The organism is Legionella nagasakiensis, from assembly GCF_900639915.1.
Classification (GTDB): domain Bacteria; phylum Pseudomonadota; class Gammaproteobacteria; order Legionellales; family Legionellaceae; genus Legionella_A; species Legionella_A nagasakiensis.
In genome coordinates, this window is record NZ_CAAAID010000002.1 from 115344 (window position 1) to 173014 (window position 57671).

Below are 57671 nucleotides of genomic sequence, written 5' to 3' on the forward strand. Positions count from 1 at the left end.
AAGCCAGCATAAAAGGCATACATGGAAAAGGTTGGTGGGCATTGGAGAATGCTGTCTAAACCGGCTCTTAAAAAAAACCGCATCAATAAGTCAATGCCGTCATCACTGCCTCTCGTTAACAAGAGTTCTTCAGGATTCACTTGATAACAATGAGCCCATTGCCTTTGTAACTCCTGTTGTGCTGCACGGGTTGGATAATAGTTCAATGCCATATCGGTGGATGTGATAGGCGACCAGGGCAATTCATTTGCATCCAATTTGTGCTTACAGGATTCATGATTCATGGAATACGTTTGAATAAGGGCCAGATCGGGGCGCATTAATTTAAGGACGCTCACAGCAATTCTCCCAATTGATTTAAACGTTGTTTCACCGCCTGGGCATGGGCATCAAGGCCTTCCAGCATCGCTAAGGTATAAGCTGTTTCGCCGATTTGCTGGAGGCCTTCCTCAGTAATGGACTGGACACTGATGGCTTTTAAAAAATCCATGGTGGACAATCCACTATGACTGCGGGCAAAGCCATTGGTTGGCAAGACATGGTTGCTCCCGGTTGCATAATCGCCTAAGGTTTCCGCAGCCCATGGGCCTAAAAAAATGGTGCCTGCATTTTCTATTCCTGACACCCAATCGGGAGCATCTGTGCGATTAATGATTAAATGTTCCGGCGCATATTGATTAATGATTGTCAGTGTTTCAGCGCGTTCAAGACAGGTAAAGATCCTGCTTTGTGCCAGTGATTGCAGAATAATGGCTTGTCTTGATAACGTTTGTAGCTGTTGTTTAAGGGCCACATTGACTCTTTCGGCAAAAGATGGACTTTCACAGATTAATAAAACTTGCGAGTCTATCCCATGCTCTGCCTGCGCCAGTAAATCCGCTGCTACATAGGCTGGATTGGCATTATCATCGGCAATAATCATCACTTCGGATGGGCCTGCCGGCATGTCAATGGCGGCACCGCACGGATCAATGGATACTTGAGTTTTTGCTTCTGTTACATAGCGATTGCCTGGGCCGAAAATTTTATCCACTTTGGGAATCGTATTGGTTCCAAACGCCATGGCGGCGATGGCTTGGGCGCCACCCACGGTATAAATAGTCTCAATTTGACATAAGCGTGCGGCAACCAATAAGTTTGGATCGAGTTGTCCCATGCTATTTGGTGGGGTACATAATACCCGTACTGGACATCCGGCAATCAAGGCCGGGATGGCCTGCATCAGCAGCGAGGAAATCAATGGCGTATGATTTCCTCCTGGTACGTATAATCCGACTTTGTTTAAGGGGCGGTACAAACGCTTGATATGAACGCCTTTTGTTGTGTTCACTTGCAGAGATTTTGGCATGGTTGCTTGATGAAAGGCCGTAATAGTCTGTATGGCAGTTTTCATGGCGGCAAGTGCGCAGGAAGATATCTCGGCCTCGGCAATTTGTTCTTTTGCAACGGTCAGGGAAGATAAACTCACTCCGTCAAATTCACGAGTAAAGCGCAGCAATGATTGATCGCCTTCTTCTTTAACGGCGGTCAGAATGGCGCGTACACTGTTTTTAGGACTATGACGTTGCTGTGGTCTTGCTAATCGCTGGCGTTTGCTTTCCAACGTCAAATCTTGCCAATGTTCAATGGTTAGCATCATTTATTCCAGCATTTTTTCAATCGGTAAAACCAAAATGGAACTGGCACCTAATGATTGAATGGTTTCCAAGGTATTCCAGAAAATCCTTTCACTGGAGACAACATGAACAGCGACTTTGTCAGGAGTGGCCGGCAGTGGCACGATCGTCGGCGATTCTGCCCCTGGCAAATGGTTGCAAATTTTTTCAAGAGCCATGGTTGGTGCATGAAAAACAATGTATTTACGTTCAGAGGCTTGCTGAACGGCTTTGATGCGGCGTGCCAGCATATCAAACAGAGCTTGTTGCTCCGCGGTGATGGCATGTGTGGATTGAATAAAGGTGGCTTGGCTTTTGAGAACCGTTTCCACTTCAATAAGTTTATTATCTTCCAGGGTTTGACCGCTTGATACCAAATCACAGATGGCGTCGGCCATGCCCATTCGGGGTGCGACTTCCACAGAGCCTGATAACACTAGCCTTTCGGCACGAATTTTTCTTTCATTTAAATATTGGGCCAGCAAATAGGGATAACTCGTGGCAATGCGTTTTCCTTCAAGACTCCCGGGGCCACGATAATCAAAAGATTCGGGAACCGCAATGGCTAGGCGGCAATAACAATGACCCAAAGGTAAAACCGTACGATATTGCTTATGTGGGGAATGCAAGGCGGCTTCAAACAGCACATTTTCACCGACAATGCCGCCATCGCATAATCCGTCAAAGACTAAAGTCGGGATGTCATCATCACGAACAAACAATAAGTCAATGGGGAAATTTTCGACATGGGTGACTAGAGCATTTTCCTTGATGCGAAACGTTAAACCGCAGCGTTGTAATAAATTGATGGATTCTTGGGATAATCGGCCTTTTTTCTGAAGAACCAAACGAAGTCTTTTGTTCACATGTTTTCCTGGCGCTCATAAATTAGGTTATAGCCACCGCTGCCTAGTGATAAACAGCGTGCGACGCGGGTAATAGTGGTTACACTAACGCCAGTTTCATCATGAATGGTGCGATAGGGCATGCCTTTGCGCAGCAAAGGAACGACTTGCCAGCGATCGGCCATCGCTTCCAATTCTGCCGGAGTGCATAAATCCGTAAAAAAAGCAGTGGCTTCTTCGGTTGATTTCAGCAAGCTGATGGCATGCATGAGGTGTTGCAGTGATTCTTGTTTGGTTATAGGATGTGATTTCATATTAATGTATTATTGTAATATAACATTAATGCATTATATAGAATACATAAGTGGCAATCAAGATAATTTTTATTATCCAAGCAACAAGAAGCAGAGAAAGCCTATTATCCTGCTTATAAAACCACATCCGCTCATGGCAGTATCTTCCACCTGGTCTCATGCATTCGTATGTAGATGATAACTACCAATGCTGCCAAGAATGGTTGAGCTGCGGAAATGATAAGAGGGTCAGTGTCGTCGCTTACGGTGGTGTACTTTTTACTGCATCCAGTAATATATTGATATAATGATCAGCAAAATGACCTGCCCATTCTGGTTTAATTAATGGCTCAGTATAAGTAAAACAACAGAAGGTTTGATGATGCATTGAAGTGACCGATAAATTGATAATTAAATCTCCCGCTTGTCGTGAAGAAGACGTAAAATAAGAGATTAATTCTAGTGGGCCATATCGTTTGGGAAAGGGAAGATAGCCTTTATTAGTCACGCAAAATCCCGAAGTGAATTGATGTCGCATCCGTGCCGACTCAATCTCTAATAAAGTAGATAATTGACTCGTATTGGCTGTATTAAATTCCATGGGAAGCAAAGCCAATTTTGGGATTTGAGCATTTAGCTGTTGTTCATATTGTTGTGCTAACTTCCAAAAAGAATCATCTGAAATGAGTGCAAACTGTGTGCCTACACAAGAGATATAACAACCAAAGTGCTCCAGGCCAATCGGTGGGTTGCAATAAGGTCTTAAATTGACTGGTGTCACTAATGCTGTATGCAATGGCTGTTGATCCATGCTTTGGGCGGTTAAGAGCATGGCGGCGTTAAACGCAGAATTGACTTTGATCTTGCGTTGACGACAGCACATCATTAATTGGGTACAATCAGCTTGCCGTATAATACGATAAACCTGTTTAGTCACGCGCTGTCCTAAAGGTTTATAATCTTGATAAAACACGGGCGTTTGTGCAATGGATTTTGGCGTAGTGTCCTGTGTAGATTTAGCCATTTTTACCAATATTTGCCGTGAGAGAAGTGTCTCTACTGCATTAAGCAATGGCAGTGGTGTAATGGTTATGGTTTTTTTACTGCTAATTTGCTTGTAATAAGTTAGTAATTCATTCATCAAATACACACATGACAAACCATCGGCAATCGCATGATGCACGCAAAAAATGATGTGATAGTCATTGGCTGATAACGAGTTAGTTTGTAGTAAAGTGACTCGCCATAAGTATTGTTCCGTAGGGAATAACTCGCTTAACTGTTGCTCTACGATGGTTTCCCAGTGTCTTGGGTCGGGATGCGATATGCATTGAATCGGAATGGCAGCAAACTTAGCATTCTCTTTAAAATAATAACCATCAGAGCGTTGCTCAATTGTGACGCGTAATAATGGATGACGCTGAAACAGCAAATCCCACGCCTGTTTAAAATGCGTAAAGTCCATTTGTCCACGGACATGCGTGGCGCTAAATACAGTGCCGGTCCCTTCTAACTGATCATGTAATAAACATAACGCTGTTTCCCAGTAACCCAATTTGCGCATTTGCATCAGTGCTCTCCGCAGGAAGATACATGCTATATACTTAGCATATACAATAAATATACTATAGTTATGCAAAGGTGTCTGACCCCATTGATGTTGATGTTGCAAACGGCAGTAATACAGCAAGAAGGGGCGGGATGGCGTGTTACTGATCGAGGATTCAATTGATGGTTTAATGATTCTCTAACCAACGTTTTATTTCTTGCATGCTTTCTTCAATCGTGCCCACAGCTTGCTGATACAGTTTTTCAAATAAGTCACGTTGGCCTGATTTCCAGTAGCGCTCAAGAAACTGACAAGCCATTTTGATTTTAACGGTGCCGACGTATACAGCACCTCCTTTGATTTTATGAGCAAGTTGTTGTGTTTTGTCCCAATCATGGGATTCATAAGCGGCTTTCATCAGAGCTAAATCCTTTGGCAATGAATCATTAATCATGAAGGTTAACATGTCAGCTAATATGGATTTGTTGCCAGTGGCCTTCATTCCTTCTTCAATGTCCAAGGTTGGAAACTTGGATAAATTAAACAATTCTTCCTCTTGTTCTGGTAAATCAGATAAATAACGTTCATCATTTTGTGATGTTTCTTCTTTGTGTCGTCCTGGAATAAAGGCATCGACGATGTCCGTACAGCTTTTTATGGTAAGTGGTTTAGTAAGTACCGCGTTCATGCCCGCATCAATGCAGCGTTTTTTATTTTCATCACCGGCATGAGCGGTGAGCGCTATGATTGGGACATGTGTGTTTTTTGCTAATTCTTGCATACGAATCAGGCGAGTCACTTCATAACCGTCTATGTCGGGCAGGCCAATGTCCATGAACATTAAGTTATAATGGCCCTGTTTCCATAGCTCAACCGCTTTTTTACCTGTTTCAGCGATGTCGGTGTCACAATGTAATTGAGCTAGAATTGTTTTGGCTACTGTTTGTGCAATAACATTGTCTTCTACTACAAGCACATGAGGTTGTTTTTGTTCTGGGTTGCGTCGGATGCATTTAATTTCATCAGCATAGGTGGTTTCATAAGGATGGTCGGTCATTTTTTCCAACTCCTCATCGATACCAAAATCATCATTAAGCAGTGATTCTTGCAGGGGTATAATACAAGTGAAACGTGTCCCTTTCTTAGGCTTACTTTCTACATAAATTTCGCCATCCAATTCATCAATAAACTGTTTGACGACTGAAAGGCCGAGTCCCGCACCTTTATAGATTCCTTGGTAAGAAGGTGTGAGTCGTTTAAACTGCACATAAATTTCTTGTTGCTTATCTTTGGGAATGCCTATACCTGAATCTTCTACTACTAATTTAAGAATCAATTCCCGATGATGGCGTTTTGCAAGCTTCACTGATAGTTTAACAAATCCAATATCAGTAAAATTTAGTGCATTGGCGATGAGTTCTAGCGCAATCCTGTGAAAACGCACTTTATCTCCAAGCACATAGGTTGGAATAGCGGCATCAACATCTAGTGAGAGCATCAATTTTTTTTGCGCGGCTTTTGCGCGATTCAATTCAATGATGTGTTGTAACGATTTTTTCAGATTAAATTTTTTCTTAAGTTTTGGAATTTCGCCGGAGCTGACACGAATGGCTTCAAGCACTTCGTCCAGTAAATCAAGAAGGGCATGGCTTGAGGCAACTAAATTATCTGCATACTCCTTCAGTTGAAGGCTCTTGGCTTCTGTCTTGATAATGTCTGCAAAACCAACAATACCCGTTAAGGGAGTTCGAATATCATGGCGCATGTTTTCAAGAAATTCAGTTTTTGCACGGTTTGCGATTTCTGCAGCATCTTTTGCAATATGTAATTCTTCTTCCATTTTTTTTCGTTCGGTAATGTCGACTGACACGCCTAGCATACCAATTATTTCTCCCTGTAAATTGTGGAGAGGGACTTTTTTGGATAAATAAATCTCTTTTGTACCATCAGGATAATATAATGGCTCTTCTAAAGTTAAAGGGATTCCTTTTTCCATCACAGTCTTATCAGCTTTCTTATAATAAGAGGCTGATTTTTCGTCGTAGAGGTCAGTATAAGTTTTCCCAACAATCGAATGCCTTGATTCAAGTTGTAATAATTGGGCCATGCTGTTGGTGCAACCAAGATACACAAAATCTTTATTCATCCAATAAACGCTCACTGGTATTTGAGCCAGTATATTTTCTATGTAGCGGTAAATCGTGTTTATATCTATAGGCGTCGTTTTGTTCTTATCAAGAAATTGTCCGGTCAGCATTTGATAGGCTATTTCATTATAAGTGAATTCATTTTTATCTCCTTGGGAGCTTTTGTTTTTTAATGATTTCTTTTTTTTATTCATAAAAGCTCCTGTCATCATAGGATGACTTAATTCAATGTTAATTAACGAGAATTCTATTAAATAATAGGACAAGGAATAATGAGAGACAAATCAAGAACTCAACAAGGATAGAGACATGAGATTACATGGATTCTAATAAAAAATCGCCTGTCTCATTATTAAGCATACTTAATTCAAAGAAGTGTTTATTTAAGGCTCTGTTCATTTTAGCTGCCAAAACTTGGATATTAGGCTCTGAGAATATACTTTCGTGATTTCCTGGGACTATATGAAGATCAATAGGCTTTGTTGAATAATTATCCCACCAATTCAAATCAGCTGCATACTGAAATATCTCGGTGAGTTCTTTTGCCTTAAACAAAATGAATTTTGTTTGAATCATGGGTAATTTATATTGAGTTAGCATTTGTTCTCTGTGCCATTGCAATTCCAGTAAGAATTGAGCATTAGCAATACGATGTTGTATGTAATTTTTTAATAGCCTTGTGTTTTGTTCCTTCATGATGTTTTGGAAATACACTTCATCATTTTGCAGCGAGGGATAAAACGCCCATCCATCAAGCGATAGGATGGCGGTTACAGTTTCACCTTGTTGTTGTAATTGTTTTGCCATTTCAACGGCAACGGTGCTGCCAAATGACGCTCCACCTAATAAATAAGGACCAGTGGATTGAATGGTTTGCATCGCATCGATGTAGTAACTTGCCATTTCTTCTAAACTCTTGAAGAGGAAATTATGCTTGTCTAGTCCTGGATCTTGTATTCCATATAAAGGGCGCTCTTTATCAAGATACAGGCCAAGATTTTTATACCAAAATACGCTGCCACCAATAGGATGAATCAAAAAAAGAGGTATTTTACTGCCTTCTTCTTTAATGGGGACAATAGGGGAATGAGTTTGATAATAATCGGACAACTCGACGGTAATAGTACCTTGAAGTCTTTCTATTGCTTTAGCTAAGGTATGAATAGTGGGATACTCAAAGAGCGTTCTAATTGTTACATGCACACAAAGCTTATCCTTAATAAACGAGATGATTTTCATTGCTGATAACGAATTACCACCTAAATCAAAAAAATCGTCATCAATTCCGATACAATCTATTTTTAAAGAAGAACACCATAAGTTTTTGAGTTCGTATTCAAGCACATTATGGGGTTCTCTACTTTGTTGTTTTAAACCCAGTTGTCTTACGGGTGTGGGAATATTTTTTCTATCAAGTTTGCCTCCAGGGGTCATTAATAAGTGGTCTACTACAAAAAATCGGCTCGGGATCATATAGTCAGGAAGCACTTTATTTAATTGAATACGAATGTCTGAAGCTGTGATGTGTGTTTTTTTATTCAAAACGAGGTATGCTGATAACGACAACGCCCCATTTGGACTGGATTCAGGGACTACAATGCATTGACGAATGGATGGAATCTTATCTATAGAGTATTCTACCTCATTTAACTCGATTCTATAGCCTCGAATTTTGACTTGGTTATCACAGCGACCATGGTACTCTAAAATACCTTTGGCGTTCCATTTCACTAAATCGCCTGTTTTGTACAATCTATTCTGTGAGTTGCTGCTAAAAGGATTTGTGACGAATTTTTCCTCTGTCGCTTGGAGATTATTTAAATAGCCTTGTGCCAATCCTTCTCCAGCAATGTAGAGCTCACCTGTGATTCCTGTAGGAACTAGTTGTCTGCGGTTATCTAAGACATAGACTTGAGTGTTCCTAATCGGTTGACCAATAAGACTGACATCCTTTGCTCCATCGTTTTCGGTGCACGTTAAGGTAACGGCATCAATAGTCGTTTCGGTTGGCCCATAGAGATTATGTAATTTAGCACCAGAGAGATTGTGTTTAAAAAAAATATTTATGGTTTCAGGGGTTAGGGCTTCACCACCACAAAATACATGATGTAGGGAAGTGCATGAATGAAAACCTTCCGTTGTGACTAATTCTTTTAAGAGGGAAGGAACTAACTGCAGCACGCTGACTCGATGTTTTTGCACTAACTTAATTAACTGTTTTGGGCTTGCATGGGTGTTATTAGGCGCGATAATGAGCTTGCCACCTACAAAAAGCGGCATAAAAAACTCCCAAACCGAGGCGTCAAAAGAAAAAGGGGTCTTTTGTAAAAATACATCAGACTCTTGAAAAACATAATTGTCTTGCATCCAGAGCATGTGATTGCAAATCGCTTTATGTGGGATAGCAACTCCTTTGGGATTTCCTGTGGTTCCTGATGTATAAATCACATACGCTAAATCTGAAGGTTTGTTGAGGCATTCCAGATTTTCTTGAAAAAACACGTTCTGATTTAAGATGGCGCTGATTTCAAGTATGGTTGTGTTGTATCCTTGTGATTTATTCCTGTTGGATTCTTTATCCATGAGTAACCAGCGACATTGACTGTCCTGGATCATATAGGTAATACGATCATCGGGATAATTGGGATCTAATGGAAGATAAGCTCCTCCTGATTTTAATATCCCTAAGATGCTTACGATCATTTCTAAGCTGCGGTTTAAACAAATCCCTACCAAATGATTGGGCTGTATTCCTTGATTTCTCAAATAATGAGCGAGAATATTTGCTTTTTGATTCAACTCATTGTAAGTCAATGAGTTTTCCTCAAAGACAGCAGCAATGGCATGTGGAGTTTTTAGGACTTGTTCTTCAAAATAGTGATGTAAAGGTTTTCTTGTATCAAATGTAGCCTGCGTATTATTCCATCTGACTAACAGATTATTTTTTTCTTCTGGGCCTAAGACAGATAATTCGAACAATTTCTTATCAGGATTGTTAATGGCGTCGTCTAATAGAGTCAAAAGATGGCCATTCATCTGCTCCAAAAAAGCATAGGATAGGACATAAGACGAATCCTGGGCGGTATGATGAATATAAAAGCCAGAACAATCTTCAAAACAATAGAGAGTTAATGGCGTATCAGCGCAGCACATGGTGGGATGTGCTTTATCCATAAATACGACACTCACATCCATTGCATGAACTGAGTTGCTTAATTCGGGGTAACGAATAAAGAGGTCTTTAGTAAAGGTTTTATGTTGATGTAATCTGGCATGGATGTCAGAGACTACTTGCAAAGCCTGTCTAAATGTCATGTTACTATCAAAATGGGTAGTTAATGGCACATGATCGGACAAAAATTGACTTAATTTAGGACTCGTTGCTCTTAATGCTTCGTGACTGAATGCTACGGATAAGTTTTTATAATTATTTAACCGATAAAAATACGCGAGGGCTGCTGTTAATAGAGCATTTTTTGCAACACTGGGCTTTTTGGAAAATTTGTTTATTTGTTTGAGCAATGTTTTAGGGATGGGGGTTGTTGGTTGGTGATTGCGTGGAGAATTGCCTAATTTAGGCAGTCGAGATAAAAAATTTGTCTTGGGAACACAATTTAAAAATTCATTAACCCAAAACTTCTCAATTTTAGGGCTGTGAGCTGGACTCTTGCCCAACTCAACAATGAAATCGCCGTTAATGGGATCCAATGGTGTATTAATTGTAAGTCCAAATCTATGAACTAAGGCATTCATTGGATGATATATTCCATTAAGATCAGTCAATTTTAATAAAGCAATATCATTTGTTGTTGTGGCAATTTGTAAACATTCGTTGGAACTTGCCACAATTCTTCCTGGTTTTAATCCTGAGGACGTATTTAATTTTTTATGGGATTTAACGACAAAAATCTCGCCATGGATGATGATTTTTGGCGTTACAAGTTGGTTGATGTACGGACCGAAGGTTAATGCTTTGCACAATCGATCAATCTGTTCTGCTGGCTGTTCCCATGAGATAAATCCAAAATGTTGCGGTTTGTTTTTCAATCCGTAATAGGAGCGAGCGCTTAAATTTTGTGGGGTAAGAACAATGGTACTGGCTGCTAGTTCATCAACAAGCTCACGAAAGGAGGAAACGGCATGTTCGTAGCATTTTAGGTTCAAAGTCAGTGCTGTATCTTCATCTTCTATTGGAAACGACGGTTGTTTTAAAATAGAACCTGCGTCAACGATTTCCTCCATTTTATGCCAGCTAATTGCATGGTGTGTTTCTCCATTAAGAATCGCCCAGGAAGTAGCATATAGCCCTGCATATCGAGGTAATGGTGAATTATGATAGTTGATTGCATAACAACGTGGGAGTTTTAAAATATTTGACGACAAGATTTGGCCGTTGACTATACTGAAAAGAAAATCAAAGGGTTGGTCTTTATAATGAGTCTCAAACTCTTTAATGTGGTTGATGTAAGGAATGGAATGGGTAGCACACCATAATTTAATGTGTTTTGATGGAGAGATTAACCCTAGTACTTGATGGTTTGCTGCCAATGTTATTTCTGCACATTGCAGTGTTAGATTATCATCTCCCACAATAAAGCAGCTAAATAAGTTTTTTTTAACCACGAAACTTCCTGTAGATACAGAATACTCAAAAAGTGGTTTTATTGTAATTTAAATAAATCAATTTGGTCAATCTTGGTTCATTGGTTGAGTGAAGCAAATGGCCCATGCATCAAGCTGATTTAATGGAATATTTATGATTTTTCTTCTGTATTCTTTTTATGGCGCGCACTATGAAGGATGAAAATGATAAGAATATTACTTTGTTTGAGTCTTTTTTTAGGCAGCAATTTACTCATTGCGAATCCATTGTGGCACTCTGGTTCCAGCTTAACGCCATGTTTTAACATGAATGAAGTAGAACGGATTGGAAAGCAAATCAGTGAGCTCTTTGCGCATGAATTTTGCGAAGAAAAAATTGATCAAAAAAAAATTGCTTCTATTAGTCAAAATATCCTGCCAATCATCATGAATGAATCCTTTCTAGGGGTAGCTCCGCCAGAACATTGGCAGCAATTAACCGATGATATTATAAAAAACTGTCTTGAAAATAATGATCTGTGTAAAAGAGAAGCACGAAAAGAGTTTGAGACGTGTATCAAGCCTAGAATTCCTTTGATCCTGGTGCAATTTGGTCCCTGGCTTGCTGAACATTGTTCACAATTGAATAAGTCATTCATTCAACAATGGTCAAATAAGAAAGCAATCCTTGAAAAGGCAATTAATGAAAACAAAGCACAGAATAATCCAGTTTTGCCTTGATATTTGCCGTTAACTCAGAAGTCTAAAAAATACGTTATAGAGTACTTACAGCTGTATTTTTTCTTCCTCTTTCATCTGTCAGACAGCTTATGCCTGAATACAATTGGAAGATCTTTCTTCAAGTATTGTCCCGCACAGAGTTTGTGATTTTTTTATTGGTTTTTGTTAACTTTTTGTTAATAATCACTTGTTATAATGCAAAAATTGTCCTTTTAAGTGATTTTTTAATCATGCTGAATATAAAAAGAATGGATGATGCCCGTCTTATATGGCATAAATTTAATTTAAAATATAAAGATTTATCTCCTGGTATTAGTCTTGAACGACAGGCTCTCTACACCAAGAAAGACGTATCCACTGATTTTTTACGTGACGTTTCAGCCAGAGAAACTGAATACACCGAGGCTGCGCAACGATTGCAAGCTTTTTGGAAAAGGTTGAGAAGCAAAGACACGTTAATCCAAGTGAACCCTAAGGGTAATCACAGTGGAGATTTCCACCATTTACTGAATTACCACCCCAAGAAAAATAATGGGATTAAAAAATCAATCAACAAGCGTAAGCTGGATGCGCTTTCGATGGCCATTGATGCAGGAAACTGGGGAGATGTTATTTTCAAGGATGCAACATTGCCTCAGCTTGCCTTGTCGTTGTTTGGTTCCGGAAAAATCAGCCAACAGCAGATTTATACCATTTTAGAGCGTCATCAAACCCTAAAAGACTATCCTTTAATGGCGGATTTTGAAATTTTAAATCCGGATGGCTCATTTAGTCATGCCGCAAAAGAATTACTTCTGCCTCGACTTAGGCAACGTTCTTATGTAAATGGTTTGTCCTCTGCGCAATTGGAAGAATTTCGTTTAATGATTGCTGCATTGCCCAAGTCTGAACAATACTTTTACGTCACTGAAAAAGGGAAACTTAAAGAGCATAGAGAGTATCGCCAGTTAGGTAATACTCTGACCCAGCTGGATGGGATTTTGAATGCTGGAGGCGCACTTTTTCATTTATCCGCGGGAGCTCGTGATGCTTTTGGGTTGGCAACGTTTGGTTTAAAAGAATACGTAAGACCCATGCCGCGGTTGGGTCAGCAAATGCTGGCTGATATTGAACACGGTGTGGCACATCGAGCAAGATACGCTGCCTTGAATTATCCAGACACAAAACCCTATGAAAACATTCATAATTATGAAGGGGTTAATGATCTGGAAGCCACCAGCCATGATGTTTATCATGGAAATGTCATGTCAACCATCCCTGAAAATTTTCTTAAGGCATTAAAACGGTTTGTGGACATATCCAGAACTCACACGGGTTGTCAATGGTCAAAAGAAATTTGGGATTGGGTGGATAACGATTATATTTATTTTTTTCATCGATATGGTCGCACGCCAAACACCGATGATATTGGTCGGTCAACTGAGCTTTTATGCGACATGTTGGCGTATGGTAACGGTACGACAGTTCGGAGCGTAAGCGCAGGCGGTTCATTGCTGAGAAGAGGTAGGCCTACTCCGCTCGGTATTTTGATCTTCCTTGACATGATTAAAAATCGTCTCGATTGGTTTGAATTAAATATCAATCCGGATCGATTAACCGGTCGTTTTGGATTTTATTATTCGCTTATCGACAAATTGTACGACGACTATCTGAAAGATGAAGAAGATGTTCGGATACAAGTCTTGAAAATTCAAGCTTATCTGGAGCTGCGGGATCAAGATCAGGTGCAATCTTTTAAAGCCGTGAATGAAATTATTGACGCTGAAAAACAAACTCTTTTAAGCAAGCTTGAGTTTAAGAAAAGGCCGAAAGCCGATGTGGATAAATTAAGCAATACCATTGAATTTAGGCTGGATAATGAACTGATTAAAATAAGCAGCTTACGAGAGATGGTAAAAAACCATTATCGCCATACTCACAAGGATACTTCACCTACCGCCGAAGGATATTATGCAAAAGCGATTCTTGAACTGGGCTATGAAAGGGTACCACAGGCTTCGGTCTATGCTCATTTAAGACAACAAGGTGCAACCGATCGTCATGCACAGTTTTTAGTAAAACCGACGTTGTCTAATTGGATGGCTGATAATCCATGGAAGGTAGTATTATGGTCGCTAACTCTGGTTGCAATTCCTTTTCTATTCATTTACGGTGCCATTCAGGTTTATTACGCTCAACAAAACTACGTTAATTTGAGCAAAAAAGTTACTCCTGTGGTAAGTCCTGCTCAAAGTGAAAGGGCTGGAGAGGAAGAGAGAGAGGCTGAGATATCCGGCGTGCAGTTAGGGGCATGGCGGAAAAATACACCCTCTAAGGGAGCGCTGGTACATGGCTCAACATTTCAGCAAGTTTTAGGGGAGAGGCCTGAACCACTGCCGGTGCATGCATCGTCCATAAGCCTGGGTGGAACAGCTAGCCAATAATTATGTTATTCTAAATAGTCATAATCAGTTAAATTTACAGACGGTAAGTTACCCTATGTTTGTAAGTTACAAAGTAGCATAGAGGATTATAATGAAAAAATGGATTTTTGCATGTTGTTGTCTGGTATCCATGCTGTCTTACGGAGCACCACTGCTCATCGGGACATTGTCTGATAATCCTCCTTTTGAGGAGGAGTCTTATAAAAAAAACAATCAGAATAATTATTTTGGTTTTGATATTGCGATCATGACTGAGATTTGTACCCACATCCAATCTCAATGTGATTTCAAGTCCTTTGACTTTCATCAGTTTCCTAATCTAATTAATAGTGGAAAAATAGATCTTGGCATTGCGATGATTATTATAACGCCAGAAAGAGAAAAGCAATTTGCCATTAGTCTTCCTTATCTAGATAGTTACCAGCAATTTATGACACTTGCTCATTCAAACTATCGCTCCATTGGGGAATTAACTGGAAAGCGCATTGGCGTTTATAAAGGATCTCCGACAAAAGCATGGGCGCTTAATTTTTTTAAAGGTCAGATAAAAATAGTGTCTTATCCTCACTCAACAGCGCTTTTGAATGCTTTGGATAAAAAGGAAGTGGATGCAATTATTACTGGACATTATTCCGCAGTTTTTTGGCAAGGCAATGCTGGCGGTAAATATAAATTCATTGGCGGAAAAACTCCAATAGGTGAGGGTTACGGTATTATTGCGAAACCAGGGCAGCGAGCGCTCATTAATAAAATTAATAGAGCATTATTAGAAATGGAAAATGATGGAACTTACCTGAAAATTTATACTCGATATTTCAGTAATTGATTTCTAAATAGGTAAATACAAGCCTATTGTAAGAGACTTCCTCAAGTGGACCGGTGTTTAATTATAATAGTTTATTGTGCATCCAGGATTTTATTAATTTATTTCTTAGGGGCGATTTATAATAAATCGCCCCTAACTTAATCATTAAGCGCTTTCATATAAAGGCATGCTGCCTTCTTCTTGATACTCAAGAATATCACCAGGCTGACACTTTAAATGGGTGCAAATCGCATCCAATGTCGCAAAACGCACGGCTTTTGCTTTACCATTTTTTAAAATGGATAAATTAGCTTCCGTGATACCAATGGCTTCCGCTAACTCTTTTGAGCGACATTTGCGCTTTGCCATCATGACATCCAAATTAACAATAATGGGCATCATTCATCTCCTTAGATTGTTAATTGGGCATCGGATTGCAGCTGTTGAGCCTCTTTGATAATCCATGAGGCGACTAGAATAATAAAGGCGGTAATAAGCGTTGACAGATTCGTTGATCCTAAAGAAATACTGACCATACGTTCTCCAATGGGGTTATTAAAGGTGAGGCTTAATGTAATAAGTGGTTGATAGATTAATTGGATGAGTTCACCAATTATCATGTAAATACTAATGTTTTTAATTAGAATAATATTTTTTTCTTCAAATAAATAACCCTGCCCATACAGATGAAATAAGCTGGCTAATTGACGACAAATTAAAACGGTGATGGATAATGGCAGGGCTTCGATGGCTAAGATAAGCAAACGATGAAGGAGAGAAAAATGATCTAAATCCTCAAGGTGATTTGGCAAGGTAAGATGCATCCATGCTCCTAATTTCACCATGCCTTGCAAGTTAAATAAAACAAGATAGGCAGTTACTAGAGGAATAGCCCAGCAAAGAGTACGAAAGAAAAGAAAAAGCAGGTGGCTCGTGAATTTTATTTTTTGCATGATAATTCCTTAGAATGATAAAAAATCGTATTATAATAAAAAATTATCGTTTTTCAATAAAAAATTATAGTTTTAAATGTTAAGATTGCATAAAACCCCAAGCCAGGCAGGAAGGAAAAATAAGGAAGGCATTGCCTGCTATGAACTCTTAATCCCAATATAAAGCGCAAAATCTTTTGTACCACGGTATACTTCAAAATCAGCGTTAAAATTTCGCTGATGTGCATTTTGTGATGCAAAATAATTCCAAACATATTGCCAGGTTTCAACCACAGCTTGAGGAACCACGCTGTTATTTTCAAAGACAAGGTAATAACCTGATGGAATATGGATGGTACTCCATTCAGTGCTTTCTTTTTCTTTATCTACGGTGACTCCGGCAGTCACTGTATAATATCCAGTTGCATCGGATTCGTAGTCAGAATACACCCCAAAAATCGGTGAATGAGGCACGCGATTAATCACCTTATCGGCAATATTTTTTGAGGAAAACTCTTCCCACAGCGTTGGTAATTTGGCTGTTTTTTGATTAAATTCGTCACGGTTTATGGTTCTTACGCTTAAACCCATGACGGTAAAGCCGTTAATATGCGTTACTTTTGGTGTTATAGGCATGGGATAACTCCTTTCGCTTTAATTCGTTATATGGCACCTAAGTCATCAAGTATACGTGTTATGAATGCTTTGCTTCATAGATGCCATTGGCAGTCAATCTTTCATTATGATTGGTTTAGAGAGTACACTCGCAATCGATGCCCATCTGGGTCAAGCGCCACAAAGGTGTAGCCAAAATCCATTTTAGTGGGCGATTGGGTGATGGTTAATTTCTTGTGTTTCCAGCGGGTATAAAGTTCGTCAACCACGCTGGTATGGTCAACGGAAAAGGCTAGCTCTCCTCCACCGCCTGTCATATCTGCCATCGGTTCAACGGTATGTTTGGACCATAAACCCAGCTTAATGCCATTTCCCAAGACAAATAAGGCAAATGTAGGTGATGACTCGCTTGGTTGTTGGTCTAATAAGTTGGCGTAGAATGCTGCACTGATGGCTGGGGAATCCACATAAAGAATGATTGTATTAGGGTAAATCATTATATTTCTCCAATAGTTTTAAGAGCAAGGGTAAACGCATGCTACCCATTGTTTCGCAAAAACCAGGTCATTTGAATGATAGGCTGGTCTCCTTTGCTATCTATTCCAATGGTTTGGTTTCTGCGAATAAAATAAAGCTTAAAAGATGAGACTGACAGTTTCTGTCAGTGGTCGTAAGACTATGGTTGTTCCTGGATGGAATGAATGGCTCGCCACTGCTTTAACAATTTTTGACGATGGTGTGGGTAACGGGTTTCTATTAATGTGAGTTGAGTGATTCTATCGGTACGAAAATGGCGAAAATCCTGCCGCAATTCACACCAGGCGATCATAATACGCACATGATCAAAAAAACCCAGTGCCAAAGGCCAAATGAGTCGCTGTGATGCGTTATGATTCAGATCCGTATAAGTCATGTCAAGTTTTTGTTCTTTGCGAATGGCTTGTCGAATCAGGGCAAGCTCATCATCACCAGCGGCAATGACTTGCCCAGGACCAATTAAAAGCCCAGAAGCTTCGAGTTGATTGCGAAGATGCAGAGGAAGAACGGCGGCAATTTTGGCTAAAGCATTTGAAGCTGAAATCTTTAATTGACTGTCCGCTTTCTTGGCTACCCAGCGTGAACCAAGCACGAGCGCTTCAATTTCCTCTTCCAGAAACATGAGAGGCGGAAGCATAAAACCGGGACGCAGAATATAGCCAATCCCTGGTTCGCCTTCTATTTGTGCTCCTTGAGCTTGTAAGCTGGCTATATCACGATAAAGCGTGCGCAGACTAATCCCCAATTCATGAGCTAATGTTGCGCCACTAACAGGATAACGGTGCCTGCGTAATAATTGGATTAAATCAAAAAGACGTTCGGCGCGAGACAAATTAACAATTCCTATTCACAGATTGGCCGGTTTAAGCGATTGATTGTGCAGCCTGTTGTGACAAACGGGCTCGTTTTGCACTTTCCACACCGGGTTGATCAAAGGCATTTATATCCCAAATAATGCTTTGGGTAAAAATTTTATGCTCGTAAAGCGCAATGAGCGCTCCTATGGTGAAAGGCGAGCAATCCTCAATGCAAAGATGATTGAGAGGTAAATTGCCGGGAATAAAAGCGTTGGGATCCTTATCATGCACGCCATGAGCAAGTACTTTGATTTTAGCGGCTGCCATATCATTGATGATTTGTCCTTCAAAGCTTTTTAAGGTGATGATATCGGCAGCAACTTTATGGGTTCCTTGACATAACAATTGATAATAACTATGTTGAGCTTGATTACCGGGTCCACCCCAAATCAATGGACTCGTTGCATAATGAACAGGGTTGCCTTGATTGTCGATGGATTTGCCATTGCTTTCCATATCCAGTTGTTGAATGTAAGGCATAAGTTGTTCAAATTGTTGGGCATAAGTAAGAATCAGCAGATTATGAATGGATAAAAAATTATTATTCCAAATCCCTAATAAGCCCAAGAGTACTGGTAAATTACAAGCGAATTCACGTTCACAAAAGTGTTGATCCATGCTGTTTGCACCAGCAAGAATTTGACTGAATTGCTCAAACCCTATAGCAATGGCGCCAATAAGATTAATGGCTGAGCAAAATGAGTAGCGACCACCAATCCAATCCCAAATAGGAAGTACAGTGGAGATGCCAAATTGATGTGCTTTTTCAACCTGAGCCGTTACGGCTATAAAATGCTGATGGTGACGTTTGGGATGACCTATCCAAGCCATTGCTTTGCGGGCGTTGTACAGTGTTTCTTGTGTTGTAAAAGATTTTGATGAGACAATAAACAATGTTGTTTCTGGGTTAAGTTTTGCGATGGTGTTGTTAACGCTGTTGGGATCGACATCAGATATAAAATGATAGCCAAAATCGGGTGAAGTGTACTCAGCCAGTGCTTTGATGCAAAATCTTGGCCCCAAGTCTGATCCCCCCATCCCAATATTGACGATGTCGCGAATTGGTTGGCCGGAAAAACCAAGCCATTGTTTGTTTCTAATCTGTTCAACCAATAGACGCATTTCATTGCGGGTTGCAATGACTTCTTCCATGATGTTGTGGCCATCCACCCAAATTGGTGTATTTCCTGATGCACGTAATGCCGTATGAAGTGCTGGCCGGTCTTCGCTGCGATTTACTTTATTACCATTCATTAATCCTTGGATTTTTTCTTCCAAAGAACAATGTTGAGCTAAAGAAAATAATAGTTCGAGCGTATGATCGGTGATGTGCTGATTAGAATAATCAAGGTGGATATGACAGGCTGTATGTTGACGTGTTGGATGGAGCGACCCTGGCTTGCTGCGATTTAGCGTTTGAGAGCGCAAGATTTGGGCGTGCTCGTCCAATGATTTCCATAGATTTTTTTTTGTCAACTGCTTCATGAGAATTCGCCATTTTTGATGTTAAAATACCATTAACTGATAAAATGATAAAGTTTCATTAAAAAAGAAAGACGCTTATCGGGTAGATTTTTATTAATACAACACCCTGAAAGAAGAGAGGCGGATGTTTTATTTAATTTTTATAATTTTTACTGTTTTTTTGTTGTCCTTTATACTGACTGGGCTGGTAAGACAGTATGCGTTGTCTAAAAAGATTTTAGACGTTCCTAACCAACGCAGTTCACATACTTTGCCTACACCACGAGGCGGAGGAATGGCCTTCCTCATTGGATTTTTAATGGCTGTTTTCATTCTGGCTTATATTGAGTTGATTTCCTATTCTGAAGCCGTCGCATTGATAGGTTCAGGTCTGTGGATTGCTTTGTTAGGTTTTTTGGATGACCATGGGCATATTCCCGCACGCTGGCGATTGGTTGGTCATTTTATTGCGGTAGGTTTTGCTGTGCATTGGCTTGGCGGCATGCCGGCATTTGCTTTGGGACCATGGAGTTTATCTTCTGGCTTGTTGCTGAATTTCTTGGCTGTTATTTGTTTTGTATGGCTTGTTAATCTTTATAATTTCATGGACGGTATTAATGGATTAGCCGGTATGGAAGCCGTGTGTGTATGTCTTGGTGGGGCACTACTGTATTTGTTAGCTGGCTATCCTGGTCAGGCGATATTGCCGGTAGTTCTTGCTACCGCGGTGGCTGGATTTTTGCCTTGGAATTTTCCTGTCGCTCGAATTTTTATGGGGGATGCCGGCAGCGGATTTTTAGGATTGATGATTGGGATTTTATCCATAGAGGCGGCGACGGTTGATTCCTTGTTTTTATGGTGCTGGCTTATCCTGCTTGGGGTTTTTATTGTGGATGCTACGTTGACTTTGTTGCGTCGCATGATGCAAGGTGATAAGCTCTATGAGGCTCATCGCAGTCATGCCTATCAGCAAGCCACCCATCGTTATCATAGTCACGTACTGGTAACATGTACGGTTTTAATGCTTAATGTATTTTGGTTACTGCCAATAGCCATCGCGGTTGTAAAAGGATACGTTAGTGGCTTTATTGGATTATCCATTGCCTATTTACCGCTAATCTTGCTAGCCTCCAGGCTTGGCGCCGGTAAAAAGAATTTACCTGACTGTTATCCAAAAAATAATCAAATTTTATAATTCTTAATATTATGTTAAGAATCATTCGGTAGAATAACAATCGTACAGTAAATTAATTGTTATTTTATTCAAACTGATATCACCTGGCGTACCATGGAAGCGTTCTATGGAAGATAAAGGTGATGACTGTTAGGGAGATTTAATTATGTTGATTTTGACTCGCCGTATTGGTGAAACATTAATTATTGGGGACGATGTAAATATTACTGTCTTGGGAGTGAAAGGAAATCAGGTACGCCTGGGTATTAATGCACCCAAAGATGTTTCTGTACATCGTGAAGAGATTTATCTGCGAATCCAGCAGGAAAAACAAGGCAGTGATGCTGAAGAAGTTGTTTAATACCGAATTCCATTCACAGTCTTCCCGTCCCGAGCAACAAAGATGTTCGGGACGTTATTCCACTCCATGCAAAGACGTATCCCCAGATGACAAATAATGTGCTTTGCCGTCTTTATCCACTAAAATAAGCTGACCTGCCTCATTGACTCCTTGTGCTTGACCGCATAAAAAACCCAACGGATAATTGACACGGATCACTTGATTCTTCAGGTAGTCCACTCGCTGCCATTGCTCTTGAAAAAAAGAAAAGCCATGAAGAAGGAATTGTTGGAGGGTGTCATAAAGCTGCATGATAAGTTGAACAATTAAGAGATTACGATCCCATGGTTGTCCCGTGATGTCATATAAAGAACACCATGGCCTATCCAGCGGAAGCTGATGGTTCGTGGCTGAATTAACATTCAATCCAATGCCAATGACCACTTCGGTTATACCATGGCTTTCAGCGTTAATTTCGATAAGACTCCCGCATAATTTTTTCCCATTCCACAGAAGGTCGTTTGGCCATTTGACACGAATGCCTTCATGAATATTTAATTTTTCCAGAGCGGATAGTATAGCCAGGCTAACGACCAGACTCATACCCGATAACTGGGATAGATCGCAATTAAAAGACCAACGAGAAGAAAGATAAATATTTTCTCCAAAGGGAGAATGCCAATGTCTGCCAAAACGGCCGCGTCCTTCCGTTTGCCTTTCCGCACAGCAAATATCCATGGACATGCTTTGCGGCAATTCTTTTAAGAAACGATTTGTGGAGTCGATGGAGGCAAAAAGATGAACATGCAGAGGCAGAGGAAAATCGTTGCCTATTAACGCTTGATGAATGGTGATTTCATCAAGAAACTTTATTGGGCTTGCCAGGCGATATCCTTGTTGTGGAATTGTAAGAATGGGTACGCTTAAGTCAACCAGCTGTTTGATCTGTTTCCAGACGGCCGTGCGTGATATCCCCAGGAGAATTCCTAACTGATTACCACTATGGCATAAGCCGTCTGCAAGTGCGTTAAGAATTTTTATTTGAGTAGCGCTAAATGTTTTCATCATGCAATACGCTTAATTCATTGAGCGCCAGGTAGCGAATTTCTTGAATGCCTGGATTATAACAAAGTGCTGCACAGCTGGCGATTTTAGGTGCAAACGATGTAATTCGCCAAGCTTGTTGATGCAAGGAATCATAAATCATTTGTTTTTCTGATGGCAAAATGGGAAGGGTGATTTGTTTTGTTGGATAACTTAATCCTAATCCGCAGGCTTTGATCAAGGCTTCTTTTTGTGCCCAGATATGAAAAAAACCAAATGGTTTCAATGAGCTAGGTAGAGCAAGTAACGCTTCATACTCTTCCTCTGAAAAAAGATGATTGGCGATGCCCTCATAAGGGCGTGCGGAAAAAAATTCAATATCAACACCTAAAGGATAGTCTTTGCCTACAGCAAGTAATGCCGTATCTTGAGAATGGCTTATATTAAATTGAATAGGAGGGGTGTTAAGAAGCATTGGTTTTCCATGAGGACTGTATGCAAACTTAAGTTGATGAGGAAGAAGACGAAGGTATCGGGCAAGAATAAGACGTAGTACAGCGCGAGCTATCGTAAAACGTCGGCGATGGCGAGCAAAATAATAACGCTTAGCCCGTTCCTGCTCGTCTGTAATGAGTAAGGATTTGGCACCAGCAAATTCTGCCTCAAGAGAAAATTGCCAGACATCAATGCGCTCCTGATGCAAGTTGCAATCTTGAAGAGGAAGGGCTTTAAATGAAGGCATATGGCATCCGATTACAGATGAGGTTATACTTCGCATATTTATTCCAAAGGCAATGCAATAGAATAAAATGCCTAAGTCTGATTACATTAAACTTTAATGTATGTGACGATAATAACGTATAACGAAAAATTCACCAATGAGTAACGAATGAGTCGACAATTTTTGGATTTTGAGCAACCGATTGAAGAGTTGAATCAGAAAATTGAAGCGCTGCGCATGGTAGGAAGCGATAGCGATATTAATCTGAGCGAAGAGATTTCTCGTCTTGAAGCAAAATGCCAGGAATTAACTGCTCATGTTTTTGCGCATCTTGAACCTTGGCAAGTAGCGCAAATGGCAAGACATCCCTTGCGCCCGCAAACGACGGATTATATCGAGCATTTGTTTACTGACTTTCAGGAATTGCATGGTGATCGTCATTATTCATCAGCACCGGCTATCATTGGTGGTCTGGCGCGTTTTCACGGTGAACCTGTTATGATTTTAGGGCATCAAAAAGGAAAACGTACCAAAGAAAAGGTTTATCGTAATTTTGGTATGGCACGTCCGGAGGAATACCGTAAAGCATTGCGCTTGATGAACATGGCGGAAAAATTTGAATTACCGTTGTTTACCTTTATTGATACCGCTGGCGCTTATCCGGGCATTGGCGCTGAAGAACGTAATCAGTCAGAAGCAATCGCCCGAAATCTTTTTGAAATGTCAAAGCTTAAAACCCAGATTATTTGTGTGATTACAGGAGAGGCTGGCTCAGGGGGGGCTTTGGCTATTGGCGTTGGTGACCGTGTCATCATGTTGCAATACGCTATTTATTCAGTTATTTCTCCGGAAGGTTGTGCTTCCATTCTCTGGAAAGACCCTGCTAAAGCCAGTGAAGCGGCAAGAGCCATGGGTATTACCGCCGATAAAATTTTTGAAAACAACTTGATTGATCGTGTTGTGGATGAGCCATTAGGCGGCGCTCACCGCAATGTTGCAGAGATGATGACTCGTTTGAATTCTATTTTAATGGAAGAATTACGCGCGCTCAAAGCGCTTTCCTTGGATGACTTATTGGCACAGCGTTATAAGAAATTCATGGCAATGGGGGCTTGTGACTGAATTCTCGTTATTAAGCAACGATTGGCTTAAACGGTTGTCCACTTACCACCGGTTATTTGTTGGGTTTAGCGGCGGGCTTGATTCGACCGTATTATTGCATAGCCTGGTTCTCCAACCTAATTTACGTGATAAAATACATGCCGTTCACATTCATCATGGTCTCAGCACCAATGCGGATGTCTGGCAGACTCATTGCCAGTGCTGGTGTGATGTACGTTCAATTCCCTTTATTGCCCGACAAGTTAAAGTTAACGACTATTCAAATATTGAAGAAAAGGCAAGAATCGCTCGTTATAACCAGTTTTCTTCATTACTGTCAGAAAAAGATTGTCTTTTATTAGCGCACCATGCGGATGACCAGGCTGAAACGGTGTTGTTGCAGTTATTGCGAGGCGCGGGTGTTGACGGATTGGCTGCTATGGCTGCAGAGGCATCGATGGCAAAGGGAAGATTGGCAAGACCATTATTGGCGTTTACCCGACAGACATTAGAAGCGTATGCTCGCCATTATGGGCTTGATTGGATTGAGGATGAAAGTAATCAGAACACTGCTTTCTCTCGTAATTACCTGCGCCATCATGTGATGCCTTTGTTGCGTGCCAAGTGGCCCAGTGTGGCTATGAGTTTGGCCCGTAGTGCAAGCCATTGCCAACAAGCTAAAATAAATCTTGAAACATTGGCTGCTCTGGATTGTGAGCACCTGACTGAACAGGCCAATTGCTTATCTTTATCGTTTCTTTTGCCACTAAGTCGTGCTCGCCTGGAGAATGTCTTGCGAGTTTGGTTGAAAAGAAACCAAGTTCGTCTACCGTCTACCATTATGCTGCAACGATTGATTGATGAGTTAATTTTTGCTAATCAGGATGCCAATCCTTGTGTGCAATGGGACATGGTCGAAGTAAGACGGTATCAGCAAACGCTTCATTTGCTGAAAAATCAAGAAGTAACCGATCTTAAAGAAAGACGAGAATGGTTCACATTTCCTCAACCATTATCGCTTGATGCCTTGGGATATTTACATGCTGAGCCAGCAAAGAAAGGATTACAAGTGCCACCCGGCAGTCGTATAGAGATTCGCTTTCGCCAAGGAGGGGAAACAATGTGTTGGCATGGACAAACAAAGCAACTTAAAAAATTGCTGCAACAGTGGCGAATACCTCCCTGGCAACGTGATTCTGTTCCACTCATTTATCTCGATGGTCGCCTTGCCTCCGTCGTAGGATTTGCAGTGAGTGATCATTTTTATGGTTTGGGTTCTGCTTATCATGTCCAATTAAAAAATCATTCTGTTGAGTGTTTTGCTTTATAATTGCTTACGAGTAATGGTTGTTGGGGCTTTGATTTAAACGGATATGATAATCATTGATCCATCTGCCGCAGCAGGTCTGTTGTTCTTCTTTATTAAAAAAATTCTCCCTGCTCGAAGTATTTTTGCTCCAACTTGTTAACTTGTGTTTATTACTTTATGGAACTGACATAAAAATCGATAAGGAGGAAAATGGTGGATTATCAAAAAATATCTGAGAAAACAGTAAAATATATATATACAGCGCATGCTAGTTTATCAGAGTCGCCTCTAAATCCACAGTTGCGCGTTTTAGTTGAGCTTAGAGCTTCACAAATCAATGGCTGCGCCTATTGTTGCTTAATTCACTCTGATGAAGCTAGAAAATTAGGGATAGAACAGAAAAAATTGGATCAGCTACCTGCTTGGACAGAAGCGACATGCTTTGACTCAAAAGAGAAACTAGCTTTAACTTGGTGTGAAACAGTGACATTACTAAGATCGGATAAACAAAAAATACGGACACAATTGTCTGATTTTTTTAGTGCCAGGGAAATTGTAGACTTAACTTTGTCCATTTCACTGATGAATGCTCTAAATCGTATCGCTGTGAGTTTAATGTAAATATTTAACTGATTATTTGTGTAAATAGCAGAATTAAGTCGTCAAACACATGAAACTGATGAAAATATTTTATTTTCACATTGGCTAAATAGGAACTGCCATTTAAAGATCTAAAAACATGTCAAATAATGATAAAAGTTATATCGACTAGACAAAAAACATTCTCTATTGCAGAATGTAAGATTGATTTCAAAATTATCTTTTTGTTCGATTAATAACTCATGTTACCCAGCACAGTAAAGATGGTGTTGCGTAATATGAGTTTATAAGAGTCACTTATGGTAGAGCCTTTAATCAACATTACTCGGCGACATGCGTTCGTGTTTGCCGGGTTTTTGGTGCTTTATGAATTTTTGACCTACGTTGCGAATGACATGATCATGCCGGGCATGGTTGATGTAGTCAAAACATTTCATGGGTCAGAATCTGCTATAGCGACTTCATTAACTGCGTATGTGATGGGCGGGGCTAGTCTGCAATTATTTCTTGGGCCAATTTCCGATCGCTACGGCCGACGGCCAGTAATGATTTTTGGGGCTTCACTTTTCTTTTTGTGCACGGTGTTTATTGCAAGTTCCCAATCGATTGAGCAGTTTTTGATCGCCCGTTTTTTTCAAGGGATGGGATTATGTTTTATTGGGGTGATTGGCTATGCAACGTTACAGGAAATCTTTGCCGAAATGGATGCCATAAAATTAATTGCGATCATGGCCAATATTTCTATATTAGCGCCTTTATTAGGGCCATTGGCAGGGGCATTTTTTATTCATTATTACAGCTGGCGTTTGATTTTTATCCTCATTGGTGGTTTGTCTTTATTGGCTTTGTGGGGATTATGGCGGTTTATGCCTGAACCTGTGGGGCAAATCAAAAGAGATGGAGAAGAAATCAAACGCATCTCCCTGACACCACGTGTTATTGCTGCTAATTACAAGCATCTGCTTTTAAATCGAACGATGTTATTGGGCTCCATTGCTTTGGGTTTATTAGGCCTGCCTTGTATTATCTGGATTGCGCTGGCACCGGTTATCCTGATTGCGGATGCAAAACTTTCGGTGATTCAATATGGTCTATGGCAACTTCCTGTCTTTGGCGCAGCCATATTAGGCAATTGGTTTTTACGACAGTTAACGCGATATTATTCATCTCAAAAAATTTTATGGATAGGTTCTCTTATTGTCAGTCTTGGTTTGCTGATGGTTTTTATTTTTCCTTCTTTGATGGACCATTCATTTGTCTGGATGATGCCAGGAATGATTATCTATTTTTTTGGATTAGGGGTGACCAATGCACCTTTAGATCGTTTGATTTTATTTTCTACACCAATTGCTAAAGGTACATCTTCCGCATTGATGACTATGATTTCTATGTGCATGCAAGCGTTCGGTATTGAAATTGGCAATTACATCTACACAACGCACAACAATATCCTTTTGGGTTTTTATTGCGCGTTAGCCGGGTTAATTTACCTGATTTTTCTTGGTGGTGCTTTTTGCTTCTTAAAACGAAGTGTTAACACCTAAGTTTTGTCGACATTCATCTTAACCAAAGGGCAGTTGCAACGATATAAAAGAAAGACAAAAAGGACTGCGCAAACTTGTCATATCGTGTTGCAGCTCTTCTGAACTGCTTGAGTAAAATCTGAAGCCTGTGACGCGGTCAAAAGCTGCCCAGGCGTCAGGATAAACTTAAGCGGCCTGCCCAGCGATCACACAGAGCATGTATCTTTGTAGAAAAACTGCCTTTAGAACGGCCTAATTCCTGATTTTCTTGTTCCTTTTGCCCCCGGAAGCATGCTGGTGAGCACGAACAATAGTCGAATTCCTGTAAATACTGATCCAATGAACTATACTAATGATTGTAATTTTCGATAAAAGATTAATGCTTGGGGGAGAATCATGCCTGATATTAAACAACCATTAGCAAAGAATCATTATGAATATTTAAATGAATTGCTAGGAAAAGAAGGTGACCGAGCATTATCAGCAAAAAAGGAAATGGAGGATGCTGAGGCTAGAGCCCTTGCAGAAAAAGTGCGGGTTAAGCTAATAGAAATGGAAGCAAGACTAGTAAGTGAATCTACAAATCAAGACCTAAAAGACAACATCACAAAAATGAAACGAGTGCTTGAGTTTCTGCAGAGTGAGGAAAAAAGAAGTTCATATAATGCTGCCATATCAACAAGTGTGTCGAGTGCTACTGTACAAACTAAAGTGGAGGGGCAAGCAAAAAGTATGGCGATTGTGCCTTTGGTGCCTATAAAAGAGATAATAGATGAATTTGATGACATTAAAAAGCAAATGAATGGACAGGATAAACCCGGTGGTGGAGGTAAGTATAAAGAGACTGATTTTTCTTATAGAACGGAGGAGGGCCCACCAAAAGTTCATGTTTTTATTTTTCCTGATGAAGCTTCTGCTAATGCCTTTATTGAAAGACTGTTTAATAAAAATATGGCTATGTTACCAAATGGTTCGCAAGATATGAAAGACGTAAAAAAAGGATGGCAACAACAGGCTACCGCACAGCAAACAACAGGGATGAAGGGAGCGCTTGGCGCTATAAAACAGGAAGCTGAGAGAGGTGCATTGGAGGCAGCCTCAGATTCACCAGACGTCACGTCAACGACACCAAGACTCGGCAGAAGCACATAATCAAAATTAAGTAAGGACTGAAAGGCCCAGAAAACCATCTTGAATATTACTCAAAAACCGATTATAAAAACTAAAATGGAATTATAAACAATAGCTTTGTGGTGTAATCCCTAGAAAAAACAAGGATCATAATAAAATAAGAGAGAAAATCGTTATCTATTGAAAAAATATTAACGTAACTGGGGGTAAGGAATGCAAAAATTGTAGAATCACATAAAACTGTATTGAATTACCAATTAATGCCCCTGTTTTGGTTAAGATGAATATCGGTAGAACTTAGTCTTTTTTCTCTTTTTTACAACAACATCCAGAAAAGAAATTATATAACCAGGCCACGATAACGCCACCAATGAAGGCATCAATAAATCCTATGATCCCACCAATGATGCTCCCTACAATGGTGGCGTCGTATCCCACATACACTGTGCCAACGGACGTTACAAAAATCTCACCGTAAGAAAAAAAATAAGCACTTAAACCCATAAGAAAGAGCGATATGCCCCATACAATACCTAAGGATAATCCCAGTGCTAATGGACTCCATCTGCAGTTAGTCATCACAATCTCCTTGTTATAACTATATACTTAATTATAGACTTTTTATTGCCAATTTTATTGGACAGGATTTAAGTTCTGTTGGATTAATCTATTTTCTATCGAATATCAAATCATGAAAAAGTTAAGAAGCTGGTAAATGTTTTAATAATCCGTATGATCCTATCTTTATTTCATGATGACTGAGGTATGGAAATGTATATCGCTGGTGTGGATGAAGTTGGACGAGGTCCGTTGGCAGGGCCTGTTGTTGCCGCCGCTGTTATTCTGGATGCTCCTATCGCAGGGGTAACGGATTCCAAACTGTTGACTGCATCACGCAGAAAAGAATTAGCGGTTGAAATTAAAGAAAGAGCAATCTGCTATGCTTACGGACGAGCTGAAGTCGATGAAATTAATCAATTAAATATTCATCATGCCACGCTGCTGGCTATGAAAAGAGCCATTGAAACATTAGCCATTGCCCCGGAAAAGATTTTGGTGGACGGTCTTCATGTGCCGAATGTTGCCGTTCCTTGTTATTCGATTGTGAAAGGCGATCTACTCATTGCAGAAATAAGTGCTGCCTCGATCATTGCTAAAGTTTATCGTGATGAAGAAATGGAACGAATGGATAATGATTATCCTGGTTATGGCTTTGCCGCCCATAAAGGTTATTCTACAGCAGTCCACCAACGAGCATTGGAACGATTAGGCCCGTGCGCCATTCACAGAAAATATTTCAGCCGCGTTGCCGCTCTATCGGTTAATCAAGAATAGGAGGCTTGAAGCATCAAGAAGATGGGTTGATATTCATGGGTCATCCATTAAGATTATCAAATAAAATTCGATGTGAACTGATGGACATGAGAATGCCAAAAGCCGCAAGAAACGTCACCATTGCTGTGCCGCCATAGCTAATCAAAGGTAAAGGAATGCCTACAACAGGTAAAATACCCATCACCATGCCGATGTTTACAAAGGCTGAAATAAAAAAAGTCATCGCCAGGCTTGCAGCCAACAAGCGTGTGTAGCTGGTCTGAGCATGTCTTGCAATATGTAAACCTCGTAGTGATATGAGAGCAACCAGGATGATCAAAATAATACTGCCAATAAAACCAAATTCTTCGCCGCTGACTGCAAAAATAAAATCGGTTGCATGTTCAGGTAAAAAATTAAGATGTGACTGACTGCCTGCTAACCATCCTTTACCAAAAGCGCCTCCTGAGCCTATGGCGATTTTCGATTGAATGATATGATAACCGGCATCCAACGGATCGTTTTCAGGATTTAGAAACGTAATAATTCGCTGTTTCTGATAATCATGTAAAACATGCCATAATAAAGGCATTGTTAACCCTAGGGCAATTGCCAGAAACAATATGACGCGCATTTGAATGCCAGCAAGAAAGATGACGGACAAGCCGGCGGCAATAACCATAAGACCCGTACCCAAATCAGGTTGTTTTGCAATCAAGAGAGCGGGTATAAAAATGATGATTGCTGCAAGAAACAATGATTTGACGTTAATGGGTAAAGAGGTACGGTCGAAATACCAAGCCGCCATCATTGGAACAGCAAGCTTCATAATTTCAGAGGGTTGAAAGCGAAATAGACCTAAATCGAGCCAACGCTGCGCGCCTTTACCAATTTTCCCCATAACCATCACCGCAATCAATAAGGTCAGGCCAATGCCATAAATCCATGGTGTCCATAATTTATACTTGTGAGGGGGGATAAACGCAAACACCATCATGACAGCGGCGGCTAGGCCTAAACGTAATAATTGCCTTATGACCATTCCCATGTTTTGGTTTGACGCACTGTATAAAATAAGCAAGCCTAAGGCTACTAATAAGAGCAACAAACCCAATAAAGGATAATCAACATGCAATGATTTTGGGGTAAACCGATAAATAGGACGAGTTTGATTTATGTTCATGTTACGTTATTCTTTTGATTCAAATCAAAGTAAGCATCCATGATCTTGCGAGCGACGATGGATGCAATAAAATCATTTTCTACCAGCACGGAGATGGCAATCTCAGGCTTTTCGACGGGGGAAAAAGCAATGAACAGAGAATGATCTCGCAGTGCTTCTGGAATGTCCTGATAGCTTTTTTTCTCATATTGATTACCGCTAAATACTTGAGCCGTTCCTGTTTTTCCTGCAACGCTATAGGCGGAATTACGGCCAAAGCGATGCCCCGTTCCTTCTTGACTGCTGATGACATTTTGCATGGCCTCGATGACAATTGTCCAATGAACATTGTCTTTTAATTGGACTGGATATTCCTCTAAAGGCTTATACAGATGTGTTTTACCATTGTCTTCAACCGAACGGCTGAACAGATGGGGACGAAACCGACGACCATGTGAACTTAATGCCGCGGTTGCATTAGCCAGCTGTAAAGGAGAAGCCAGCATAAAGCCTTGGCCTATAGAAGTGATTAATGTATCACCTGGATACCAAGACATTCCTCGACTTCTTCGTTTCCAAGTTGGGCCGGGAACGATGCCTGGTGCTTCTTCCAATAAATCGACATGAGACAGTTGCCCAAAGCCAAATTGCATTAAAATGTCTTCAATGGCTGAAATACCCAGTTTATTCCCCAGTTGATAAAAATAAGTATCACATGAAACAGTAATAGCTCGTTTAAGATTAATGATGCCATGACCTCTGCGTTTCCAGTCACGGTATTTATGACTCACGCCGGGAAGACCATACCATCCCGGGTCATAAATTTTAGTGGTTGGCGTAATGGTTCCTTTTTCAAGCCCCGCCAAAGCGATAAAAGGCTTAACGGTTGATGCGGGTGGATAAAGGCCACGAACAGCGCGATTATATAAAGGTTTGTCCTGAGCATTGGTCAATTGCTGATAATCTTTGCTACTGATGCCATTCACAAAAAGATTTGGATCGAAACTCGGCGTGCTTACCATGGCCAAAATATCACCGTCCTTGACATTCATGACCACGGCCGCTCCCCGTTTTCCCTCCAATGCTTTGTATACGGCTTCTTGCAAGCGAGCATCAATGGTAAGATAAATTTTTGCTCCTGATATGGGTGCTTGCTTGCTTAAAACACGTAATGTTCGCCCACTTACATCGGTTTCTATTTGCTGGTAGCCTACTCGACCATGCAGGGTCTTTTCATAGTAACGTTCAATGCCTGATTTGCCGATAAAATTAGTGGCGCGATAGTTGGTGTTATCGACTTGCTGTAGTTCCTGCACATTAATCCGCCCGACATAGCCAAGCAAGTGCGCCATGACTGGTCCTCTGGGATAATAACGCATCAGCCTTGCTTTAATGCTGACGCCAGGAAACAAATACTGATTGCTGGCAAAAATGGCCACTTCTTCCTCGGTTAACTTGAGTTTTAAAGGGATAGGAACGTAGGAACGATTTTGGCGACGGGCGTGTTTAAAATTATCAATGTCATCATCGGTAATGGATGGTATCAACTCTTTTAATTTTGCCAGTGTTTCGTGCAGATTTGCTACTCGTTCAGGAATCACTTCAAGCACGTAAACAGGAATGTTGTCGGCAAGAATTATCCCATTCTTATCAAGAATAATACCGCGGGGAGGAGCAATAGGGATAATGCTCATTTGATTTTTCAAGGATAATGTGGCGTAGCGTTTAAATTGAGAAAATTGCAAATAGGCTAAGCGTAAAATCAAAATAAAGGACAATATGACCAGTAATGCCACCAGCAAGCTTAAACGAAAGCGATGTACTTGCAATTCTTGGCGGTCATTTTTAACGGAGTCATTCAAACGCATCTTAAATACAGCATAGTTTGGTGGTGATTTGTAAAGTTATGTAAAGAAATATTAAAGATCACGGTGTTTAATATTATCTTAATGTTTTATGCATATTGTCTATAATTAATCTATTAAAATTTTATTTTAGAGACAGTGATGACCATTTTATATCTAGATGACAATGATAAGGATTCAGCAGAAGCCTTGGCGGCTGTACACCGCGATCGGGCTTTAAGACTTGATGACGTGAGGGAAAGAACGCTGCGTGATCATGATATTACATTATGTGCCCATACGGATGATGAGCGTACTACCATTGGTGGTAAAACACCCCGTGAACTGGCAAGAGATCTAGCCCGCAAATATGGTGATAATAAAGCAAATCTTCAGGATGTTTATCTTATTTCTTGCGAGGCTGGCATGGGGCAGCCATCGCTTGCCCAGCAATTGGCTATCGAAATGAGAAACACTGGATTTGCAGCAGGAATTCGTATCCATGCAGCCAATCCAGTGAATGCGGATGAACTTCATGGCATGCGCGTTGAAGTAGTAACCAGACCAGGGGCATGGACCCTGGGTGCTCGCGGAGATGTTCGGGCATTTTTTTATGGTAATGAGCATAGTTATGAAGTTGATAGTCAGATTGAAGATGCTGAAGAGAGTGGTAACCGAAGGGAAGCCACTCGTTTATTTAGAGCAAGAAGCACCGATAGCCGCTACGTAAAAACAGACATTTTCGATACCCATGATTACAAAGAGGAATTGAATCGGGCGCATCATACGTTTACTACGGCAGGGCCGGGGCCAAAGCCTAATCGTGCCGTGTTAAAAGCCATAGAAATACTACAAACGGTTATCGCTGTACCGGCTGCAAGACATGGCTTTTCTGAGGAAGAAAAAGAAAGATTAATCCCTAAATTGATGGCTGCCATCCATGGCTGGGAAAGAAAGGATGGCGAGATTAAAGTGGGTGGGGAAGTAATTAAACGTAAGAGCGGTCCTGATGCCCGATTTATTGGTTTAAAAGACATGCCCAATGCGTCAGTGGATGAGATCATTGCCAAACTTAATGAGGTTCGGGACGTTTTAGGCAGAAGAAGTGTATTCGGAAGCTCGAATTTTCAAACCATAATTGGGGTTGTTAGCAGACAGTTGCATGAATTGGAGGAGCCTATGCGACCTTACCATCAACGAATGGTGGGTAGCCGACCCTCAACACCACCGGTTGTCCATCCGGCTTTAGCCCAGTTAAATCATGTGTCAGAGCCAAGTCGTAAGCATGGAACAGCCCGAGTGGTGCCAGCACCGGACAGCACCTCTCTGGTTAGAGGAGAAGCTTTGTTCCGCCAAGCATTGCAAGGCTATATTGTGGACCGCCAAAGAACGAATACCGACTATTTTTATGGGGGATGGACGACATTTTGGAATTGGATTGCGAATGGTTTCCGGGCCTTATGCGGCATGGACCAGATTCCTATTGAAGCCAAAAGTAGAGACGTAAAAATAGCAGCCGCTGAGCGATTAAGTCGTGGTGAAGCCTTGTCCGAGCAAGAGGTAGCAGCGACTAAAGAAGGACGATTAGGAGAATTGGTTCGTGCTCGTGATGATGCAGCTTCACTAGCCAAAATCGCCACCAGGCATGGATTTTTACCAGAAGCTCCGGATAGGAGGTCTGACGAAACAGAACGGCCAAGAAGTGGAGGAAGTGGGATGGCTCCAGGTTTTAAATGAGGTGTTTGTTGCTTCATTATGCATGAGAAAATCATACTTTGGTTATATACTTTATTTATGGTAAGGATGGTTTTTTAGAATAGACCAGGCTCGGTAAATTGCTTCAATAAAAATGATTCGTACTAAGGGGTGCGGCAACGTTAGTTTCGATAAAGACCAGCACTCATCACATCGCGCTACCAATTCACGGGAAAGTCCTTCCGGCCCACCAATCAGGAAGCATAAATGGCTGTTGATATGTTGTAATTGTTCGAGTTTACGTGCTAATTGCTCACTACTGAAGGATTCGCCAGTCATATCTAGGGCAATGATTCGAGCTCCTTGTGGAATGGCTGCTGCCATCAGAGTTGCTTCTTTTTCTAAAATGCGGGTTAAATCCGCTGATTTTCCTCGGCGTAATAGTGGAATTTCAATCAGCGTCAGGGCAATGCCATCCTGCAATCGTTTTTTATAGTCACTGACCGCTTCATTAACCCAGGAAGGCATTTTATTACCTAGCGTAATTAAAGTAATTTTTAACATAAACCTTGTATGACCCAGGCTCCCTTTAAAAAAGGAAAGAGCTTAAGATGTTAATCTATACAATAATGTGCTTAAAAAAGAAGAGGTTGGGAGAAATCTTAAGACGTTTGCTGCCACAATCCTTCAAGATTATAAAATGCACGGTTTTCGGGTTGCATGACATGGACAACAAAATCACCAAAATCAATTAAAGCCCATTCACCATATTCAAGACCATGATGACTTAAAGCAGGAAGCCCCGCTGCTTTCATTTGCTCCATGACATGTTCAGCAATCGATTTTACGTGACGGGACGAACGGCCATTGCATATGACCATATAATCAGTCACACTGGTTTGGTCACGAACATCTAAAACAGTAATCTCATTGGCTTGAATGTCTTCTAAAGAAGCAATGAGCGTTTCTAATAGGGGATGTTTATCTGGCATAGAAGAGTATCAATTCATTAAATCGGCCGCGCGAAGTATAACAGCAATTCAGATAAGCAACCACTTATTTTTGCGATGCCATGAGATATTTGATGATGCGGTTAAGAATAATGCACACAACGGCTGCTGCCAGTAAGATATAGAGCAAGTGACTAAATGTCATGGCATAGTGGGTTTTTAATCCGCTGATCGACATATGGTCTAGCTTCTCTTTCGGGATAGCCGTGATTGCCGCAAGTTTCCCAGATAAAAATCCCCCCAGTCCAAGAGAGACAAAGAAAACCCCCATCATGGTACTTACTTTTTTGTGACTTGATAAAAGGGTAATGGCAGATAAGCCTACGGGTGATAATAGTAATTCCGCGAATGAAATCATCAGATAGGCAGGAATGAAAAACCAAGGAGAGATGAGTGCTATCCCCGCATCAAAACGACAAACCAATGCAATGGATACATAAGCAGAAACCATAAAAAATATTGACAGCAAGAATTTGTTGCCCGTTCGAATCGCATGTTGTGCCGAACTCAATTGTTTCTTATTACGGCCAAGGAAAAGACCGAACATAATCATCCCTAAGCTTTGCACTGCAACATAATAAGGAGGGGGAAATGGAATGCCTAAAAGTGTCGGCTGTACCACACGTTTCAATAACAATGTCAAAGATAAGAACATTTGGAAATAAAAAGACCAGAAAATAATAGAAATCAGACACAATAGCCCTATGACCAGAGTTTGACGCGCCTGTATGCCGCTTTCTTGCATTAATGAATTCAGTAAATAAATCAGTGAAAATAGACCAATGACTGTGAATAAAGCATCAGCAAGAGTCGATTGATGCAAAATATAAAAGGCGCCGAACCACATCAGAACGATGAGGAGAATCGCAAAGAATATATCTTTTAACTTGTGCTGGTAAGGAACGTAATCAGCGATGCGATAGCGATGAATGCCAAATGAAAAAACAGCGATGGCGATAATCATCCCGATTGTGGCACTCAGGAAGGAAAGAGGCCAACCATACAATGATTGAAGGTAACTGGGCAGTGTTGTGCCTAGAATAATGCCTGTGGTGATGCCCATGTAAAATATGGTGAAACCACGTTCACGGTTCGGTGAGCCGATGGGATATTCATTGCCTAACAAAGATGAGATATTCGGTTTAAGTAACCCTGTACCCACAGCGATTCCTGCCAGTGAAATCGTAAGTCCATGATCGGATTTCAGTAATCCTAATGAAAGATAACTGAAAAATAATATGATTGCACCAGCAAGGATACTGCGCTTTTGTCCTAATAATTGATCGGCAATCCAGCCACCAATCACCGGTGACAGGTAGGTTAAGGCAGTAAAAGCACCCACCAAAGGGTAAACACGGTGGTCATTCCATTGAAAATACATGACCAGATAAAGGGCAAGCAGTGTTTGTACGACATAAAATCCATAACGTTCCCACATCTCGGTCGCAAAGAATATTTTTAGTGAGGGGGGATGGGTTATTTGATTTGCTTGCACACTGCTTCTTGAAAAAGATGAAATGCGTGGATTCTACCATATTGAGAAATAATTTCACATCATACTTCCGGACTCGCTTTCATGACACTTTTTCTCTAGTATATGACCATTGAATTTCTATAATTAGAGCCTGCATCGTGATGCGCAGAGAGCATTTACGTCTAGCTGTTTTGGGTATCGCTGCGTTAGCGACAAGAGGGCTTTCTGGAGAAATGAACCATGGATCAGCACTATACAAAACATCCTATTCATGCTCGTCGTGGAATGGATAAAGAGGCTAAAAGCTGGTTAACTGAAGCGGCTTTACGTATGATTTGTAATAATCTTGACCCGGAAGTGGCTGAATCACCGGATTCTTTAATTGTGTATGGCGGATTAGGGCGAGCAGCAAGAAATTGGGAGTGTTTTTATAAAATCTGTGATGTTCTCAAAGGTCTGAACGACGATCAGACGCTTTTGATTCAATCAGGCAAGCCTGTAGGAGTTTTTAAGACGCATGAAGATGCACCACGCGTTTTGATTGCCAATTCGAATATTGTTCCCCACTGGGCAACCTGGGAGCATTTTAACGAGCTCGATAAAAAAGGCCTGATGATGTATGGCCAAATGACGGCAGGCAGCTGGATCTATATTGGTTCTCAGGGCATTGTTCAGGGAACTTATGAAACTTTTGTGGCGGCTGGTAAAAAGCATTACGCTGGAGACTTGTCTGGGCGCTGGATTCTAACGGCTGGTTTAGGCGGCATGGGTGGTGCACAACCATTAGCTGCGGTCATGGCAGGTGCAAGCATGTTGGCCATTGAGTGTGATCCAGGTCGGATTGAGAAACGACTAAAAACACGTTATCTCGATCGTGCTACTGAGCGCCTAGAGGAGGCATTGGGATGGATTGAAGATTCGTGCCGGAAAAAAGAGCCGATATCGGTAGGTTTACTAGGGAATGCCGCTGATCTTTATTCTGAACTGATTCAACGTAATGTAATGCCGGCGCTGGTGACGGATCAAACCAGTGCACATGACCCTCTTAACGGTTATTTGCCAAGTGGTTGGTCTTTAGCCAAAGCAGAACGATTAAGAAAAGAAGCTCCGGAAGAAGTTGTTTCTGCTGCCAAGGCATCGATGGCAAAACAGGTCAAAGCCATGCTGGCTTTTCGCGAGCGAGGTATTCCTGTGTTTGATTATGGCAATAATATTCGTCAAATGGCCTTTGAAGCGGGGGTTAAAGAAGCATTTGCTTTTCCTGGATTTGTGCCCGCATACATTCGCCCCCTATTTTGCGAGGGGATTGGGCCATTTCGCTGGGTAGCATTGTCTGGGGAGCCGGAGGATATTTACGCAACGGACGACAAGGTTAAACAACTGATTCCAGAGGATAAGCATTTGCATCGATGGTTGGATATGGCGCGCGAAAAGATTGCTTTTCAAGGGTTGCCGGCGCGAATTTGCTGGGTAGGTTTGGAGAACCGCGCTCGTCTTGCCTTGGCATTTAACGAGATGGTGAAGACCGGCGAAGTAAAAGCACCGATTGTGATTGGTCGTGACCACCTGGACTCAGGCTCAGTGGCGAGCCCTAATCGAGAAACGGAAGGCATGCTTGATGGCAGTGATACGGTGTCTGATTGGCCATTTCTCAACGCCTTACTGAATTGCGCAAGTGGTGCAACCTGGGTTAGCATTCATCACGGCGGCGGTGTTGGCATGGGGTTTTCTCAGCATGCCGGGGTGGTGATTGTTGCGGATGGCAGCGACAAAGCAGCCACACGACTTGCACGGGTATTGCATAATGATCCGGCAACAGGGGTCATGCGTCATGCGGATGCAGGTTATGAACTTGCCAGACAATGTGCAAAGAAAAATCACTTGTGGCTGCCTATGGAGGGATTGGGAGAAACACCATGAATCATGAATTTATTCTTTCGCCAGGCCAACTCAATTTATCCTTATTAAAACAGGTTCTTTACGAAAAAAAGCGCTGTGTTTTAGACAAGTCGTGTTATCAAGCCATTCATGCTTCAGAACACATGATTCAGCAGATTATTGGAGAAAAAAAAACCGTCTATGGCATTAATACCGGTTTTGGTTCGCTTGCCAATGAAATTATTTCTGCCGATAAACTCAAGACATTACAAAGAAATATCGTTTTGTCGCATGCTTGTGGCAGTGGCGAACTATTATCAGATGACATTGTTTCTCTCATTCTATTATTAAAAATCAATAACTTATCTCAAGGTTTTTCTGGGGTTCGCCAAAAGCTCATTGATGCTTTATGCGCGCTTTATAACGCAGAAGTATACCCTTGTATTCCCAGCAAAGGCTCAGTGGGAGCGTCGGGTGATCTTGCACCATTAGCGCATCTTGCATTGCCTTTACTGGGTGAGGGAGACGTGCGCTATCAAGGACAAATCATCAAGGCAGCCGAAGGGCTTACCATCGCCGGACTTACTCCGCTGGATTTGGCTCCTAAAGAAGGTTTGGCTTTATTAAATGGATTGCAGGTCTCTACAGCGCTTTGTATGCATGCTTTCTTTCGCAGTGAATGGTTGTTTGAAACCGCTGTTTTGGCTGGCAGTTTGTCAGTTGATGCAGCCAGTGGCAGTGATGTGCCTTTTGATGATCGTATCCATGCCGTTCGTGGTCATCAAGCACAAAGACAAGTGGCTGCCATGTATCGTGAGTTATTAGTCGACAGTGAGATTCGTGAAGCGCATCGTCAATGCACACGCATCCAAGATCCTTATTCACTTCGCTGCCAGCCGCAAATCATGGGGGCGGTGCTTCATCAGATGCAATTTGTCGGCGAAACATTGCAAGTTGAAGCCAATGCGGTGTCGGATAATCCTTTGGTATTTGCCGAGCAAGGCGATGTTTTGTCGGGCGGTAATTTTCATGGTGAAATACTGGCTATGGCGGCTGATAATCTTGCCTTGGCCATTGCTGAAATGGGTGCGAATGCCGAGCGGCGTATCGCTTTGTTAATTGATAAGAATTTCAGTGGCTTGCCCGCGTTTTTGGTCAAGGAAAGCGGATTAAATTCAGGATTTATGATTGCCCATGTGACCGCTGCGGCATGTGCCAGCGATAATAAGGCTTTGGCGCATCCTCATTCGGTTGACAGTTTGCCGACTTCAGCCAATCAGGAAGACATTGTTTCGATGGCAACCAATGCTGCCCGGCGATTGCAACCCATGATTGACAATACGGCGACGATTCTGGCGATTGAATTATTGGCTGCTTGTCAGGGCCTTGACTTTTACAAGCCATTAAAGACATCGCCAAAATTGCAGAATCTCTACCATAAAATAAGAGAATACGTTGCCCCTTATGAGGTAGATCGTTATTTTGCACCTGATATAGAAATCATTAAGCGACAGATATTAAATGGTAAGTTTAGCCTTAATTAACGAAATCTAAGAACAGGTTTTTTATGTCCATTGAAATTTATACGGATGGTGCTTGCAAAGGAAATCCAGGTCCTGGTGGATGGGGTGTTTTGTTACGTTATCAAGGGCAGGAAAAAACACTGCATGGTGCAGAATCACACACCACCAACAATCGTATGGAATTAACGGCAGCGGTCAAAGCACTGGAAGCACTAAAACGCCCTTGCCAGGTTGAACTTTACACGGATTCGCAGTATTTGCGTCAAGGCATGACAAACTGGATGGTGCAATGGAAAAAAAATGGTTGGCGTAATGCAAAAAAAGAACCCGTCAAAAATGTCGATCTGTGGCAACGATTGGATGAGCTGGCTAAAATACATCAAATTCGCTGGCATTGGGTTAAAGGACACGCAGGGCATCCTGAAAATGAACAAGCGGATAGCTTGGCAAATCAAGCCATTGAACAATTGTTGCAGGCAGATTAGGTGCAGCCTATACACTAATTTCTCTTTTTTACAGGTAAGAATATGCGCCAAATCGTGCTAGATACGGAAACAACAGGCATTGGTCCAGAAAAAGGCCATCGAATCATTGAAATTGGATGCGTTGAGTTACTTGATAGAAAACTGACGGGTAATCATTTTCATGTTTATTTGAATCCTCAACGAGAGGTGGAGGAAGGAGCCTTTCGGGTTCATGGCATCAGTACGGAGTTTTTGCAAGATAAACCATTATTTCAAGATATTGTTTCTGAATTTATACAATTTATTGAAGGAAGCGAGCTCATCATTCATAACGCTCCCTTTGATGTTGGTTTTTTAAATGCCGAATTAACACAAATCAAGTGGCCAAAATCTTTGGAAGCGCACTGTGGTATTGTAGATACTTTGATTCTAGCCCGCGAAAAGCATCCCGGGCAGCGTAATAGCTTGGATGCGTTATGCAAGCGCTATGAAATCGACAACTCAAACCGCCAATTGCATGGGGCTTTGCTGGATGCTGAAATATTAGCATTCGTTTATTTGGCGATGACCGGCGGGCAGGCCAGTTTGTTTGATGGTGATATTCAGTTAAAAGAAGAAACAAAGGTAAAAAGCAGTATCTCCTATGAAGCATTATCAAGTCATTCCCCAATTATATTGGCTGATCCTGTCGAAACGGCCAGACACAATGAATTCATTGAATTTATTATAAAAAAATCAGGAATCAATCATTGGCAGAGTTAGGGCATGCGCCACTATTTTTTAGTCGATCAGCCGCCTAAGGATTGGCTGGGCTTTTCGGTTGGTTCATCGTCATCAGATTTAATAATTGCTTGATAGGCTTTCTGAAAATTCTTCACTTTTTCCATGGAATCGGTGTCAGGCGTAGAAAAGAATGTGTCTGAATAACCACGTTTTGAAAAAGCGGCAACGGCCGCAGCAGGAATTCCAGCGGTTGCTATGGTTCCTATGATGGCAATAACCCCGATAATTCCGCGAATAATTGGTGATAGTTGATACCATACCCCGCGATGCTTTTCTAACTCTGTTGTGGCAGTCTTAATGGACTGGTCGCATTGTGTTTTAAATGTTTTAGCATCAATTTTATCTTGGGTGAAATACTGCTCGCTATTAGTGCTTAGTGCTTTAAGTAAGGCATCGGATGCTTCAGCGGCTTTCTTATAATTCTTCGGATCATGTTTCGCTTTTTCTTGTAATTCGACATTTTTTGCTGCCAATAAAGCCAGGGCATGATTAAATGCAATATGCTGCTTTACTTTTTCATGCTGTTCATTGACGCGGGAAGTAAGGTCATCGAGACTTGCTCTGTAATCTTCAGCCGTTGTATCCCCACGATGGTACGCTGTGGCAGCTTCGTCTAATTCGTGAAGTAGTTTTTCTTGTTTTTGTTGAGGCACATCATACTCTTTTAACTCTAGACGAATTAGGTTTTTGGTGTCTGCTAAAACTTGACGGATTTTAAGATAGTCAGCGTCAGCCTGCATACGCATGCGTGCTTCATGCGTGTGAGCGACGGCTACTAGGTCGGCAAGAACCTCGCTATGACGTGCTGTTGAGCTATGGATGAGTTGTTTGGCGGTGAGTTCGGATGAGTGTTGCGTAAAATGGCGAACGTCAAGAAGTCCATAAGCATCACGAAGTGTTCCAGTTCGTGATAACTCCCTATCTTTGCCAAACCAGCCGTCCAGATTCCGGTGGCTGGGCAGCGGGGTGGTGCCGTGTTGCAGAATTTCTCCATCACCAATATGGCCGTGCACAAAGCTGACTTTAAAGCCACCGCGGGGTTCTGTGCGTAATTCATCGCCGATGGCACGGTTCCACACAAGGCGCATCAGTGGTTTAGTTGGTGGAACCGGATCCTTGGGGTCAGAATGCCCTTCTTGGTCTATGAGACTCGCCAATGTTTTTTCAGTAAATAAGGTATATATACGTTCATTGATGGCATTGATGGTGGTAATTAATGCTGTTGGACTGTCTTCATGGTAAGGAATGCTAAATTTATTTGCCAACGCTTCAATGGTTTCAAGTCCAATAGGGGCATGAGAAAATAAAGTGATTTCCCCCTCGGGAGAAACCGTATAACCAATGGCTTTTACCATCGGTTTATAGCAATCATCAACGATTTGGCGTACTTCTCCTTCATCGACTAAACCGCGGGCAATCAAACGTTGCATGTTGGTCAATGATTGTCCCTGATTTCCGAATAATTGATGTATTCCTGTAAATCGCCGGTGTTCGTAATCTCTGATAAATTCCGCGCTATGATTGGACACCATGATGTCCACATCAAGGTTTGCATCATGCAATTTTTTTAAGACTAAGAGCGTAAAATAATCATTATTGCCTCGATCGGCTAATTCATCGCCAATCAGCGTGAGGGAACGGTCGGTGTTAATGACGGCGCTATCGATGATCGCTCGAAACGTCTCTAGGTCGTCGGCAGTAAGAGAGCTGGTTCGTGTATAATAGATATCATGTAAGTCTTTGTATTGCTCAGGAGTAACTTTCAAAAAGCCTTCTTCAATCAGAGTATAAATCAACTTCAGAGCATTACCATGCAAATCTCCGACGCTGACATGAGTATGTTCAGCCGCAGAGGCAAGCACGTCAGGACACTTATCTAAATCGGCCGTCGTTCGGACTTTTATTTCTTTTGACATGGGCTGTTCCCGTTTAGGAGGTCTTTAATAACTATAGCAAATGAATGTTAGCTCAAGATTAACTCACCTAAACGCATCAATAAAAAATAATGGTTATTTTTATATCAAAAAGAATAATTATTGCTTGATATGATTTATTAATGATCTATATTTAAACAATAATTGTAAAAAAAAGGACGAATCATGGATGAGAATCGAGCGTGTTATCGTCATAATCTGGCAAGATGTTTTTATCAATGTTTGATCATCGGCAGTGTGGCTTTTCTTTTTTTATTACCGGTTATTTCCTTTGCCGCACCTGGTCCTATAGAGGATGCTCATCAATCTATGACCCAGCAAATGCATGCCGTCAATACTTTTATATATAATCCCAAAACGTTGCGTTGGAAGGCGGTTAAAAATGATAAAGTGATTCGGACTGGGAAAGGGTCAGGTGGTAGTCATTATTGCCGCGACATTAAACGCTCTTGCCGAACGCCTTCTGGTACTTACCGTATCATCAGCAAACGAGGCGCCAGCTGTCGTTCCAGTCGTTACCCTGTGGGTAAAGGCGGAGCACCCATGCCCTATTGTATGTTTTTTAGTAAATATTATGCCATTCATGGCTCACCGGATGTGCCAAATCATAATGCAAGTCATGGTTGTATCCGTGTTAAACCAAGCGATGCCCGTTGGCTGAATCAAAATTTCATGAATATTGGCTCAAAAGTCATTGTGAAGCCTTATTAAAGCCTAATCTTCATCATCAATACTAAATGATGAACCGCAACCGCAAGTGGTTTTTGCGTTGGGGTTGCGAATAATAAACTGTTCCCCCTGGATGCCTTGCGTATAATCAATTTCTGCATTTTGCAGGTATTGATAGCTCATGGAATCAATTAATAGTTTTACGGAACCTGAATCATTCGAGCAACGTTGCTCTATGACGGTATCGTCTTCTTGTATTGTTTCATCGAAAGTAAAGCCATATTGAAAACCAGAGCATCCACCGCCTGTAATATAGACTCGCAGATTTAGCTTGGGATTTTCTTCCTCAGCAATTAATGAGGCCACTTTATCTGCGGCGCTGACGGAAAAATGAATGCCAGTTGGTTCAGGTGATGCATTAATAGCTGCCATGGTTACTCCAGAGACTGATTTTTTTTAATTATATACGATTAGCGGATAATTTGTTCAATGGTTGCACCGCCCAGGCATTGATTTTTATCGTAGAAAACAATGTATTGCCCAGGCGTTACTGCACGCTGTGGGCTAGAAAATAAAACACAATGTTGGTGATTGTTTGCCGGTGATATCACACAGGCCTGCTCCTGTTGGCGATAGCGGATTTTGGCATAACAGGTTAAGGGTAGGGAAGGCGGATGCGCAGTCAACCAATGGATAGAGCTTGCGAGAAGCCCCTGGGCATAAAGCATGGGGTGATGGCTGCCTTGTGCGACAACGAGGGTATTGGTTGTTAACTCTTTATCGACGACATACCATGGATCTTCACTGCCATGGCGCATTCCACCAATGCCTAAGCCCTGGCGCTGCCCCAATGTATAGAACATCAGGCCGTCGTGGCGTCCTATCGTTTCACCCAGAGAAGTTTTGATATCACCCGGCTTGGCTAATATAAATTCATTCAGAAAGGATTTGAACCGCTTTTCGCCAATGAAGCAAATTCCAGTGGAATCTTTTTTAGCATGAGTTGCCAGACCAAGCTCTTTTGCCAACACTCGGACTTGTGATTTAAGATAATCGCCTACTGGAAATAAGGTTTTGGCCAAGGCAGAGGGTTCTACGGCATGGAGAAAGTAGGTTTGATCTTTATCCCGGTCTTTTGCTTTGCATAAGGTTGCTGCGCCGTTGTTGACTTGAATTCTTGCATAATGGCCTGTTGCGATGAAATCGGCGCCTAAAGATAAAGCATGGTTTAAAAAAGCATTGAATTTGATTTCTTTATTACATAGGACATCCGGGTTTGGTGTTCGACCCTGTTCGTATTCTGTAAGAAAATGATCAAATACTCGTTGCAGATATTGTTCCGAGAAATTGATGCTATGTAATGGGATGCCTAATTGTTTACATACAGCCTGTGCATCCGCTAAATCCTCGGCGGCAGCACAATAGCCATCTTTATCATCCTGCTCCCAGTTCTTCATAAACAGGCCTTCGACCTGATAGCCTTGCTCCATTAATAACCATGCGGCAACCGATGAATCCACGCCGCCTGACATGCCCACGATGACTTTAGCACCCATAATCAAGTTCAATATGTATAAAAATTGAATATTTTACGCTATACTTCCTGGCGACACAATTTTGTAGTTATTATCATGAAAATTTCTTTAGCAAAATTGGCAAAGGAAAAAGAAGTGCGGCACGCTGATTTGACCATTGAGGAACGACTCCCCGCTCATCTTTCCATGGCTTGCCATTTATCTTGCGATTACTGGGTGGAGGCAACTGCAGATAATTATATTTTATTGCGGATGAGCACAAAAGGGAGCATTGAGATCGTTTGTCAACGCTGCTTGCATGTATTTCCCTGCGACTATCATCATGAGACACAATTAGCGGTATGTCTGAACGATGCCATTGCGGAAAAATTAATGGAACAGTATGAATGTATGGTTTCAGATAACTATACGATCAATTTGGCCGAATTAATAACGGATGAATTGCATTTGAACACCCCTGAAAAACATCTCGATCCTGCCACGTGCGATAGCGATGTCAAACGATATATCCATGATATAATCTAATTTCTCACAACAAGACTTGGATTGCAAATAAAAAATCGGTAATATTCCGGCCCTACGAAAACAAATTGTTTAGGAGTAATACAATGGCTGTACAACAAAATAAAAAATCACGTTCGAGACGTGATATGCGTCGTTCTCATGATGCATTAACCAAACCGACTCTTTCGGTTGACCCAACGACTGGTGAAACGCATCGGCGGCATCATCTTACGGAAGATGGCTATTATCGTGGACGCAAGGTTCTGGACACAGATAACGTTTACGAAGAAGAGTAATGTCCTTGAATACCATTACCATTGCCATTGATACGATGGGCGGGGATCATGGTTTGGACATTGTGATTCCGGCTTGTGTGCGCGCAATACGTAATAATCCTGATTTAAAATTGTTGTTGGTGGGTGATCAGCAGCAAGTGGCCAACCATTTGAAGAAGCATGGAGCTCTATCAAATGCTCAATTTACAATTGTTCATGCCTCTGAAGTGGTGGCTATGGATGAATTGCCTTCCCATGCATTGCGTAATAAAAAAGATTCGTCGATGCGGGTAGCCATTAATCAGGTGAAAGAAAAAAAAGCTCAGGCTTGTGTCAGTGCCGGCAATACAGGAGCCTTGATGGCTACGGCACGGTTTGTTTTAAAAACCCTCCCTGGGATTGACAGGCCAGCCATTATTGCTGAATTGCCCACCATGAAAGGTAAAACCCGGGTGATTGATTTGGGGGCCAATGTTGATTCTTGTGCCGAACATTTATTTCAATTCGCTATCATGGGTTCTGCGCTCATTCAAGCATTGGATAATAAATCCATGCCTAAGATTGGATTGCTTAATATTGGTGTCGAAGAAATAAAGGGAAATGATCAGGTTAAACGTACGGCGCATATGCTGTCTGAATGCAGCGTTATGAATTATGTGGGTTATGTCGAAGGCGATCAATTTTATTCTGGTGAAGTTGATTTGGTTGTTTGTGATGGATTTGTAGGTAATGCCACGTTAAAAGCAAGTGAAGGATTGGCTAAGCTCATCCTGTCTATCTTAAAAGAATCATTTACTCGCAACTGGCTAGCAAAAATGGCCGGTTTTGTTGCCTTGCCTGCCCTATCCTATATGAAAAAACGCATCGATCCTGCCCGTTATAATGGCGCAAGTCTGTTAGGATTAAATGGCATCGTGGTTAAAAGCCATGGTGGTGCCAGTGAGATGGCTTTTCAATGTGCCATTGAAGAAGCGGTTTTGCAAGTTAAAAATAACGTGGTTGATTTGGTTCGTGACCAAATCACTAACTTCATCAATCAAGGTTTGTTGTTATGAAAAATGCGGTGATTCGTGGAACCGGAAGTTATTTGCCTGAGCGTGAACTGACCAACAAAGAATTGGAAAGGATATTAGACACCACGGATGAATGGATCATGACTCGAACGGGCATTCGCAGCCGGCGGGTTGCTGCTCCTCATGAAACAACGTCATTTATGGCAAGTGAAGCTGCAAAAAAAGCTTTAAGTTCCTCCGGTATACAAGCCGATGACATTGATCTGATTATTGTTGCAACCTGCACGCCAGATCATTTTTTTCCAAGCGTAGCTTGTCATGTCCAGCAAGCATTGGACATTAAGCGTCCAATTCCCGCTTTTGATATTAGTGCCGCTTGCAGTGGCTTTATTTATGCACTCGATATTGCCAAGCAATACTTGGCTGCTGGCACGGCGAAACATATCTTGCTCGTTGGTAGTGAAAGCATGTCGCGTGCTGTGGATTGGACTGATCGTGCAACTTGTGTCTTATTTGGAGACGGCGCCGGGGCCGTCGTATTGAGTGCGGATAATCAACCAGGAATTCTTGGCAGTGTACTGCATGCTGCTTATGATGAAGGAAAATTATTAACGTATGCTGCTTATACAGAAAATGGTAAAAAGTCTTTTATTGGCATGCGCGGCAATGAAGTGTTTAAAATCGCGGTCAATATTATGGGTGATATTGTTGATGAAGTGCTGACGATCAGTGGCTTGCAGAAATCGGATATTAAATGGCTGGTTCCTCATCAGGCGAATATTCGCATTATTAACGCAATCGCTAAAAAATTATCCCTTCCTATGTCGCAAGTTATTGTGACGATTGAGCATCAGGGCAATACGTCGGCTGCTTCTATTCCTCTGGCTTTGGATATTTCTATAAGAGAAAAGCGTATTCAACGAGGTGATTTGTTGTTACTGGAGTCGTTTGGTGGCGGTATGACCTGGGGTGCTATGGCTATACGCTATTAAGGTTCATGTATGCCAACAGACCCTGGATTTATTTTATTTGGTTAGACTCTTTAGAGATTATTATGGTGATGAGCGCATTTGTGTTTCCTGGTCAAGGCTCCCAATTCGTTGGGATGTTAAATGAATTGGCAGGTCACTATCCTGTTATTCCTGAATTATTTGCTGAAGTGTCTGAACAGATTGGGTATGATGTTTGGCATTTGGTTCAGCATGGACCCGAAGATCGTCTGAATCAGACGGAACATACTCAGGTCGCGATGTTGACTGCTGACGTAGCCGTTTATCGAGTATTACAGCAAAGGATGGAAATCCGTGCCAGTATGATGGCTGGTCATAGTCTAGGTGAGTATGCAGCACTGGTATGTGCTGAAGCCATTTCTTTGACAGATGCCGCGCAACTCGTTGCTACACGGGGAAGGTTAATGCAGGAAACTGTGCCATTAGGCGAGGGCGCAATGGCGGCCATTGTTGGATTGAGCGATGAGCAGGTAGGCGCTCTTTGTCAGAAAGCCAGTCATGAAGAACAGCAAGTGGCTCCAGCCAATTATAATGCTATAGGACAAGTTGTTGTTGCAGGGCATGCGCCGGCGGTTGAGCGTGCTATGTCTCTGGCGAATGCCATGGGGGCTCGTCTGGCGATGGTAATTCCCGTTAGTGTTCCCTGCCATTGTCCATTGTTAACTAAAGCGGCTGAATTATTTTCTGAACATCTGGCACAAACAACATTTAATACACCCGTCACTTCAGTCATCAGTAATGTGGATCTTAGTGTTTATCAATCGGCCGAACAGATAAGAACCTTATTAAAGGAACAATTATATCGTCCTGTTCGTTGGGTGGAAACGATTCAAATGATGAAACAAAGCGGGATTGAACAGATGATTGAATGTGGTCCAGGTAAAGTCTTGGCTGGATTGGTGAAGCGCATTGATAAATCATTGCAAACCGTCAGTATCAATGATTTATCCAGCCTGAATCAGGCGGTCAATGTCATCCATTAGAGGATTTCTATATGATTAACTTACAGGAGAAAATTGCGCTGGTAACCGGTGCAAGTCGCGGCATAGGTAAAGCGGTTGCTTTAACGTTGGCACAAAAGGGTGCTTATGTCGTGGGAACCGCAACGACTGACCAAGGCGCTGCCGCGATTAGTAGAGCATTTCAACAGGAATCTCTTGCCGGTCACGGTGTTGTGCTTGATGTAACCAATAAAGAGAGCGTTGAGCAGATGATGACCCAGTTGTCTGATCAAAACCAGTTACCAAATATTCTGGTCAATAATGCGGGAATTACATGTGATAATTTATTATTACGTATGGAAGATGAAGAGTGGTATCGCGTCATTGAAACCAATCTGAATTCTGTGTTTCGCCTAACCAAAGCGTGTTTGAAACCTATGTTTCGTGCTCGATGGGGACGAATTATTAGTATTGGTTCAGTGGTTGGTATCAGTGGCAATTCAGGTCAAACTAATTATACTGCCGCGAAAGCCGGTTTAATTGGTTTTTCCAAATCATTAGCTCAAGAAATTGGCAGTCGTGGAATCACGGTCAATGTCGTGGCTCCAGGATTTATTGATACCGATATGACTGCGGCATTGCCAGATATGGTTAAAGAAGAAATGTTAAAACGAATTCCTTTAAGGCGTTTAGGTAAGGTAGAAGATATTGCTGAAGTGGTTGCATTTCTTGCATCCGATCATGGTAATTATATTACTGGTGAAACCATTCATGTGAATGGTGGTATGTATATGAGTTAAGGAGGCGTATTTTTTTATTTGGGAAAAGAAGCTGGTCAAGAAACTTGCGTTATCTGAAGAATAGAATAAACTACCCAACATTAATTTTATCGTTTCAAATTTCATGCTTTTGAAGTTTGAAACAATGCATTTTTATAACGGAAAGAGGAAAAACAAGTTATGAGCACAGTAGAAGAACGAGTTCGCAAAATTGTAGTAGAGCAATTAGGTGTTAAAGAAGATGAATTAAAGAATGACGCTTCATTTGTTGATGATTTAGGTGCGGACTCTCTCGATACCGTTGAATTGGTAATGGCATTGGAAGAAGAATTTGAAACGGAAATTCCTGATGAAAAAGCAGAAAAAATTACCACGATTCAAGAAGCCATTGATTACATAGAGGCTAATCTTAATAAAGAAGAAGCATAAAATTGAGAGAGGAACCTCATAGAGCTTGTTAAAAAATCTAAGAAGAAGATCTATTGGCAATTCGTTTGGTCTAAGTCATCGGCATTCCCGCTTCACAAAACAAATTGTCAACGGACCCTAGAATAATAGACGTTATTTGTGAGGAGTGCAGTAATGGCGTCCAGTGTTCATTTTTAGTATAATTTGTTAATAAGCTTGTAGATTTGGTTCCTTTATACTTACGCATATAATCTGGCTAACGCTAAGAGGATAGCCAGGATTTAATGGATTTATGGTTCCGGGGTATCCTTTTGTGCTATCCCGGTTCAGTTTTGTCTTGTATAAAAACGATTTTTTTAATGTAAAGGCCTGATATTAGGAGTTATTCATTGAACAAACGGCGTGTTGTTGTGACCGGCATGGGCATGCTAACCCCTGTTGGCTTAAATGTAGAAAGTTCCTGGCGGAATATTCTGGCGGGTAAAAGCGGTGTGGGTTTCGTTGAGGATTTTGATACTAGTGAATACCCAACAAAAATTTGGGCTAAGGTCAAGGATTTTGACGCTGAAAAATATATGTCGCTCAAAGAAGCGCGTAAAATGGATTTATTTACTCAATATGGCATGGTGGCAGCAGATGAAGCATTGGCGGATGCTGGATTAAAAATTAATGCAGAACTTTCTTACCGAGCTGGCGTTGCGGTGGGAGCGGGCATTGGTGGTATACAGACAATTACGAACAATCAGGAAAAGCTTCTTAAAGGTGGCCCACGTAAAGTATCACCATTTTTTATCCCCGCGGGTATTATCAATATGGTCGCCGGTCAAATCTCAATTAAGCATGCCCTAAAAGGCCCTAATATTTCAGTGGTTACTGCTTGCACGACAGGAACTCATAATATTGGTCTTGCTGCAAGAATGATTGCCTATGGGGATGCTGATGTGATGGTCTGTGGCGGCGCTGAAATGACAACAACCCCACTATGTCTTGCTGGTTTCTCCGCGGTGCGTTCCTTATCGAAACGAAATGATGAACCAGAAAAAGCATCACGTCCTTGGGATAAGGATAGGGATGGTTTTGTGATGGGTGAAGGGGCAGGAATTTTGGTGCTTGAAGAGTATGAGCATGCACAAGCTCGTGGCGCAAAAATTTATGCTGAATTGGTTGGTTTTGGTATGTCTGCTGATGCTTATCATATTACTGCACCGGATGAAGATGCCGATGGAGCAGCGCGTTCCATGGAAATTACTATTAAAGATGCGGGAATTTCACCAAATCAGGTGGATTACATCAATGCTCATGGTACGTCTACGTCCCTAAACGATCTCAATGAAACCCGAGCAATTAAACGAGTGTTTGGTGAGCACGCTTATCAGTTAGCGGTGAGTTCGACAAAATCGATGACTGGACATTTATTGGGCGCAGCTGGAGCGGTCGAGGCGATATTTAGTATCCTGGCGATTCGTGATCAGGTGGCTCCCCCAACGATTAATCTTGATAATCCGGACGAAGGGTTTGATTTAAATTATGTCGCCCATGAACCGCAAAATCGAACGATTCACTTCGCGTTGAGTAATTCATTAGGATTTGGGGGTACTAACGGTAGTTTGTTATTTAAGAAAATGGATCATTCTTAAGGGTTTTTGCGTCAATTTTAACCTTTTACTGGTTAAAAGCGGAATGCTCGCAACTCTGGTTATCGTTTACGATATTCAGTGTCTGATGCAGGGCCAGGCGCATAAATGATTAAATTATTGACAATCAAGTCAATAGAACGCTAAATAAGTTCTACTTTTCTACGTCCTGCGGCTTGTCCACAGGATCCAGGAATCTAGTGAGGCATCTGGCCCCCGCGCATAAAGCGCGGGAGGTCGATATTTGAGTGAAATTATAACCACTCATGATCTTTCCCTGGGATTTGACGGACTTATGATACATCTTCCGTTATCTATGCTAGCATGTTTATTCCATACAAAATGTCGGTAAAAACATGCGGTTTTTTCAGCATTCTTTTGTTGTCATTCATGCTGTATCATCTTACTTGAGCAAGCTGAGATATTCATGAAGCGTCGTTGGTTGAAGTATTTTCTTGTTTATTGTCTGGCATTATTTGCAATTGGCCTGGCAATGATGTTAGGTTTTGATTTATATCGGCTCATGTATCGCCCCATGCTGTCAGAGCAGCATGAACCAATCACCATGAATTTGGACAAATCAACCTCTGCTTCTTCTTTTGTCCATAGCCTTAAAGCGCGGCATTTGATTGAGTCTGAACGCCTTTTTCTGTTATTAATACGAATGCAGGGATTGACAAAACAGCTTAAGGCAGGAATTTATCAAATTCAAACGGGTGAATCTGCCCAACAGTTTTTGTTTCGGGTAGTCGCTGGCGACGTGTTGCAAGAGTCTTTTCGTATTATTGAAGGTACAACACAAAATCAGGTGGCAATGAATCTTAAACAAGCTGCCTATTTAACTTATTCCGACAAGGATTGGCAGGCCATTACGGATACTTTTACAAGTGCAGAAGGTTTATTGCTTGCTGATACGTATTATTACGATGCTGGCAGTGGTAGTCGACAAGTATTGGCGCAGGCATACGCTAATTTACAACAGCAACTTGAGCAAAGTTGGCAGCAGCGCAGTCCTGACTTGCCTTATAAATCTCCCTATGAATTATTAACGGTTGCCTCAATTCTTGAAAAAGAAACCTCTATTCCCAGTGAGAAGCGTTTAATCGCAGGGGTTATTGTTAATCGATTGCGAAAAAACATGCCTTTGCAGGTCGATCCGACCGTCATTTATGCGTTAGGTTCACGGTACAAGGGAAAATTAACACGAAAAGCATTACAGATTGATTCACCTTACAATACTTATCGTTATCGAGGGTTACCGCCAACCCCAATTGCGATGGTTGGCAAAGATGCGATCGATGCAGCAGCACATCCTAAAGTAACGAATTATTTGTATTTTGTTGCTAAAGGAGATGGCACGCATCAGTTTTCTGTGACCTATGAACAACAAAAACAGGCGATTAAACACTATTTAAGGAAAAATTGATGAACTCATCATGTAGAGGCCGTTTTATCGTTGTTGAAGGGCTTGAAGGTGCTGGTAAATCAACGGCAATCAATACCATTAAGCATTTTTTGACGGATAAAATTGATGAAATCATTCTGACTCGCGAACCGGGGGGAACACGGGTTGGTGAGTCTGTGAGACATTTGATTAAAGACATCATTCCGAATGAGCCATTGGATTCACGAGCAGAGCTTCTTTTGCTGTATGCTGCAAGAGTCCAATTGCTTGAGCAAATCATTAAACCGGCTCTAGATAGAGGATGCTGGGTTTTGGCCGATCGGTTTGAATTATCGACGCATGCCTACCAAGGAGGAGGACGAAAACTGGATCAGAATATGATTGCCAGTTTATCTTCTTTTTGCCTTGCTGGATTTCAGCCGGATTTAATTATCTTTCTCGATGTTTCTCCCCAAAAAGGCTTACGGCGCGCTTATAAACGTGGTAAAACAGATAGAATAGAGCAAGAAGCGCTTTCATTTTTTAATGATGTGTACAAACGTTATCATGAGCAAATAAATACTATGGGTAATGTCATGGTCATTGATGCCTGTCAACCTCTTAAGATTGTTCAGGCTGAAATTCGCGCAGTTCTTGATAAATACCTCGTGAATCATGCAATCTCAATATCCAATTAACTTATTATCGGCGCACGCATCTTTGTGGCAACGATTGCAGCCACTGCTGGACAAACAGCAACTGCCTCAGGCACTACTTTTTATTGGCCCGCAACATGGATTAATACCGCAACTTGTCAACCGGCTTATCGCCATGCTTATTTGTCAGCAAGGCAATGCCTGTGGCTCCTGCAGCGCTTGCCATTTGCTGATTCAAGGGTATCATCCCGATATTCATCGTATCAGCATGGAGGCACAAGATAAGGCGATAAAGATTGAACAGATTCGAGAATTGCAGCTCATTGCTTATCAAACACCCCAGCGCGGTATCCATCGATTTATCGTGGTGGAGCCGGCGGAAAAAATGAACGTTTCCGCTGCAAATGCTTTGTTAAAAATTCTTGAGGAACCACCTCAGCATGTGGTTTTTATTCTAATTGCCGAACAAATAGGCAATATGTTGCCCACGATAATCAGTCGCTGCCAAAGATACATAGTGTCTGATTATGAGTTGTTTGATTTTAAAGGGTATTCTGGCTATTTGACTCTTGGTCAATTATATCCTGAGGAAACAACGCGTGCGCAATTGTACAAACAGCGTGAAGTTATTATCGCATCACTTTGCGATTTACTCGAACATAAAACATCTCTGTGTTCTGTTGCTTCTCTTTGGTCGGCCTATGCATTTGATGATTTATTATGGTTTTTGTATCTTGTTCATGCCGATGTGATCCATGCGCAGCTTACTGAAAATCAAATGCTGCTGCACCCAGAAAAACTGGTTTGTTTAGCGACTTGTACGCATCCTCTGCAATTATTTAGCCAGATGGATAAGATTAAAGCGCTTATGCAAAAAATCAACCATAATATAAATATTAACCAGACATTGGCCATCGAAGATTTATTGATAGGTTATTTGAGGGAAACCGGATGAATGATGAGTTACCATTACTTGGTTGCGTTTATAAAGATGAAACAGCACTCTATCAAGCCTATATGTCTTTTGTTCAAGGAGGGGGGCTTTTTATACGAACGACTCAGGATTTTCAATTGGGAAACAAGGTCAATTTATCCATACAATTACCGAATGAAGAAGAAAATTATTTGGTTGAAGGAAAAGTAGTCTGGTTGACGCCGAAAGGCGCCGGGGGGAATAAACCAATTGGCATTGGTATTCAATTCACCAGTGAAAATGGACGCCTTCTCAGTAATAAAATAGAAACGTACTTAGCTGGCATGTTAAAATCCACGCAAATGACGGATACAATATAGAATGCCCTTTTTTTAAAAACGTTATGAATGTTTCAACACCAAAACCATTAATTGATTCCCATTGTCATCTTCAAAGTATTGATTTAAGTGATTTTGCAGATGGTATGGACGAAATCATTAGGCAAGCTCAAAACAATGGGGTACAGAGTCTGCTCTGTGTTTGTGTGGAGAGTGACGATTTGCCATTGCTCTACAAGTTAGCTGACCGATATCCAACGATTAAAATTTCAGTGGGTATCCATCCTAACGCCCAAGTATCTGATGAACCGAAAGCAAATCAATTAGTTGCCATGGCAAATCATCCAGCGTGCATTGCGATTGGTGAAACTGGTCTTGATTATTACCGGACAGTTGATGAAACAATCAAACGGATGCAGCGTCTGAGATTTCGCGAGCATATACAAGCAGCACTGCTCTCTAAAAAACCTTTGATCATTCATACGCGTGAGGCTTCTGACGATACCTTATATCTGTTAGCTGAAGAACATGCCGCAGAGATTGGCGGTGTTATGCATTGTTTTACTGAAACATGGGATGTCGCCTGTCGTGCTCTGGATCTTGGATTTTATATTTCATTTTCAGGCATTGTTACCTTTAAGAATGCAACACAATTGCATGAAGTTGCTAAAAAAGTGCCCTCTGACCGCTTATTAATTGAAACCGATTCTCCCTACCTTGCACCTGTCCCTTTTCGCGGAAAGCAAAATCATCCAGCATTGGTCAAGTATGTGGCACAAGCCTTGAGCGAACTGCGTCAGACTAATTATGAAACCATCGCACAACAAACAACAGAGAATTTTTATCGATGTTTCAAGCTCCCTATCCCGATGACACTAGAGCAATGATGAAGTTATATATTGGATTAATGTCGGGTACAAGCATGGATGGGATTGATGCTGCCTTGGTTGATCTAACGACCAATACCCTTGTTACTGGTATAACGTGTTCCTATAGTGAGGAAACTCGAACATTCTTACGGGCTGTTTTATCAGGAGAAATAACTGGCATGGCGGCCCTATGCCAGTTAAACCATTTGATTGGTAAAGAGTTTGCGTTTGCTGTACAGCAATTGTTGGAAACAGCAATGATTACCCCGCAACAAGTGATTGCTATAGGCAGCCATGGTCAAACGATTGCGCATGATGCTACCGCCAACATTCCTTATACGTTGCAATTAGGTTGCGCGCATACGATTGCTGAGTTAACTGGCATAACGGTGGTTGCCGATTTTAGAACACGTGATTTGGTAGTAGGGGGACGGGGTGCACCATTTGCTCCGATTTATCATCAAGTTTTATTTGGGCAGATGGATTACCCCTGTGTAATCGTGAATATTGGCGGCATTGCCAACGTTACCTTTCTTAACGCGGGAGGAAGCTGCGGCTATGATACTGGTCCAGGTAATTGTTTGATGGATATGTGGGTGCAGAGGCATCTTGGATATTCCTACGATGAGGCAGGGCGTTGGGGAGCAACGGGGCAAGTTGTGAAGCCTTTATTGACGGCATTATTAGCCGATCCCTATTTTAAACGTTTGCCACCAAAAAGTATTGGCAAAGAATATTTTTCGGATTCATGGTTATTGAACTATCTTGGGTCCGATTACACAAAACAGGATGTACAAGCGACCTTACTGATGCTAACTGCAACAACGATCAGTCAAGCGGTAAAGGCTGCTGATAAGCAACCTAAACGACTTATGATTTGTGGGGGTGGTGCTCATAATACTGCTTTATGTTTGGAATTAGCCCGATTATTGCCAGACTTGATTGTTGATAGCACACAATCGGTGGGTATCGATCCCGATTTTATTGAAGCCATGATGTTTGCTTGGTTGGCAGAAAAAACATTAAGTCAGATCTCTTTGGATTTAAGCGGCATAACCGGTGCAAATAAACCAGTTATATTAGGTGCAGTGTATTACTCTTCTCAGGCTAAAGGATGATGATGGCGGCTTGCAATGTTCATATCGGCCATTGACAAATACCCCTCCCATTGGGTTTAATGACTTTTTTTCATAAATTATGATATTAACTTGAGCACCTATCATCTGCCATCCTCACAACATAGCCTGTTGAAAGCGTATGCTATATTTTTCTTGG

55 protein-coding genes and 1 pseudogene (2 of these 56 cut by a window edge) are annotated in these 57671 nt (G+C 41.5%); 32 read left to right on the forward strand and 24 right to left on the reverse strand.

Features of this window, described 5'->3' with window-relative positions:
- The 7 genes from hisC to E1O52_RS02115 all read right to left on the reverse strand — a co-directional run.
- A protein-coding gene (hisC, locus tag E1O52_RS02085) for a histidinol-phosphate transaminase (protein ID WP_133127058.1) crosses the window boundary here: on the reverse strand, positions 1 to 338 show its 5' portion. The gene continues 727 nt to the left of window position 1, outside the view; 338 of the gene's 1065 nt are visible here — the first part of the coding sequence; it begins with the start codon at positions 336 to 338; its stop codon lies beyond the left edge, outside the window.
- A complete protein-coding gene (gene hisD, locus E1O52_RS02090) occupies positions 335 to 1636 on the reverse strand; it encodes a histidinol dehydrogenase (protein WP_133127202.1) in 1302 nt (433 codons plus the stop codon). The genes hisC and hisD overlap by 4 nt, the downstream gene beginning before the upstream one ends.
- A 3-nt stretch (positions 1637 to 1639) precedes the next feature.
- A complete protein-coding gene (gene hisG, locus E1O52_RS02095; RefSeq protein ID WP_133127059.1) occupies positions 1640 to 2521 on the reverse strand; it encodes an ATP phosphoribosyltransferase in 882 nt (293 codons plus the stop codon).
- Positions 2518 to 2814: a YerC/YecD family TrpR-related protein gene (locus E1O52_RS02100; protein WP_133127060.1), complete on the reverse strand. Its 297-nt coding sequence runs from the start codon at positions 2812 to 2814 to the stop codon at positions 2518 to 2520. The genes hisG and E1O52_RS02100 overlap by 4 nt, the downstream gene beginning before the upstream one ends.
- Positions 2815 to 3055: 241 nt before the next feature.
- Entirely contained in the window at positions 3056 to 4363 is a 1308-nt protein-coding gene (locus tag E1O52_RS02105; RefSeq protein ID WP_133127061.1) for a condensation domain-containing protein, read from the reverse strand.
- A 166-nt stretch (positions 4364 to 4529) separates the two neighbouring features.
- Entirely contained in the window at positions 4530 to 6683 is a 2154-nt protein-coding gene (locus E1O52_RS02110) for a response regulator (protein ID WP_242602127.1), read from the reverse strand.
- 121 nt (positions 6684 to 6804) lie between these two features.
- Positions 6805 to 11112, reverse strand: a complete 4308-nt coding sequence (locus E1O52_RS02115; RefSeq protein WP_133127062.1) for an amino acid adenylation domain-containing protein — start codon at positions 11110 to 11112, stop codon at positions 6805 to 6807.
- Positions 11113 to 11295: 183 nt separating this feature from the next.
- Here E1O52_RS02115 and E1O52_RS02120 point away from each other — a divergent pair, with 183 nt between their 5' ends.
- The 3 genes from E1O52_RS02120 (at position 11296) to E1O52_RS02130 (ending at position 15060) form a co-directional block, all read left to right on the forward strand.
- Complete coding sequence (locus E1O52_RS02120; protein ID WP_133127063.1) at positions 11296 to 11811, forward strand: hypothetical protein; 516 nt, start codon at positions 11296 to 11298, stop codon at positions 11809 to 11811.
- A 230-nt stretch (positions 11812 to 12041) separates the two neighbouring features.
- Positions 12042 to 14234, forward strand: coding sequence for a hypothetical protein (locus tag E1O52_RS02125; RefSeq protein WP_133127064.1), 2193 nt, complete (start codon positions 12042 to 12044; stop codon positions 14232 to 14234).
- A gap of 91 nt (positions 14235 to 14325) precedes the next feature.
- Positions 14326 to 15060 (forward strand): transporter substrate-binding domain-containing protein, encoded by a 735-nt coding sequence (locus E1O52_RS02130; protein WP_133127065.1) that lies wholly within the window; start codon positions 14326 to 14328, stop codon positions 15058 to 15060.
- Positions 15061 to 15204: 144 nt separating this feature from the next.
- On the opposite strand, the gene E1O52_RS02135 is transcribed toward E1O52_RS02130, so the two are convergent.
- The 6 genes from E1O52_RS02135 to pgi all read right to left on the reverse strand — a co-directional run bounded on the left by E1O52_RS02135 (position 15205) and on the right by pgi (position 19465).
- Positions 15205 to 15438 (reverse strand): helix-turn-helix domain-containing protein, encoded by a 234-nt coding sequence (locus E1O52_RS02135; RefSeq protein WP_133127204.1) that lies wholly within the window; start codon positions 15436 to 15438, stop codon positions 15205 to 15207.
- Between the two features lie 11 nt (positions 15439 to 15449).
- Positions 15450 to 15992: a DUF2975 domain-containing protein gene (locus E1O52_RS02140; protein ID WP_133127066.1), complete on the reverse strand. Its 543-nt coding sequence runs from the start codon at positions 15990 to 15992 to the stop codon at positions 15450 to 15452.
- Between the two features lie 138 nt (positions 15993 to 16130).
- Positions 16131 to 16607, reverse strand: coding sequence for a GyrI-like domain-containing protein (locus E1O52_RS02145; protein WP_207384156.1), 477 nt, complete (start codon positions 16605 to 16607; stop codon positions 16131 to 16133).
- 104 nt (positions 16608 to 16711) lie between these two features.
- Positions 16712 to 17083: a VOC family protein gene (locus tag E1O52_RS02150; protein WP_133127067.1), complete on the reverse strand. Its 372-nt coding sequence runs from the start codon at positions 17081 to 17083 to the stop codon at positions 16712 to 16714.
- Between the two features lie 179 nt (positions 17084 to 17262).
- Entirely contained in the window at positions 17263 to 17955 is a 693-nt protein-coding gene (locus E1O52_RS02155) for a helix-turn-helix transcriptional regulator (protein ID WP_133127068.1), read from the reverse strand.
- Between the two features lie 31 nt (positions 17956 to 17986).
- Positions 17987 to 19465: a glucose-6-phosphate isomerase gene (gene pgi, locus E1O52_RS02160; RefSeq protein WP_133127069.1), complete on the reverse strand. Its 1479-nt coding sequence runs from the start codon at positions 19463 to 19465 to the stop codon at positions 17987 to 17989.
- A 124-nt stretch (positions 19466 to 19589) separates the two neighbouring features.
- Between pgi and E1O52_RS02165 the strand changes: the two genes are divergently transcribed.
- Complete coding sequence (locus tag E1O52_RS02165; RefSeq protein WP_133127070.1) at positions 19590 to 20639, forward strand: MraY family glycosyltransferase; 1050 nt, start codon at positions 19590 to 19592, stop codon at positions 20637 to 20639.
- A 145-nt stretch (positions 20640 to 20784) separates the two neighbouring features.
- Positions 20785 to 20979, forward strand: coding sequence for a carbon storage regulator CsrA (csrA, locus tag E1O52_RS02170; protein ID WP_025385389.1), 195 nt, complete (start codon positions 20785 to 20787; stop codon positions 20977 to 20979).
- A gap of 54 nt (positions 20980 to 21033) precedes the next feature.
- On the opposite strand, the gene E1O52_RS02175 is transcribed toward csrA, so the two are convergent.
- Both E1O52_RS02175 and E1O52_RS02180 read right to left on the reverse strand, forming a co-directional pair.
- Positions 21034 to 22023: a biotin--[acetyl-CoA-carboxylase] ligase gene (locus tag E1O52_RS02175; protein WP_133127206.1), complete on the reverse strand. Its 990-nt coding sequence runs from the start codon at positions 22021 to 22023 to the stop codon at positions 21034 to 21036.
- A complete protein-coding gene (locus tag E1O52_RS02180; RefSeq protein ID WP_133127071.1) occupies positions 22010 to 22744 on the reverse strand; it encodes a 4'-phosphopantetheinyl transferase family protein in 735 nt (244 codons plus the stop codon). Before E1O52_RS02180 ends, E1O52_RS02175 begins: the two co-directional genes overlap by 14 nt.
- A 147-nt stretch (positions 22745 to 22891) precedes the next feature.
- On the opposite strand from E1O52_RS02180, the gene E1O52_RS02185 reads away from it, so the two are divergent.
- The 5 genes from E1O52_RS02185 to E1O52_RS02205 all read left to right on the forward strand — a co-directional run bounded on the left by E1O52_RS02185 (position 22892) and on the right by E1O52_RS02205 (position 28408).
- Positions 22892 to 23845 carry an acetyl-CoA carboxylase carboxyltransferase subunit alpha gene (locus E1O52_RS02185; RefSeq protein ID WP_133127072.1) on the forward strand — a complete coding sequence of 318 codons (954 nt, stop codon included), beginning with the start codon at positions 22892 to 22894 and terminating at the stop codon, positions 23843 to 23845.
- Positions 23838 to 25154, forward strand: coding sequence for a tRNA lysidine(34) synthetase TilS (gene tilS / locus E1O52_RS02190; protein WP_242602128.1), 1317 nt, complete (start codon positions 23838 to 23840; stop codon positions 25152 to 25154). The genes E1O52_RS02185 and tilS overlap by 8 nt, the downstream gene beginning before the upstream one ends.
- 189 nt (positions 25155 to 25343) lie before the next feature.
- Entirely contained in the window at positions 25344 to 25754 is a 411-nt protein-coding gene (locus tag E1O52_RS02195; protein WP_133127074.1) for a carboxymuconolactone decarboxylase family protein, read from the forward strand.
- A 278-nt stretch (positions 25755 to 26032) separates the two neighbouring features.
- On the forward strand, positions 26033 to 27277 hold the full coding sequence (locus E1O52_RS02200) for an MFS transporter (protein ID WP_133127075.1): 1245 nt from the start codon (positions 26033 to 26035) through the stop codon (positions 27275 to 27277).
- 375 nt (positions 27278 to 27652) lie between these two features.
- Positions 27653 to 28408, forward strand: coding sequence for a hypothetical protein (locus E1O52_RS02205; protein WP_133127076.1), 756 nt, complete (start codon positions 27653 to 27655; stop codon positions 28406 to 28408).
- Positions 28409 to 28684: 276 nt separating this feature from the next.
- Here the strand turns inward: E1O52_RS02205 and E1O52_RS02210 are convergent, their stop codons facing one another.
- Complete coding sequence (locus E1O52_RS02210) at positions 28685 to 28966, reverse strand: bacteriophage holin (protein ID WP_133127077.1); 282 nt, start codon at positions 28964 to 28966, stop codon at positions 28685 to 28687.
- Positions 28967 to 29152: 186 nt separating this feature from the next.
- Between E1O52_RS02210 and rnhB the strand changes: the two genes are divergently transcribed.
- Complete coding sequence (rnhB, locus tag E1O52_RS02215) at positions 29153 to 29722, forward strand: ribonuclease HII (RefSeq protein ID WP_242602129.1); 570 nt, start codon at positions 29153 to 29155, stop codon at positions 29720 to 29722.
- Positions 29723 to 29762: 40 nt separating this feature from the next.
- Here the strand turns inward: rnhB and rodA are convergent, their stop codons facing one another.
- Both rodA and mrdA read right to left on the reverse strand, forming a co-directional pair.
- On the reverse strand, positions 29763 to 30884 hold the full coding sequence (rodA, locus tag E1O52_RS02220) for a rod shape-determining protein RodA (RefSeq protein WP_133127078.1): 1122 nt from the start codon (positions 30882 to 30884) through the stop codon (positions 29763 to 29765).
- Entirely contained in the window at positions 30881 to 32731 is a 1851-nt protein-coding gene (mrdA, locus tag E1O52_RS02225) for a penicillin-binding protein 2 (RefSeq protein WP_133127079.1), read from the reverse strand. Before mrdA ends, rodA begins: the two co-directional genes overlap by 4 nt.
- Before the next feature lie 138 nt (positions 32732 to 32869).
- Between mrdA and E1O52_RS02230 the strand changes: the two genes are divergently transcribed.
- A complete protein-coding gene (locus E1O52_RS02230) occupies positions 32870 to 34444 on the forward strand; it encodes a hypothetical protein (RefSeq protein WP_133127080.1) in 1575 nt (524 codons plus the stop codon).
- 51 nt (positions 34445 to 34495) lie between these two features.
- Here the strand turns inward: E1O52_RS02230 and rlmH are convergent, their stop codons facing one another.
- From rlmH to E1O52_RS02245, 3 genes are all read right to left on the reverse strand, one after another.
- The gene (rlmH, locus tag E1O52_RS02235; RefSeq protein ID WP_133127081.1) at positions 34496 to 34966 is read right to left on the reverse strand and encodes a 23S rRNA (pseudouridine(1915)-N(3))-methyltransferase RlmH; all 471 of its coding nucleotides are present in this window, start codon (positions 34964 to 34966) and stop codon (positions 34496 to 34498) included.
- A 98-nt stretch (positions 34967 to 35064) separates the two neighbouring features.
- Positions 35065 to 35394, reverse strand: a complete 330-nt coding sequence (rsfS, locus tag E1O52_RS02240) for a ribosome silencing factor (RefSeq protein ID WP_133127082.1) — start codon at positions 35392 to 35394, stop codon at positions 35065 to 35067.
- A gap of 64 nt (positions 35395 to 35458) precedes the next feature.
- Positions 35459 to 36907 carry a peptide MFS transporter gene (locus E1O52_RS02245; RefSeq protein WP_278043910.1) on the reverse strand — a complete coding sequence of 483 codons (1449 nt, stop codon included), beginning with the start codon at positions 36905 to 36907 and terminating at the stop codon, positions 35459 to 35461.
- Positions 36908 to 37126: 219 nt separating this feature from the next.
- Here E1O52_RS02245 and hutU point away from each other — a divergent pair, with 219 nt between their 5' ends.
- The 4 genes from hutU to dnaQ are packed head-to-tail and all read left to right on the forward strand — an operon-like array spanning position 37127 to position 41513.
- Positions 37127 to 38806, forward strand: a complete 1680-nt coding sequence (hutU, locus tag E1O52_RS02250) for a urocanate hydratase (protein ID WP_133127083.1) — start codon at positions 37127 to 37129, stop codon at positions 38804 to 38806.
- A complete protein-coding gene (gene hutH / locus E1O52_RS02255; protein WP_133127084.1) occupies positions 38803 to 40308 on the forward strand; it encodes a histidine ammonia-lyase in 1506 nt (501 codons plus the stop codon). Before hutU ends, hutH begins: the two co-directional genes overlap by 4 nt.
- A gap of 23 nt (positions 40309 to 40331) precedes the next feature.
- Complete coding sequence (gene rnhA / locus E1O52_RS02260) at positions 40332 to 40772, forward strand: ribonuclease HI (protein WP_133127085.1); 441 nt, start codon at positions 40332 to 40334, stop codon at positions 40770 to 40772.
- Between the two features lie 42 nt (positions 40773 to 40814).
- Positions 40815 to 41513 (forward strand): DNA polymerase III subunit epsilon, encoded by a 699-nt coding sequence (gene dnaQ / locus E1O52_RS02265; protein ID WP_133127086.1) that lies wholly within the window; start codon positions 40815 to 40817, stop codon positions 41511 to 41513.
- A 26-nt stretch (positions 41514 to 41539) separates the two neighbouring features.
- Here the strand turns inward: dnaQ and wip are convergent, their stop codons facing one another.
- Positions 41540 to 43450, reverse strand: coding sequence for a Dot/Icm T4SS effector Wip (gene wip, locus E1O52_RS02270; protein WP_133127087.1), 1911 nt, complete (start codon positions 43448 to 43450; stop codon positions 41540 to 41542).
- A gap of 183 nt (positions 43451 to 43633) precedes the next feature.
- On the opposite strand from wip, the gene E1O52_RS02275 reads away from it, so the two are divergent.
- Complete coding sequence (locus E1O52_RS02275) at positions 43634 to 44179, forward strand: L,D-transpeptidase (RefSeq protein ID WP_165474684.1); 546 nt, start codon at positions 43634 to 43636, stop codon at positions 44177 to 44179.
- 3 nt (positions 44180 to 44182) lie between these two features.
- On the opposite strand, the gene erpA is transcribed toward E1O52_RS02275, so the two are convergent.
- On the reverse strand, positions 44183 to 44569 hold the full coding sequence (erpA, locus tag E1O52_RS02280; protein WP_133127088.1) for an iron-sulfur cluster insertion protein ErpA: 387 nt from the start codon (positions 44567 to 44569) through the stop codon (positions 44183 to 44185).
- Between the two features lie 38 nt (positions 44570 to 44607).
- Entirely contained in the window at positions 44608 to 45693 is a 1086-nt protein-coding gene (gene mnmA, locus E1O52_RS02285; protein ID WP_133127089.1) for a tRNA 2-thiouridine(34) synthase MnmA, read from the reverse strand.
- A 75-nt stretch (positions 45694 to 45768) separates the two neighbouring features.
- Here mnmA and E1O52_RS02290 point away from each other — a divergent pair, with 75 nt between their 5' ends.
- The 15 genes and pseudogenes from E1O52_RS02290 to E1O52_RS02360 form a co-directional block, all read left to right on the forward strand.
- The gene (locus E1O52_RS02290) at positions 45769 to 46197 is read left to right on the forward strand and encodes a YceD family protein (RefSeq protein WP_133127090.1); all 429 of its coding nucleotides are present in this window, start codon (positions 45769 to 45771) and stop codon (positions 46195 to 46197) included.
- Between the two features lie 83 nt (positions 46198 to 46280).
- Entirely contained in the window at positions 46281 to 46472 is a 192-nt protein-coding gene (gene rpmF / locus E1O52_RS02295; RefSeq protein ID WP_133127091.1) for a 50S ribosomal protein L32, read from the forward strand.
- Positions 46473 to 46477: 5 nt separating this feature from the next.
- Positions 46478 to 47506 (forward strand): phosphate acyltransferase PlsX, encoded by a 1029-nt coding sequence (gene plsX, locus E1O52_RS02300; RefSeq protein WP_133127210.1) that lies wholly within the window; start codon positions 46478 to 46480, stop codon positions 47504 to 47506.
- Positions 47503 to 48456, forward strand: coding sequence for a beta-ketoacyl-ACP synthase III (locus E1O52_RS02305; RefSeq protein WP_133127092.1), 954 nt, complete (start codon positions 47503 to 47505; stop codon positions 48454 to 48456). Before plsX ends, E1O52_RS02305 begins: the two co-directional genes overlap by 4 nt.
- Before the next feature lie 62 nt (positions 48457 to 48518).
- Positions 48519 to 49457 (forward strand): ACP S-malonyltransferase, encoded by a 939-nt coding sequence (gene fabD, locus E1O52_RS02310; RefSeq protein WP_133127093.1) that lies wholly within the window; start codon positions 48519 to 48521, stop codon positions 49455 to 49457.
- Positions 49458 to 49468: 11 nt separating this feature from the next.
- Complete coding sequence (fabG, locus tag E1O52_RS02315; protein ID WP_133127094.1) at positions 49469 to 50215, forward strand: 3-oxoacyl-ACP reductase FabG; 747 nt, start codon at positions 49469 to 49471, stop codon at positions 50213 to 50215.
- Positions 50216 to 50371: 156 nt separating this feature from the next.
- A pseudogene (acpP, locus tag E1O52_RS02320) lies at positions 50372 to 50623 on the forward strand (acyl carrier protein); the annotation flags it as partial.
- 368 nt (positions 50624 to 50991) lie between these two features.
- The gene (gene fabF, locus E1O52_RS02325) at positions 50992 to 52239 is read left to right on the forward strand and encodes a beta-ketoacyl-ACP synthase II (protein ID WP_133127095.1); all 1248 of its coding nucleotides are present in this window, start codon (positions 50992 to 50994) and stop codon (positions 52237 to 52239) included.
- Positions 52240 to 52663: 424 nt separating this feature from the next.
- Complete coding sequence (mltG, locus tag E1O52_RS02330) at positions 52664 to 53662, forward strand: endolytic transglycosylase MltG (protein ID WP_133127096.1); 999 nt, start codon at positions 52664 to 52666, stop codon at positions 53660 to 53662.
- Positions 53662 to 54318 carry a dTMP kinase gene (tmk, locus tag E1O52_RS02335; protein WP_133127097.1) on the forward strand — a complete coding sequence of 219 codons (657 nt, stop codon included), beginning with the start codon at positions 53662 to 53664 and terminating at the stop codon, positions 54316 to 54318. The genes mltG and tmk overlap by 1 nt, the downstream gene beginning before the upstream one ends.
- On the forward strand, positions 54296 to 55231 hold the full coding sequence (locus E1O52_RS02340) for a DNA polymerase III subunit (protein ID WP_133127098.1): 936 nt from the start codon (positions 54296 to 54298) through the stop codon (positions 55229 to 55231). Before tmk ends, E1O52_RS02340 begins: the two co-directional genes overlap by 23 nt.
- The gene (locus tag E1O52_RS02345) at positions 55228 to 55569 is read left to right on the forward strand and encodes a PilZ domain-containing protein (protein WP_133127099.1); all 342 of its coding nucleotides are present in this window, start codon (positions 55228 to 55230) and stop codon (positions 55567 to 55569) included. The genes E1O52_RS02340 and E1O52_RS02345 overlap by 4 nt, the downstream gene beginning before the upstream one ends.
- A 23-nt stretch (positions 55570 to 55592) precedes the next feature.
- Positions 55593 to 56414, forward strand: coding sequence for a TatD family hydrolase (locus tag E1O52_RS02350; protein ID WP_133127100.1), 822 nt, complete (start codon positions 55593 to 55595; stop codon positions 56412 to 56414).
- Positions 56414 to 57514, forward strand: coding sequence for an anhydro-N-acetylmuramic acid kinase (locus E1O52_RS02355; protein WP_133127211.1), 1101 nt, complete (start codon positions 56414 to 56416; stop codon positions 57512 to 57514). The genes E1O52_RS02350 and E1O52_RS02355 overlap by 1 nt, the downstream gene beginning before the upstream one ends.
- A 90-nt stretch (positions 57515 to 57604) precedes the next feature.
- Positions 57605 to 57671 carry the 5' portion of an MFS transporter gene (locus E1O52_RS02360; RefSeq protein WP_133127101.1) on the forward strand. It continues 1217 nt past the right edge of the window, so the window shows 67 of its 1284 coding nt (coding positions 1-67); it begins with the start codon at positions 57605 to 57607; its stop codon lies off the right edge, out of view.

Excerpts from the sequence above, each read along its gene's own strand:
- E1O52_RS02200 (WP_133127075.1), top strand. The coding sequence starts at position 26,033 with ATGGTAGAGCCTTTAATCAACATTACTCGGCGACATGCGTTCGTGTTT.
- E1O52_RS02230 (WP_133127080.1), top strand. The coding sequence starts at position 32,870 with ATGACCATTTTATATCTAGATGACAATGATAAGGATTCAGCAGAAGCC.
- E1O52_RS02150 (WP_133127067.1), bottom strand. The coding sequence starts at position 17,083 with ATGATTTACCCTAATACAATCATTCTTTATGTGGATTCCCCAGCCATC.
- E1O52_RS02355 (WP_133127211.1), top strand. The coding sequence starts at position 56,414 with ATGAAGTTATATATTGGATTAATGTCGGGTACAAGCATGGATGGGATT.
- E1O52_RS02195 (WP_133127074.1), top strand. The coding sequence starts at position 25,344 with ATGGTGGATTATCAAAAAATATCTGAGAAAACAGTAAAATATATATAT.
- fabG (WP_133127094.1), top strand. The coding sequence starts at position 49,469 with ATGATTAACTTACAGGAGAAAATTGCGCTGGTAACCGGTGCAAGTCGC.
- E1O52_RS02175 (WP_133127206.1), bottom strand. The coding sequence starts at position 22,023 with ATGAAAACATTTAGCGCTACTCAAATAAAAATTCTTAACGCACTTGCA.
- hutH (WP_133127084.1), top strand. The coding sequence starts at position 38,803 with ATGAATCATGAATTTATTCTTTCGCCAGGCCAACTCAATTTATCCTTA.
- E1O52_RS02345 (WP_133127099.1), top strand. The coding sequence starts at position 55,228 with ATGAATGATGAGTTACCATTACTTGGTTGCGTTTATAAAGATGAAACA.
- tmk (WP_133127097.1), top strand. The coding sequence starts at position 53,662 with ATGAACTCATCATGTAGAGGCCGTTTTATCGTTGTTGAAGGGCTTGAA.
- E1O52_RS02350 (WP_133127100.1), top strand. The coding sequence starts at position 55,593 with ATGAATGTTTCAACACCAAAACCATTAATTGATTCCCATTGTCATCTT.
- mltG (WP_133127096.1), top strand. The coding sequence starts at position 52,664 with ATGAAGCGTCGTTGGTTGAAGTATTTTCTTGTTTATTGTCTGGCATTA.
- E1O52_RS02125 (WP_133127064.1), top strand. The coding sequence starts at position 12,042 with ATGCTGAATATAAAAAGAATGGATGATGCCCGTCTTATATGGCATAAA.
- dnaQ (WP_133127086.1), top strand. The coding sequence starts at position 40,815 with ATGCGCCAAATCGTGCTAGATACGGAAACAACAGGCATTGGTCCAGAA.
- E1O52_RS02290 (WP_133127090.1), top strand. The coding sequence starts at position 45,769 with ATGAAAATTTCTTTAGCAAAATTGGCAAAGGAAAAAGAAGTGCGGCAC.
- hisD (WP_133127202.1), bottom strand. The coding sequence starts at position 1,636 with ATGCTAACCATTGAACATTGGCAAGATTTGACGTTGGAAAGCAAACGC.
- E1O52_RS02205 (WP_133127076.1), top strand. The coding sequence starts at position 27,653 with ATGCCTGATATTAAACAACCATTAGCAAAGAATCATTATGAATATTTA.
- rodA (WP_133127078.1), bottom strand. The coding sequence starts at position 30,884 with ATGAACATAAATCAAACTCGTCCTATTTATCGGTTTACCCCAAAATCA.
- rpmF (WP_133127091.1), top strand. The coding sequence starts at position 46,281 with ATGGCTGTACAACAAAATAAAAAATCACGTTCGAGACGTGATATGCGT.
- E1O52_RS02180 (WP_133127071.1), bottom strand. The coding sequence starts at position 22,744 with ATGCCTTCATTTAAAGCCCTTCCTCTTCAAGATTGCAACTTGCATCAG.
- mnmA (WP_133127089.1), bottom strand. The coding sequence starts at position 45,693 with ATGGGTGCTAAAGTCATCGTGGGCATGTCAGGCGGCGTGGATTCATCG.
- E1O52_RS02340 (WP_133127098.1), top strand. The coding sequence starts at position 54,296 with ATGCAATCTCAATATCCAATTAACTTATTATCGGCGCACGCATCTTTG.
- fabD (WP_133127093.1), top strand. The coding sequence starts at position 48,519 with ATGGTGATGAGCGCATTTGTGTTTCCTGGTCAAGGCTCCCAATTCGTT.
- E1O52_RS02110 (WP_242602127.1), bottom strand. The coding sequence starts at position 6,683 with ATGAATAAAAAAAAGAAATCATTAAAAAACAAAAGCTCCCAAGGAGAT.
- E1O52_RS02135 (WP_133127204.1), bottom strand. The coding sequence starts at position 15,438 with ATGCCCATTATTGTTAATTTGGATGTCATGATGGCAAAGCGCAAATGT.
- E1O52_RS02105 (WP_133127061.1), bottom strand. The coding sequence starts at position 4,363 with ATGCAAATGCGCAAATTGGGTTACTGGGAAACAGCGTTATGTTTATTA.
- rnhA (WP_133127085.1), top strand. The coding sequence starts at position 40,332 with ATGTCCATTGAAATTTATACGGATGGTGCTTGCAAAGGAAATCCAGGT.
- pgi (WP_133127069.1), bottom strand. The coding sequence starts at position 19,465 with ATGAAGCAGTTGACAAAAAAAAATCTATGGAAATCATTGGACGAGCAC.
- E1O52_RS02185 (WP_133127072.1), top strand. The coding sequence starts at position 22,892 with ATGAGTCGACAATTTTTGGATTTTGAGCAACCGATTGAAGAGTTGAAT.
- E1O52_RS02210 (WP_133127077.1), bottom strand. The coding sequence starts at position 28,966 with ATGACTAACTGCAGATGGAGTCCATTAGCACTGGGATTATCCTTAGGT.
- E1O52_RS02130 (WP_133127065.1), top strand. The coding sequence starts at position 14,326 with ATGAAAAAATGGATTTTTGCATGTTGTTGTCTGGTATCCATGCTGTCT.
- E1O52_RS02275 (WP_165474684.1), top strand. The coding sequence starts at position 43,634 with ATGGATGAGAATCGAGCGTGTTATCGTCATAATCTGGCAAGATGTTTT.
- E1O52_RS02165 (WP_133127070.1), top strand. The coding sequence starts at position 19,590 with ATGTTTTATTTAATTTTTATAATTTTTACTGTTTTTTTGTTGTCCTTT.
- rnhB (WP_242602129.1), top strand. The coding sequence starts at position 29,153 with ATGGAAATGTATATCGCTGGTGTGGATGAAGTTGGACGAGGTCCGTTG.
- csrA (WP_025385389.1), top strand. The coding sequence starts at position 20,785 with ATGTTGATTTTGACTCGCCGTATTGGTGAAACATTAATTATTGGGGAC.
- rsfS (WP_133127082.1), bottom strand. The coding sequence starts at position 35,394 with ATGCCAGATAAACATCCCCTATTAGAAACGCTCATTGCTTCTTTAGAA.
- erpA (WP_133127088.1), bottom strand. The coding sequence starts at position 44,569 with ATGGCAGCTATTAATGCATCACCTGAACCAACTGGCATTCATTTTTCC.
- wip (WP_133127087.1), bottom strand. The coding sequence starts at position 43,450 with ATGTCAAAAGAAATAAAAGTCCGAACGACGGCCGATTTAGATAAGTGT.
- E1O52_RS02145 (WP_207384156.1), bottom strand. The coding sequence starts at position 16,607 with ATGCCTATAACACCAAAAGTAACGCATATTAACGGCTTTACCGTCATG.
- rlmH (WP_133127081.1), bottom strand. The coding sequence starts at position 34,966 with ATGTTAAAAATTACTTTAATTACGCTAGGTAATAAAATGCCTTCCTGG.
- E1O52_RS02120 (WP_133127063.1), top strand. The coding sequence starts at position 11,296 with ATGATAAGAATATTACTTTGTTTGAGTCTTTTTTTAGGCAGCAATTTA.
- hutU (WP_133127083.1), top strand. The coding sequence starts at position 37,127 with ATGGATCAGCACTATACAAAACATCCTATTCATGCTCGTCGTGGAATG.
- E1O52_RS02140 (WP_133127066.1), bottom strand. The coding sequence starts at position 15,992 with ATGCAAAAAATAAAATTCACGAGCCACCTGCTTTTTCTTTTCTTTCGT.
- E1O52_RS02100 (WP_133127060.1), bottom strand. The coding sequence starts at position 2,814 with ATGAAATCACATCCTATAACCAAACAAGAATCACTGCAACACCTCATG.
- mrdA (WP_133127079.1), bottom strand. The coding sequence starts at position 32,731 with ATGCGTTTGAATGACTCCGTTAAAAATGACCGCCAAGAATTGCAAGTA.
- E1O52_RS02305 (WP_133127092.1), top strand. The coding sequence starts at position 47,503 with ATGAAAAATGCGGTGATTCGTGGAACCGGAAGTTATTTGCCTGAGCGT.